Below are 53,618 nucleotides of genomic sequence, written 5' to 3'. Positions count from 1 at the left end.
TCGAGCGTTCGGAGATGCGGCGCAGGATGTCGGCACGCGGGTCGAGATTGTTGCTGCGAGCGTCGCCGAGCACGATCACCGTGGTCTGCGGCGTCAGCGTGCCCATGAAGTCCTTTTCGAAATCGACCAGCGAAGAGCCGTAATCGGACGAGCCGAAGCCGACCTTGGACATGATCTCGGCCATCGCCTCTTCCGGCGATTTCTTTTCCAGGATCTCGCTGACCTCGATCATGTGCGAGGAGAAGGCGAAGGAGCGGACGTCGTCGACCACCTCGTGCAGCGAGTGGATCAGCAGCAGGAAGAAATCGGAGACTTGCGCGACCGAGCCGGAGACGTCGCATAGTGCCACGATCTTCGGCCGGTCACGATGCTTGCGCTTCCATGCGGTGAGGAACGGCACGCCGCCCCATGCCGCATTGCGGCGCAGTGTGCGGCGGACGTCGAGATGACCGCGGCGCTGGCGCTTGCGCGGTTTCGAATAGCGCTCGCGCAGGCGGCGCGCGATCTGGCGGATGAGGGCGCGCATCTCCGCGACCTGGCGCCGCTCGATGCGGGCGAGCGGCGCGTTGCGCAGGATCTCGTTGCGGAGATTCTCGGCCTCCTCGCGGGCGTAGAGTGCAAGCCCCTGCGAGACGGTGTCGCGCACGGCTTCGCGCAAGGCGTCGACCGCGGCGCGCAGACGTTCGGCCAGTGCCGGGTTGCTCGCAGTCAGCGCGTCGAGATCATCGCGCAGGCGCTGGAGGCCCATGGCGTCGAGGATGCGGCTGGAAAAGATCCCGCGCTGGGTGGAATAGCGGATGTCCGACAGGGAGGCGGCGCCGGACGCGCCGGCGATGGCGGCTGCGATCGCATTGCGGTCCTGCGACAGCAGCATCTGCGCCAGCGGACCCAGACTCTCAGGAGGCTGACCTTCACCCGCCTCGCTGGCCGAGCTGGAGGAGGGCGACTGATCTACGTCCTGCGAGGCGCTCTCCTCGCTGTTGGCCTCGGTCTGATCCTGTCGCGGCTCCGGCTGGCTGAAGAACAGATCAAAGCAGTCGCCGAGCGCGAGCTTCTCGTCCTGCGATTTGGCGAGCGTCAGGAGCAGAGCGTCGCGCAGGACGGCGCGGTCGGAGATGCCGACTTTCGCGACCGCACGCATCGCATCGATGCTTTCGGCAGGCGAGACGTGAACGCCGACGCCGCGTGCTGCCCGAAAGAAACGATGGAGGTTCTCGCGCATCGGCGTCAACCGAAGACGTTGGACCGGGCCGCCTTGGCAATGAAGGTCGTCACCTGCGGCGATGCGGCCTCGATGTCGGCTTCGTATTTCAGGAGCACGTTGAGCGTGTCCTTGACGATCTCGGTGTCGAGTTCCGTGGCCTGAAGCAGAACCAGCACGCGCGCCCAGTCGATGGTCTCGCTGACCGAGGGCAGCTTCTTCAGATCGAGCGAGCGGATTTCGTGGATAAAGCCGACCATTTGCCGGCGCAGCGCCTGCGCGATGCCGGGCACCCGGCTTTCGACGATACGCTCCTCGAGCCGCTGCTCGGGGAAGCCGATATGCAGATGCAGGCAGCGCCGCTTGAGGGCATCGCCGAGGTCACGCTCGCTGTTGGAGGTGAGGATCACCGTCGGCGGTGTGATCGCCGAGACGGTGCCGAGCTCGGGGATCGTGACCTGGAAATCGGACAGGATCTCCAGCAGCAGCGATTCGAATTCCGCGTCCGACTTGTCGATCTCGTCGATCAGGAGCACGCAGCCGCCCGGCTGCTCCAGCGCCTGCAGCAGGGGGCGCGGCTCGACGAATTCCTTGGAGAAGAACACGTCGCCGAAATCGTGCAGCTGGTCGAGCGCGGCATGCAGCGTCTGGGCGCCGCCGAGGACTTCGCCGAGCTTGTCCTTGAGGATCTGCGTGTAGAGAAGCTGTTTGGCGTATTTCCACTCGTAGAGCGCCTTGGCCTCGTCGAGACCCTCGTAGCATTGCAGGCGGATCATCTTCATGCCGCGCCAGGCGGCGATCGCCTTGGCAAGCTCGGTCTTGCCGACGCCCGCAGGGCCCTCGACCAGGATCGGCTTCTCGATCTGCTGCGACAAATAGACGGCGGTCGCGATCTGCCGGCTCGCGATGTAGCCCTGCGCGGCGAGGCCGCTCTCCACTGCCTCGATCGAGGTCGAGGCCTTCTGATCAGCCACGAAAGGGCGCTCCCAAAGGTCTTGCTTGAGGCTTGTTCTGCCTGCGTTCCCGGCAAAGAACAAGCCTCGTTTGGGAGGCATCAGACCCGCACGGACGGCGCTTTTTCCGCTCGACGCAAATACGTGTCGGCGCGAATATTTGCGCGGCTCGCCGTTCGCGCGATCAGTGCCGCAGCAGCTCCGGCTTGCGGATCGTTTGTCTGACCTCGGCGCCGCAATCGGCGCATTCATAGACAAAGTCGATCTTGGCGAGGCTCCAATGCGGTTCGACCTCGCGCACATACATCGGCAGGAACCCCATGCACGTCGGGCAATTCACAGGCGCGATCTCGATGTCCTGATGATGCTGTACATAAGCTGGCATCTCGGCTCTCCTTCGCAGGCGACAACCAAACCCCACGCAGAAGCTACAGCCGGCCGCTCCAGGCGCATCATCAACTCTTTCGAACGGAGATGGAACGGCGGACGTTTTCTCGCGCGCTGTGACATTCTTGTTACGTGTCTGTACTGTAACGGGCGGACCGAATGCCTATTTCTGCGGCCAATCCGGTTTTTCGGCCCTCAACCAACGATAAGGGAGCAACGCCCATGACGCATGCCATTCGTTTTCACAAGACCGGCGGTCCGGAAGTCCTGGTCTGGGAGGAGGTCAGCGTCGGCAAGCCCGGACCGGGCGAAGCGCGCATCCGCCACACCGCCGTCGGCCTCAATTTCGTCGACATCTACAACCGCTCCGGCTTGTATCCGGCGCAACTGCCGAGCGGGCTTGGCAGCGAGGCGGCCGGAATCGTCGAGGAGGTCGGGTCCGGTGTCACCGATCTGAAGCCGGGCGATCGTGTCGCTTATGGCGCCTCGCCGCTCGGCGCCTATTCCGAGGCGCGGCTGATCCCCGCGGACCGCTTGCTGAAGCTGCCCGATGGCGTCGACGACAAGACCGCGGCGGCGATGATGCTGAAGGGTCTCACCACGCAATATCTGATCCGGCAGACCTACCGGGTGAAGGCCGGCGATACCATCCTGCTGCATGCCGCGGCCGGCGGCGTCGGTCTGATCCTGGGCCAGTGGGCCAAGCACCTCGGCGCGACCGTGATCGGCACCGTCAGCAACGACGAGAAGGCCAAGCTTGCCAAGGCGCATGGTTGCGACCACGTCATCATCTACACCCGCGAGGATTTCGTGAAGCGGGTCGACGAGATCACGGGCGGCAAGAAGGTCCCCGTGGTTTATGACTCCGTCGGCAAGGACACGTTCCTGAAATCGCTGGATTGCCTCGCCCCGCTCGGCGTCGCCGCGCTGTTCGGCCAATCCTCCGGCGCGGTCGAGCCGCTCAATCTCGGTCTGCTGGCCCAGAAAGGCTCGCTCTACGTCACCCGCCCGACGTTGTTCACCTACGCCGCCAAGCGCGAGAACCTCGTGGCGATGGCCGGCGAGCTGTTCGACGTCGTCAAGTCCGGTGCGGTCAAGATCGAGGTGCACCAGACCTATCCGTTGAAGGACGCCGCCAAGGCGCATGCCGATCTCGCCGCACGCAAGACCACGGGATCGACCGTTCTTCTGGTGTAAGGTCCGGGCCCGCGTCACGTCCGTTCATGCTTGCGCAGATCGTGGGCGTGATCGAGGCGAATTGCCTGGAGGTCGACGTCTTCGGGCGGGATCCGGGGCAGGGTGGCCTCGGTCAGGATCGCCTCGGTGACGTCTTCGACCGAACTCCCGGCGATCTCGTGGATGAACGAGACATTCCGGTATTCGCCCGAGGCGATGCGGGAGATGACCTCACGCCTTGTGATTTCGGGGTCGACGACCGCCTCGCGGCCTCGCCGTCCGTAGTCGATCATCACGACGAAATATTGCATCAAAACGACTCTGCCGCGCCCCATTGCGGGCGCGCGGCAGATTATTTCCGAAAAACAGAATCAGGTCAAGGGCGATTTCGAAAAATCGAAATCGCCGGCCGTGCGAGGCCTCACTTGCCCTTCTTGCGGGGGCGCGCCGACTTGGCGCGCAGCCGCTCGAGCTGGCCCTTGGGCATGGACAGGCAGATCTCACCCACCCAATCGAGCTTCACGCCGACGATCGGCTTGGCGTTGAAGCTGGTAAGATTGACGAGGGACGGGCTTTTCCCCCGCTCGATCGTTTTCAGATAGCGTTCGCCGGTCTTGAGCCGGACGACGGCCTCCTCGCCGTAGAAGCTCGACAGCGGATGGCGCTGGTCCTTGTAGACCACGATCACGTCGCCGCTCTCGTATTTGGGCAGCATCGAATCACCCACGATCTCGAAGGCGACAGTCTCTTCCATGATCGGGAAGGGCAGCGCGATGTAGCCGAGACCCTCCGGGGGGACCTGCTCGTAATCCGGCTCGATCACGGCGCCGGCACCGACGCGGCCCATGATCGGCGCGAGGTTGAGCTCGAGATATTCCATGATTGGAATGATCTCCGAGGCCTTCACCAGGCGTTCGCCGCCGAGGATCTCCGAGACCGCGCCGGGCCGCACGCCCATGGCCGCCGCGAGGCCGCCCTTGCTCTTGCCCGTCTTCTCCAGGCCCCGCTCGATCATTGCAACGTCCAACATGGTGATTCCCTCGATTGCCCATCGTCTCGCTCTTGTAATCCGAAATTCGGAATTATTGCAATTATGAATATCAGAATTATCGCTTGACTTTGGCTTCGGAATACCGGAATGTCCGTTTCGTCCCCGGTCGTGCGATCGGAGGAGGCGCATCACAGGACAGCAGCATGGAACCGGGCCATTGGCCGTCGGAGCATTCCGACGCGCTTCGCGACTATTTTCTCAAAGGCATGTCTTATGCGGAGATCGGAAGACAGATAAACGCAAGGTTTGGAACGGCTTACACGCGCAATGCGGTGAGCGGCCGCGCCAAGCGGCTCGGGCTCGTCATACCGGAATGGATCGTGAGCCCATCGGTCGCGCCATATTTGCCCGGTGAAGCTCCGGTTTCGCCGCGCCGCGCGGTGCTACCGAATCTGAGCGTGCCGCCGAAGTCCGCAATGAAGCCTGCGGTGCAGGTGAAGCTGCGCTGCGTCGGCGTTCAGCCGCGCCTGATCCAACTGGTGGACCTCGATCCGGCCGACTGCCGCTATCCCTATGGCGGCGACAAGGACGGGGAGGAGATCGGCTTCTGCGGCCATCCGCGCCAGCCGGGCTCCAGCTATTGCGCGCCGCATGCGGGCCTGACGCGTCGCTCCAGGGCGGCGTCCGCCCGTGTCCCCGGTCCCGTCGTGCTGAAGCTGGTCTTCGCGGCCTGAACTCTCACCCGTTCCATCGTCAATTTCGCAAGGAGTATCCAAGTGGCTCGTGCACGACGCAATAAGTCCTACAAATTGGCGCAGATCTACGACCGGCGGTCCCGCGATGTGCCGTTCAATGCCGAAGTGGCGGAGGTCGAGGTCGACAATCCGCTGGCGCTCGATGCCGGTGAGAAGATCGTGGCGATCCGGTCGATCCGCGGCGATCCGCTGGGACGGCTGCACGCACACCACCAGATCGACGAGGCGCAATATCTCGGCGGGCGCGCCTTCCAGAACGATTGGGAGAAAGCGGAGCGGGGCCCTCAGGCGATGGACCCGACCCGCGAATATGTCGATGGCGCGCGCACGCGCGAGCCGGTGACCGAGAGCCAGCGCCAGGCGGTGCTGCGGCTGAACCAGGTCGAGCGCGAACTCGGGACCGACGGCGCTGCGCTGGTGCACGACGTGCTGGTGCTGGGCCTGACCATGGATCAGATCGGGCAGCGTCGCGCCGTCCGTACGCAGCGCTGGAACGACTATTTCGCGCGACGCTTTCGCGAGTGCCTGGACCGGCTGGCACTGATTTACGGCTTTGCGACGGAAACTGGGAAACAGCAGGCAGGGCGGCGCAGATGACCATGGCATGCCCGCGGTTTTGGCCGCGGGCGTGCCGGTCTGCCGCTCACGGATGCGGTACGATCTGGTAGGCCGTCGTATAGGGCTCGACGCGGAGCGAGGCGTTGGCCAAAAGCCCGATCCTGGCGGTCGGTGCCTGCTGCAATTCGCCGTTCGGGCCGCGATGCACGTTATATTGCCAGACCGTGAGATCGCCCTTCTGCGCCAGCGCGTGCGCAACCGCGCTCGCATCATTGCCGCCGAGCGCCTGAAGCTCCTCCGCCGACAACCCGACCACGATTTCGTCCTTGACGGTGACGATCTTGAACAGGTTCATCTTGGTCTCCTGCGCCCATGCGCCTTGTATCGAGAGGGTGAAAAGCGCGACCGCGGCGCCCTTGATGAGATCGCAGCGAGAAAGCATGCCGTCGTCCTTTGGTGCTGAGGCGCGCCCGAATCGAAGAGTTTTCAGCCATGGCGCCCGTTGTCTGCGTGGCCGTGTCGCAACGGCTTGGTCGTTCGTTCATGGACAACGGTTCACGCGGAAACATATCCGGCTTGCGAGATCGATCGTTATTTCGCCGTTAATACAACCGCCGAGGCCGCACTCAACAATTACGTGTAGGCGCTGAGAAGCTCATTCGCAGCCGAATGTCCGTCATCTCGGAAACAAGCGGAAACGTTGTGCCGATTGATGGCGATCAAGGCTGTGTGTGTGATTGATGACGCTTCTTGACGCAGGTGGGTGACTGCGGTCGATATACCTGTTATCCGGAATTGCCGTGGTGCGATGCAGACGAAGCATCGCTATAGCTACTGTTGGGCTTGCCGGACGGGTTGTTCCTTGACATAATTGCAACCAGTCGGTTGAGCTAGTCGTTTGGACATGTCGTTCGGCGTGCCAACCTGCCGGGGCCACCCGGCCGAGAGTTCGTCGCCATAGGTCCGGTTATGGCGTCTTGTTATGGCGTTCGGTTCTTGAGCGGGTCACGAAGCCGATGCTTGTCATGGGTGCGAGATGAAAAACCTCAATTTCGCGGCTGAACTGCACCTCAAGCTCGGCGCGCCCGCGAGCGGTACGGTCGAAAGCCTGCGCCTGCTCCGCGCGTTCCTGAAGCTCGCGCCACGACAGCGTTTCGAGGTCATCAAGCTGGTCGAAGACCTCGCCACCGAAGAGGTTCTGCCCGAGCACCCCTTGTCCTGAGCCCGGCCACGCGCCGGCCTTACGCCGTCTCTTTCATTTTCCCGTTCGTTTTCCCGCTGGAGCCGGACTGCCGGCGACGTTTCCACGCGGCTGGCCGCTGGAAGGCGATCCGGCAAGTGTGGTATTCAATTGGGAAAACGGGAGGAGTGCGACCATGATCGAACCGAAGCTCGAAGTTCCGGCCGAACTGCGCGACCTGGCCGAGAAGACAATTGATCAGGCGGAGAAAGCATTCGGCATGTTTTTCGACGCCGCCACCAAATCGATGTCGTCCGTTCCAGGACCGGGGACGGAGGTGTCGAAGCAGGCGCTGGTTTTCACTGAGCAGAACATGAAGTCGGCCTTCGAGCATGCGCGCAAGCTGGTTCATGCCACCGACCTTCAGGAAGCGATGCGAATCCAGTCCGATTTCCTGCGCAGCCAGTTCACCAGCGCCGGAGATCACATGCGCCAGATGACCGGCAGTCTCATGCAACCGGGCAAGGGGAAGTCCTGATTCTCTGAGTGCGCACCATAGGTCGATGACAGGCCACCGAACGACCACATTCGTCGTCCGTCATCCCTTCTGCTGATCCCTGCCGGTCCTCCGGCAGGGATTTGCATTTGCGGCAGCGTCGTGCCCGGCGCGCGACCAAAGCGCGTTGCGATCAGGATGTATCGCCATCGCGCTGTTCAAGCTGATCTTTTCGGAAAACCGCTGCGCACTTTTCCGGATGACGCTTTAGCGCAGCGATGCGATGTAGGCCGCGATGTCGCCGGCTTCGGTTCGGCTCAGGGGAAAATTCGGCATCTTCGGATGCGGATCAAGCAGGAAGAAGGCGAGCCTCTCCGGACTGAAGTCCGGCCTGCGCGCGACGGAGATAAAGGAGGGGACGTCGGCGCTCGCCTGGGTCTGGCCGTTCGCGACGACATGGCAGCTTGCGCACCAGCGCTTGGCGAGGTCGGCACCATGACCGGCGTCGGCCGCGAAAGCGGACGACGTGCCGATGCTCGAAGTCACGGCAAGCAGCAGGCAAATTCGTCTTAAATGCTGGTGCATAGGGCAACCTTCATGCATTGATTAGCGGCCACCATGCTTATCCGCAACACGATCCCGGAAATTGCGAGAGATCAATGCGGGCGATGATCGACCGCAGCAGCTTGCGGACCGAACGATAGAAATGCCGTACGAAAGCCGGCATCCTCGCCGCGGGCAGGCCAAGATCTTTCGTAACGAGACTTCTCGTACCGAGACTTCTCGTATCGAAACCTTTCGCATCAAGACTTTCGATATAGTGCGACACGTGTCTCTCCGAGGCCATATCGCCCTTTTATCCCGGCGCCTCGGAGCCGCCTTGATCTGTCGCAAAGCGTTCCCGGCTAATAGTCGCCCGGGTTCATGATCATCGGGGTTTTCGTATCAGCCGGCGCGAGCGCGCTGCTGGCGCTGTCACGCAGGAAGCGGTCGAGCGTTTCCTGGATCTTCTCCTTGACCGCGTTGGGACCGCGATCGCTCATTTCCGTGTGCTGCGCGCCAGTGTGAACGATGTCGATACCGCGCGCCTTGGCTTCTTCCGGCGTCGGCAGCACGCCTGGATCGGTCACGAAATGCGGGTCCTTCGACCGGAACGACAGGATCTTCATGCCGTCGCTGAGCACGAAAGGCACCCGCAGATTGTCGAGCGTGATCACCTTCGACACCAGCTCCGGATGCTGATGGGCCACATACATGGAGACATCGCCGCCGTTGGAATGGCCGACGAGGGTGACGTGGTCGTAATCGACGTTCTCCTGCTGCTTTTTCAGCTTGTCGAGCACGAAAAGAATGTTGGCTTCGCAGCGGATATAGACCTCGCGCCGGCCGACATATTGCTCACCGACATGGGTCATCAACGGCGGATCGCTCGGCAGATCCTGCTGGATGCTGGCAACCAGATAGCCGCGCGCGGCGAGCACGTTGGCGAGGAAGGAATATTCGGTGGCCTTGACGGTGTTGCCGTTGCTGATGATGGCGAGCGGGAGTTTCCAGAGGCCGAGATTGGCCTTGGTCTCGTAATCCCGCCGCACCGCCAACTCGACCGAGATCGGCCGCTGCCGCGCGGCGTCGTACAGGGTCAAAGTCTCATGGCGGATCGCGAACCGGCTGACGACAAAATATTCCCCGACGCCGAGGACACAGAGAAACGCCAGGATTGCAAACACCCTCGTCATGATCTCGTCTCAAATCACATTTGGCTGAACATGGTCATTGGGAACTCCCGGATCGAGCGACCGTGAGCAGGTTACGGGATTAAATTTAGGCAAGTCTGTGAACAAGGCCGCAAAAAGGGCTGCACGCCGGCTTACCGCGCGAACGACCGGGCGGCTAGAGACAGCCGGACTTGCCGCGTTCGGGGCAGAGCCGGAACGCGCTCGATAGGGTCAACAGGAAGCGCGGGCTGCGGCGCTCGTTGTCCGGCGCCCGGTAGCTCAGGGGCACGGCCACGCCGAGATCGGCCTGGAGATCGTCCGGCAGGAAGAAGCGCACACCGGCGCCGGCCGAGGTGAGCGACAGGCCGTCGCTCAGGCGGTAACCGTCGTTCCAGACTGCGCCGGCGTCGCCAAAGGCATAGAGCTGATAGCCGGTCCAGTAGCGGAAGTTGAGCTTCTGGTCGAAGCGCAGTTCGAGCGAGCCGGCAAGACCGTTGTCGCCGCTGATCTCGGCTGCGCCATAGCCCCGGCCGAAGGCCGCGCCGCCGAGATAGAATTGCTGCGAGGTGAACAGCGGCCGCGATGCCGTCTGGCTCGCTGCGGAGAGTTTGAGCGACCAGGCGTCATTGAGCGTCTGGTAGCGCGTGAACCAGAGGTTCAGCACCGAAAAGTTCGAGGATGCGCCGTCGCGCGACAACAGGTCGTCGTCGAAATGCGAGGCGCCGAAGATGTCGAGGCCCTGACGGTAGGTCAGTGTCGCAAGATTAGTGCCGCCGAAGCGATCCTGCAGCCGGTAGTCGGCGGTCAGGCTCGCGGTCCTGATATGGTCATTGTACCAGGGGCCGTAGAGGTCGTGCTCGGACACGTTGCTGAACGTCGTCGCCGCGGTCAGCGTGAGCGTGGAGGATTGCGACTGGAGCGGGACGATGCTGGCCCGTACCTCGAACGCCTCGGTCGTGGTGATGTCGCTGTCGAGGCGGCGGGCATCGCCCGGCCGAACCGCGCTGTACAGGACGGAAGCGCCGAGGCGCACGCCGTCGACGCCGACGGGCGCGTCATAGGACAGCCGCGCAAAGCCGAGCTGGCGTGGGTCGTTGGCAATGGTCGACAGGTTGACCGCCAGCGTGTCGCCGGGCGTGAGGTAGGAGTTGAACGCGCCGGTCGCGTAGGTCTGCCACGGGCCGACCGAGGATGATCCGAGATTGTCCAGGCCGAACGAGGAGAAGACGTGCCAGGTCTTCAAATAGACTGTGAGACGGAAGTGGCCGGTCGCGCCACCGATCTCCTCCAGCGCAGTATCGGTGATCCGGACGCCCGGCCTGCCGTTGATGAGGAAGAGCTGACGTTCGAGGGTGGGGAGGCGCGACGGCCGCTCGGCCAGAACCGGTCCGAGCATCGGCCTTACGCCGAATTGCTCGGCGCCGTCGCCTTTCAGCTCCGCCTGCACGATGGCGCCTTCGATCACCTGGATCCGGACGCGGCCGCCGGCAATGTCCTGCGGCGGGACGATGGCCCGGCTCAGATGGAAGCCGTCGGCGCGGTAGAGATCGCTGATCGCGCCGGCGATCGCGGCGAGATCCGCCTGCGAAACCTGCTTGCCGAGATAAGGCTGATAGACCGCGGCGATGCGATCTTGGGAGACGGCCTGGGCGCCGCTGACATTGACGCCGCGCAGCACGAATTGCGGCTTCGTATCCCCGCCGGTGTTCGGCTGTCCGACGCTCGGAAGCTGGACCGGAGGCCGGCTCAGCGATTCCCGCTCGCTTTGGTTATCGAAATATTTCTCGGACTGGCGCGGATCGAAACCGGGCTGGTTCGCCTGTTGTGCGAACCCCTGGGAAATTCCCGCAAAGATCGGTACCAGCACTGCCAATGCGGTAATGAGATGCCGCTGCTCGACGCACGTCGCGAATCTGCCTCCGTAGTTTGACGGAGACTTTGCGATGGGGCGGTAAGGGTTCGTTATCCGCATGATTTTTCATAGTTTTTTATGGTCAATGATTGGTTAATGCTGCCACTGCACTGGCCGCTTCCCGCTAAGCCTCTCTTGAGTGATTTCGGATTACCCCTCAGGGCCCGCGCGTAACGCGGACTGAGGATCGTCATGCTTGGCAGAATTGGAATGCGGTGTGCCTTCGTGGCGGCGCTGACCCTTGGAACGGCTTCCGGTGCGTTCGCCGCGGAGGATGGCGTCTGGTCGGTCAGCAAGGCCACCGGTGAGGTGTGGATCGCGACCGAGGGCGCGCAACCGGTGTCGCTGAATCGGGAAGAGACGCTCAAGCCTGGCAATACCATCCGCACCGGACGCAACGGCCGGGTGCTGCTCGTCCGCGGCGAGGAAACCATTCTGATCTCTCCCAACTCCGTGGTCGGCTTGCCGTCGGAGAAGAAGGAAGGGCTCACGACCACCATCATTCAGCGGGCGGGATCGATCCTGCTCGAGGTCGAGAAGCGCAACGTCAAGCATTTCGAGGTCGAGACGCCCTATCTCGCCGCCGTGGTCAAGGGAACGCAGTTCAGCGTCACCGTGGGAGCTGATAGCACCAAGGTCGGCGTGCTTCGCGGCCAGGTCGAAGTCTCCGACTTCAAGACGGGACAGATTGCCCAGGTCATGCCGGGACAAGCGGCCACCGTGTTTGAGCACGGCAAGCCCGGTCTCAGCTTGAGCGGCGCGGGGACGTTCAATCCTATCGAGCATGGCAAGCCGCGCGCCTCGACGATCGAGCGTGTCCCCGTCCCGAAATCGGGCCTGTCGGCGCCGCGCAATGCCGCGAGCGGCCATGCGATCCATGCGCTCGGTCCGATCGACAAGAGGACCAAGGCGGCTGGCGCGCCAAAGGCATCGCATCAGGCGGCTGGAGGTCATGTCTCCAAGGCCGGCGTCGTGCGCATCTCGAGCTCGCTCGGCGAGGTCAAGCTCAATGTCCACAAGGTCACGAACGGGCTCGCCCACGGCGCAGTGGCACCCGGACAGGTGCGCAACGCCAACGCCAGCACGGGTGCCGAGACGGTCTGGAGCGACAGCAAGTCCAGCACGGCAGCGTCCAACAGCGCCGTCCAGACTGCAGCGACGACAAGCGGTGCCGCAACGGCTGGCAGCAACTCGTCGAACCCAGGCGCAGCGATCGCGGCAGCTGCCGCCAACAACGGAAACGCCGGCAGCAACGGCAATTCCGGCAATGGCAACAACGGCAATGGCGCCGGCAACGGCAACAGCGGCGCCACCGGCAATGGCTGGGGCAACAATGGTAACGGCAATGGGAATGGCGGCTTCAACGGCAGCAATGGGCGTGGCCACAACAGACATTAAAGCGATTTTCTAGGGGATGAGGGGCGTACCTGCAGAAGCGGGTGCGCAGGAGGGTGGAGTGAAACGCTATCGGCCGCATATTCTCGTCGTGATCGCGCTTGCGATCGTGCTGTCCACGGGATGGCATGGTGCGCTTCGCAACGCGCTCACTGATCTGCGGTTCAGCTGGCAATCGCGTGCGGCCAGCGGCAATGTCGTCGTGGTGGCCATCGACGCACCGTCTATCGATCAGATCGGCGTGTGGCCGTGGCCGCGCCGGCTCCACGCGGAGCTGTTGCGCAGGCTCGAGGTGGCGGGCGCGGGGGACATCGCCTTCGACGTCGATTTCAGCACACCTTCGGATCCGGCTTCCGACGAGGCCTTCGTCCACGCCCTTCGCGAGGCCGGCGGCTCGACGATCCTGCCATCCTTCAAGCAGCCGACGCCGAATGGTGGCGCGGCCCACGTCAATCGTCCCCTGAAGCCGTTCAGCAACCAGTCGTGGCCGGCCGTCGTCAACGTCGCTGTCGAATCCGACGGACTCGTTCGCCGCTATCCGTTCGGCGAGAAGCTCGGCGATGCCTTGATGCCGTCGATGGCCGTGGTGCTGGCCGGGCAGGACGCTAACCGGCGGCCGCCCTTCTTGATCGACTTCAGCATTCGTGCGGCCTCCATTCCGAGCATCTCCTATGCCGACGTGCTGCGCGGCGATACTGCGGCTCTCGACAAGATGAGAGGCAAGAAAATCATCGTCGGCGCCACCGCGCTCGAGCTCGGCGACCGGTTCAGCGTTCCCAACGGCAAGCTCGTCTCGGGGCCGGTCCTGCAGGCGCTTGCGGCAGAATCGATCCTCCAGAGCCGGATGCTGCACTGGACATCCGATATCGGCATGATCCTGGGCCTGGGTCTGATCTGCCTGCTGATGATGTATTCGTGGCGCCGCCTCGCGCCAGGAATTCGCGTCGCAGTCCTGATCGCCTCCGGGGCTGCTATCGAGCTGGTCGCGGCCCTCGTGCAGGCAAGATGGCCCTTCGTCATCGACACATCGCTATTTCACATCGCGATCGTCGCCTATCTGGCTGCGATTGCGTTGGACGAAATCGATTTCCGTAGTCTCTTGGGGCGCATCGCCGAGAGCCGCTTTCACCGCATCGCGATGTCGCTCGGTGACGGTCTCGTCTGCACCGACGAGGATCACCGGATCACCGTCTGGAATCCCGGCGCCAGCGCGATCTTCGGCTACGCGCCGGCGGAGATGATCGGCCGTCCGTTCGAAACGCTGTGCGCCGTGCCGGCGGACGGTCATACAAGGCCGTCCATGCATGACGCCGCGCGCCAGGCGCTGCTGGTTCCGAGCGGAGCGGTCGTTGTCGAGTTCGAGGGCCGGCGCAAGAATGGTGAAACCTTCGCTGTCGAGGCGAGCTTCTCGGGCTGGCAGGGAACGGAGGGTTTTCAGTACGGTGCGATCCTGCGCGACATCTCGGTCCGCAAGCGCGAAGCAGAACGCGTCAAATATCTCGCCGAACATGATGCACTGACCGGCCTTGCCAATCGCAACACGCTGCATGCCGGCCTGGCCGGCATGGTAGCGGATGCGGAGCGACGGCCTCGCGAAGTCGCGTTGCTCGTCATCGGGCTCGACGGCTTCCAGGGCATCAACGACACGCTGGGGCATTCGGCGGGAGATCTGGTGCTGCAGGCGGTCGCCATTCGCCTGGAGGGCCGGGCCGGAGATGGGGCGATCGTCGCCCGGCTCGGCGGAGATGAATTCGCCATTGCGCGCGAAGCCGCGGATGGCGGTGAGCCGGTCGCGAAGTTCGCCGAGCGGATCGCGCGTGCATTCGAAACGCCGCTCGCGACGGGTACGCGCCAGCATCGTGTCAGGATCAGCATCGGCGTCGCGGTCTATGGCGAAGGCGGACAGGGTGCCGACGAACTTCTCAGCAATGCTCATCTGGCGTTGAGCAAGGCAAAGATGACGCGGCGCGGCAGCCATGTGATCTTTGAGGCTGCGATCAGGCAGGAGCTGGAGAACCGGCTGACGCTGGAGAGCGCGTTGGCGCTTGCGGCGGATCGCGGCGAGTTTGAGCTGTTCTACCAGCCCCAGGTCCGTCTGATCGACGGCAGCCTTGTCGGGGCCGAAGCGCTTATCCGTTGGCGGCATCCCGTGCGCGGCTACGTCTCGCCCGGAGAGTTCATGCCGGTGGTCAACACTTCCGCACTGTCAGAGCGGATCGCGAACTGGGTGATGGAGACCGCCTGCCGTCAGGCGCGCGTCTGGGAGCTGTCCGGCAACGGCGTGCGCGTCGCGATCAACCTGTCGCCCTCGCAGCTTCACTCCGGCGATCTCGCGCATTCGGTCGCGGCGTTGCTCGAAGCGACGGGGCTTAACCCGTCACTGCTCGAAATCGAGGTGACCGAAGACATCCTGATCCATGACGAACGCCGCGTGCTCGACATGTTCAAGCGAATTCAGGAGCTCGGGGTGCGCGTCCTGTTCGACGATTTCGGCACCGGTTATGCGAGCCTCAGCTATCTGAAGAAGTTTCCGCTCGACGGTCTCAAGATCGACCGGTCGTTCGTGCTCGATCTGCTCGCCGATTCCGACGATGCCGCGATCGTCGGCTCGACCATCGGCCTCAGCAAACAGCTCGGCCTCACGGTCGTGGCTGAAGGCATCGAGAACCGCGCGACTGCCGACTTTCTGGTCAGCATGGGATGCGCAGAAGGGCAGGGCTATTTCTTCGGCCGCCCGATGCCGGCCGAGGCATTTGAAAAGCAATTCCTGGCGGCCGAGCTCGACGCGGTCAGCGCTGCCTGAGCAGGGCGGCTTCGTTCTATCGCCGCCGCGCGACCGCGACCCCGAAGAGGAAAGCGACGAACAGGCTCGCAAGCGGCGCCTCGCGCGTGATCGCTGCTACCGTCGCGAGCGCCCCGCCGGGCTTTCGTGCTTGCTCGATTGCAGAGGTGAGACGATCGACGGCTGCGTGCAGGCCTCCGGCGACTTCACCCACCGTGCGGGAGACGTCCGCCGCGGTATCGATGGCACGTTCGGCCATGCCGGGTTGCGAGGTGGATTGCGGTATCTCCGTGCTCAAGTGCGCGACCTCCAGACCTGACGATGGGCCGGCACCTTTGGCTATCCGCGCGAGCGCTCGTTCTGAACAGCGGGTCTTGATGACCTTTGGCTATCCGCGACAGGCGCCGTGGTTTACGGCGGGTGCCGGCCTTGGATGGGCAATTCAGCGCGCGGGATTTTGTTCCGGACGACAGGACGACCACGCGGATCTTCCCCGGGAAACGACGGGTGCGAATCTCTGTTAGGCTGGCGGTGGCTTGCTGATGTCAGGAGACAGCCGTGACCGATCGGACCATGACGGATCGAGGCCGGCACATCGCCTTGCTCGGCGCTCCCATCGACATGGGGGCTTCGCAGCGCGGCACCTTGATGGGCCCCGCAGCGCTGCGCACCGCGGGCCTTGCGACAGTGCTTGAAAGTCTGGATTTCGAGGTCGTCGACTACGGCGATCTTTCCGTGGCCGAAGTCGGGGACCTCACCGACAGGCCGCCGGAAAGCGCCAATCACTACCGCGAGATCCAGCGCTGGACGCGCGTTCTGAGCCGCAAAGGCTATGAGATTGCGAAGACCGGCGCGCTCCCGATCTTTCTCGGCGGCGATCACACGCTGTCCATGGGATCGGTCAATGCCATGGCGCGTCATTGGCAGGAGCGGGGACGCGAGCTGTTCGTGCTCTGGCTCGATGCCCATGCCGACTACAACACGCCGCAAACGACGATCACTGCGAACATGCACGGCATGTCGGCCGCGTTCCTGTGTGCTGAGCCCGGCCTTGACGGCCTGCTCGGCGACGATCCGCGCGCTTCGATTACCCCTGACAGGCTCGATTTGTTCGGTGCGCGCTCGATCGACAAGCTCGAGAACGAATTGATGCGCGCGCGCCGGATCAGGGTCGTCGACATGCGCCAGATCGACGAGTTCGGCGTCGCCGTCTTGATCCGGCGCGTCATCGAGCGGGTCAAGGCGAGCAACGGCGTGCTGCATGTCAGCTTCGATGTCGATTTCCTCGATCCGTGCGTGGCGCCGGGCGTCGGCACCACGGTGCCGGGTGGAGCGACCTATCGTGAAGCACACCTGATCATGGAGCTGTTGCACGATTCCGGCGTGGTCGGATCGGTCGACATCGTCGAGCTCAATCCCTTCCTGGACGAGCGTGGCCGGACCGCGCGTACGGCGGTCGAGCTGATCGGCAGCCTGTTCGGCCAGCAGATCACCGACCGACCGACGCCGAGCAACGCGATCGCTCCGGGCGAGTGATGCCGTCGACCTGGAACCAATCGAGCTTCTTGCCGCGGACCTCGCGCCTTCAAAATTGGGCCGGAACATTCCCTCGATTGCCAAGTTTTCCCGGTGCTCTTCCCCAAGGGCGACCCCGTATGGCCTCAGCTCGAACGCCCCCGATATCCCCGCGAGCTGAGGCCTTTTTCTGCTCCGGCAGATTGGATATCGATGGTGCACGCAGTTCTCTCTCCTTCGGGGCGCATCGGTATGTTTTGTCAGAGAGATCGGCTGGTGACCCGGCCGGAACTTTGCCGACATAACACGTTCCCGATGCGCGGGCGCGAACGTAGGCGGACACCATGAAATGGATGCTTGTGGTCCTCGTGGGTGGCGTCGCCCCCGTCAATACCGATCTCGTATTCGACAAGTTCAGTGACTGCCTGTCCGCCGAAGCGCAAATGCGACAGCACTACGCCGATGCGTTCGATGCCTGGGACCGTGTGGCCGCAGCGAGAATCGACCGCCGTAGCGACTACAGGAAAGCCCGCGATCTCGAGGCGAAAAGACTGCTGAGCAACATAGGCACCTGTGTGCCACACGGCGGAGGAGATTCTATTGCGCCGGCGGAGCAGCCCAAGCCGCCCGCCGCACCTTCGCAGCAACCCGCTGCGCCGCCGCCGCCGGCGGTGCGACCTTAGCGAACGCCGACCGATTGCCTTCAGCCAAATTCCGGCCTGCGAGGTCGCAGCGGATCGGGAAAAAGTGGCAATCTCTTGGAACCTTGTCACCAATTCGCGGGTTCTCGCAGCGCCGCGTCCTGCGGTGAGGAGATACCCATGAAGAAGATGATGCTGACGTGCGCGGCTGCTGCGCTGATCTCGACCGGCGCGCTGGCGCAGTCGACCGTTGTCACCACCACCGGCACCGGCCATGCCGCCGCCGTGCAGATCGAGCCGGAATACCGCACGAAGATCCGTACCTACGTGACCGAACACAAGGTGCGCCCGGTGCAGACCCGAGAGAAAATCGTGGTCGGCCAGCCGGTGCCGCGCGAGGTCGAGCTCGAGGCCGTGCCCGCCGATTGGGGCCCCTCGCTCACCAGGTATCGTTACGTCTACTCGGGCGAACGCGTGATGCTGGTCGATCCGTCGACGCGCACGGTCGTCCAAGAGATCGACTAAGTCCCGGGAGGCGGGTCGCTGAGCAGGCGGCCCGCCTCCCGCAACCACGGCCCCGCCCAATACCTTCCCCTTATTCTTGTTTGCGAGCGGCTGTCATGCCGATCATTCGATACTTCGTCTTCGTCGGCGGGGTCCTGCTGACCTTGCTGCTCGCTGCCGACCGGTATTTGCCGGCTCCGGGCGAGCCTGCAGCGACGGCAGATCATGACAGAACCATCATCCGGATCGCATCGGCAAGGATGCTACCGGAGAAGATCGTATTCGATACGCGGCCGCGCGCCGAGATGCTTGAGATCGCGCAGGCCGATCCGATTTCTGAAGAACCGCGGCAGCAAATCCGTGAAGCCATGGCCGCCATGCCTGCAGCACCCTCCGGCCAGATCAAGAAAGAACCGGCCCTCCGCGTCTCCGCACGTACGCATCCGAAGCGCTCGGCCAAATCATCGAAACGGACACCCGAGCGACGGCTTGCCTTCGAGCGGCACGACCCGTCTTCCGGCGGATGGTGGTGAGCGGAAAACTTCGCAAAGGAAAAGGCCGCGCCCGTTCGGAGCCCGGCCTTCTTTGCAGATGGGAAGAGCGCGAAAGCGATGCCGAAGAACTCGCCAGCTTCGGGATAGCCTACCTGCACCGGCTTCCCAAGGACGAATGTTGACGACATGAGGATGCTCGTTGCCCGCGTGGCCCGCGGAAGCACAAGGCCGAGTTGGACGCTGCTGGCGATTTCCTTTCTCGTCTCGGCGGTGATCGTGATCGCCTTGCGCATCATGTTCGGGAGCTAGATCGGATCGCCGGGCTTGCGGCTCCGCTCCCGGAGTACCCAACCGGGAACAAGTGGAATATCCAGGCGTTGGCGGCCATGCATCCATCTGGATGCTGACTCACTGGAGGAGACGATGATGAAAATTACTTTCGCCGCGGCTCTGATCAGCAGCGCTCTGATCGGCGGCGCTGCGTTCGCGCAATCCACGCCGCCGGCTGATCGAGCGGCTCCGGCTGCTACCGCACAGCCGGCCGATAAGATGATGCTCAAGGACAATTGGCGCGCCTCGAAGCTCATGGGTCTGAACGTCTATAACGAAGCCAACGAGAAGCTCGGCGACATCAACGAACTGCTCGTCGACAAGAGCGGCAAGATCAACGCAGTGGTGATCGGCATCGGCGGCTTCCTGGGAATGGGCGAGCACGATATCGCCGTTTCGATGGACAAACTGAAGTTCGTGGAAGAGCCGGTCCGGACCAGCTCGACCAGCACTTCGACCACCCCGCGCGAGACGACGACCGGCGCGGCTTCGACCAACGCCACGACCCGCAACACCAATGATTGGGTCCCCGATCACGCCGTCATGAGCGGAAACAAGGAGCAGCTGAAGGCACTCCCGCAGTTCAAATATTCGGACTACAACTGACAGGACGAAACGTTATCGAGATCGAGGGCCTCCATTTGGAGGCCCTTTTCATGCCGACCCACCATCGGGGCCGCCTGCTGCGGCGCTTCACACTCAGCCACGTGATATTATTCACTCGGTTCGGCAATGCGGTGCCGGGCCGGGTCGATTTCCCGACCGCAGGATCGTGGCCTCTGCAGGGTGGAACCGCCCGTCCCCAAGGGGGCGGGGGAACCGGGAGGGGCGCCATTGAATTAACCCTGCATGAGGACAACAGCGGATCTTTCGATGACAAACACTCGTTTCGCGAGCTCCATTTCTGCCGCCCTCCGCCATCCCGGTGTGATCGCGCTGATCGTGGCTGGCGTGACGATTGCGGCAATGCTGATTGTCGATCACGGCCCCTGGAGCCGCGCCAAGACCCAGCCGGCCCATATTGCGATGTATGCGACCACGGGAGAAGCGGCACGGGCGGCTGGTGCTGCGGTACTCCCGACCAAACCGAAATCGCCGATCGAGCCGTCGCGGCCGGGGCCCAAGACGTCGCCGACCGTCAACCCCGTGACGCCGTAACTTCGCTGCTCACGATGGAGCCGCCTCGCAGATCTCGGTGGCGTTGTCGCCGCTCTAGCCTCGACCGATCACCGACGAGCCGAGCAGAGCGAGCACGGCCAGCGCCATCAGCGCGGTGCCGAGCCAGCCCAGCGCGATCAGCCATGACCGGGCCCTGAAGCGGCCCATGATCGCGCGGCTCGACACGATCAGCATCATCATCGCCATGATGGGCACGGCGACGATGCCGTTGAGCACCGCGCTCCACACCAGCATGTGGATGGAGTCGATGCCGGTGAAGCCGAGGCCGAAGCCGATGAGCGTTGCCGCGGCGATGATGGTGTAGAAGCCGACCGCTTCATCGGGCTTGGCCTCCAGCGTGGCGCGCCAGCCGAAGATCTCTGCGACGCCATAAGCGGCCGAGCCCGCCAGCACGGGGATGGCGAGCAGGCCGGTGCCGATGATGCCGAGCGCGAACAGCGCGAAGGTGAAGTCGCCGGCGAGCGGCCGCAGCGCTTCGGCCGCCTCCGTCGCCGAACCGATGCTGGTAACGCCGTTGGCGTGCAGGACCGATGCGGTGGTGAGGATGATGAAGAAGGCGATGCCGTTGGACAGCAGCATGCCGGAGATGGTGTCGGCCCTGATGCGCGCGAGCTCCGGGCCGGCGCCGCGCTTGACGTCGCGAAGCGGCTTGTCGCGCTTGCCCTGGTTCATCTCCTCGACCTCCTGCGAGGCCTGCCAGAAGAACAGATAGGGGCTGATGGTGGTGCCGAGCACGGCGACGACCATCAGAAAATAGTCGGCGCTGACATTGGCCTTCGGCCACACCGCGGCGAGCAGCGCCGTGCTCCACGGGATCTCGACGGTGAAGGCGGTCGCGACATAGGCGAACAGCGCCAGGGTGAGGAATTTCAGCACCGGCGAATAGCGGCGATAGGGCAGGAAGACCTGGAGCAGGGTCGAGCCCGCCGCGAAGATCAGCGCGTGCTCGTGGTTGAGGCCGCCGATGACCAGCGAAAGCGCCTCGGCCATCGCGGCGATGTCGGCGGCGATGTTGAACGTGTTGGCGGCAACGAGCATGGCGACGAGCGCCAGCACCGCCCAGCGCGGCGCGATCTGCATGACGTTGGCGGCGAGCCCCTTGCCGGTGACGCGGCCGATCTGCGCGCTGACGAGCTGGATGGCGATCATGAACGGCGTGGTCAGAAACACCGTCCACAGCAGCCCGTAGCCGAATTGCGCGCCGGCTTGCGAATAAGTCGCGATGCCTGAAGGATCGTCGTCGGCAGCTCCGGTGATGAGGCCCGGCCCCAGCCTTTGCAGCAGCGTCGGCGCGGATTTCGTCGGCGTGAGAGCGCTGTCGCTACTCATGAAGGGGGACCTCGTCGGGGCGGGTGCTTTTATGCAAATGCTAATCGGGAAACGAAAGTTCCTCGCCGCGCGGGCGTCCTATCGATTTCTGATAATGCTAAGTCGACTTGACTGTCGGGCAAAACAGGTGTAGATTGCCATCATCGCAAAAATTCCCGCATCCCAGATTCTCGCAAGTTAGTCCGCGAGGCTGCTTGTGTCGGCGGCGGGACTTTGAACGTTGGGGATGAAGGACGTCGGCCGCGCTACTTGACGCTGACGAACATGCCCCATGCGGCGGCCAGCGCCGCTCCGGAAAAGACGATCAGCGGGTTATCGCAGAACGCGCCGCCATAGCTGCACATGGTGACGCCCAACGAGCCGATCTCATGATGGCTCGCGGAGTAGAACAGTCCCGACAGCACCAGCAATGCAGCGGCGACGTAGTACATGGCAATCTCTCCGACGCTTTCCCGATTGCATTCGCGCAAGCACATGTCCCAGCATGGCGCGAAGAGATTGCATCCTGCCGAATTCGGTAGGTTGCATTTGAGTCAAATGTCGGAAAACGGACGGATCGCCTTGTTCCGGAGCAGGAACAGGCATTCATTAGTGCGGTGCACCTTGCTGAATGTAAGTGCGCGCCCCCGCCGGAATTGCCAGAATTTCCCGCTGGTCCAGCGCTGGGCCAAATTATGAAATACCGAAAACGTGGAGGCTGACAATGCATCCGTTTGGCTGCGCACACGATGTCGCACTTCTTCATGAACGAGTTGAAGTGCTAGTTTTACAACTCGCCGCGCTGGAAGAATTGCGCATGCGCGTGCTTGTAGCCGAGCAGGTGATGAAGAGAACTGGAGCAGACCCACGCGGTGAAGCGCCTCAACAACCGCCAACCGAAGCGCGGTGGAGTGGCAGGAAACGTCTCGCGATTGCTACTGCCGAACCGATGCGTAGCCTCGTATGAAGATCGGCTCTCGGCAAGAAAAAGGCCCCGCATGGCGGGGCCTTTATCGTGTGTGTGGAGACCTATCGCCGCGTGCCCACGCCGTAGAGCTCGCGCTCGCGGCCGATGTCCTCGGGAGACAGGGGCGGGCTTGCGGCATCGAAGTCGGTCCAGCCGGCTTTCTGCCAGGCCGCGCTGCGATCCTGAAGGTTCACGGACTTATCGTGGAGAAGCGCATCGAGGCGTGAGCGGTCCTGGTCGGGCACCCTTGCGGACACCAGCGTGCCGCCGCGGCGAATGCCCTCGGCATAGCGCGAGGCATCTTCCCTGGAGACGCCGGCCTGCGTCAGGGCGCCGACGATGCCGCCCGTGGCCGCGCCGGCAGCCGCGCCGACAGCGGTCGAGGCGAGCCAGCCTGCCGCGACGACCGGCCCGAGGCCGGGGATTGCCAGCAGGCCGAGCCCGGCGAGCAGGCCGGCTGCGCCGCCGAGGCCGGCGCCGATGCCGGCTCCGGTCCCGGCGCCTTCAGCGCGATCGTCGACGCCGTCGCGATCGCGGTCGACCTTGCCGGACCGCGAACCGTACCAATTGTCCGAATTGTTGGCGACGATGCTGATATCGGAATGCGGCACGCCGGCGCCTTCGAGCCGGGTCACGGCACGTTCGGCATCGGAGTAATTGTCGTAAAGACGTGAGATGGTGACTGTCATTGTTCGGTCTCCTCGTGATTGCTTGTTACTTGGTGGGGTTCACGTTGCCCTGGAAGTCGACGCTGACGTCGCTCTTGCTGCCGGCCTTGTCGGCCTTGCCGCGCCAGACGCCTTCGTTGTCCTTGTGCAGGCCGGAGACGTTGGAATAACCGGCATCCTCGATCCGCGATTTGGCCTGCCCCTCGGTGAAGCTGTTGCGGCCGGCGACCGGCTTGTTCGAGTTGTTCTGGTCCGAGCTGTTGACGGCGTTGTTGCCCGGCCCACTCTGGGCAGGCTGCGATTGCGCGCTGGCGGGCACCGCTCCGAGCAGCAGCATGGTCGTGGCAAGTAGAGTAAGACGTCGCATTTTTTTGTCCTCCAGCAGGTGAAAGTGCCGGCGACAACAAGTGAGATTCGAATTGGTTGCTTCCGTTTGCAGATGCCGAGTGCCGCAGCCTGTCTCGCGCGAAATGTGCGTGTGCATCGAACCAGATTAGGAACGTCTGCCAGTTTGTCCCGTTTATGCGCGCCGTGCGGATGCCGTTGGCAGATTTATTTCAGCCGCCGCATCAACTGATACGGCACGAAGGCGTGAGGGGCGGATGATGGCCGGAGCGCGCGCGTTGAGTTGGCGCGCTGGCGGCCCCGGCATTTTCGCTCCCCGCGTCCAGCCCCGGAGGTGCCTGGGGTCGCTCCCATGCGGCTTAACTGGTTTTTCGCCTTCGGAACTTCAACTGCTCCGGCCCATTGTCGCCGGGAAATCGAGACGGCTCCCATCATGCAATCTGACTACCCGCTGCTGAAGAAATGGACGGCGCAAGACCACGAGCGATTGAAGGCATTGGCCGAAGCAGGCCGGCGGCCGGACGAGATTGCAAGCGAGCTCAATCGAAGCGAAGCGGCGGTGAGAGTGCGTGCCTGGCAGCACGGCATCGCCTTGCGGCTTGTCATTCAGAGGCGCAAGCCTGTGAAATCGGCTAGTTCGAAGGCCCGGATGTGATTGAACGGCGGCCACGTCACTTCGACGATTGTGCGTCGGCTTGCGTCCTGGCGGGCTCCCAAGGTGCGGGAAGGATGACGCGGATCGGACGAGCCTCAGCGGAGCCTTGACCAGCAGGCCGGGCTTGATCCCCGGCGGGTTCGGCCAGAGCCACGGACAAGAGTGCAATCAGCATCGCCAGCGAAGTCGTGACAAGTCTCATATCCAGCATCGACGCCTCCAGTTTTCGCACCAACGCTGGCGGCGGCTGTCGGTTCAGGCACGATCGGGAACAAGTGGTAATTTTGTATGTTTGAAGAAGACAGATCCGGATGACCGGACTGCTGGAGGAGGACACGATGAACATCAAGACCATCATTGCCGCTGCCGTGTTGACGTCATTTGCGGCTCCCGCATTCGCGCAGTCGTTCTACGTGGTGCAGGACGTCAAGACCAAGAAGTGCACGATCACGGAGGCGAAGCCGACGACCACGGAAACGACCGTCGTCAGCGGTGACACCGTGTACAAGACCAGGACTGAAGCCGAGGCCGGCATGAAGACCGTCAAGGTCTGCACGTCGAACTGAGAAGGACAGATGCCTGTACTTTTGCTTTGGCCGTCCCGGCCGTGATCGTGCTCGGTAGCGGCGTTTATCTGATTGGCCACATGCACTGAGAATGGATGCCGAGGGGGCCTGGCGCGTCCACGGCCCCCTTGCGAGTGAGGTTGCGAAAGCGTCAAGCAAAAGCCCGCGTGGAGCGATCCGCGCGGGCTTATTGTATGTGACGCCTCGTCCGCTTGCCGCGCAGACGACCTCGCGGTGACCATGTTCAATTCTGTACACAAGCAGGCGGCACCCCGAGCCCCCCGTCCGACGAAACACGGCTGAAACATTGCTGAAACCAGATCGTCCTGAACTCCGCGCCCGCTCGTCCCGACCAACGGAGCGAAGAGGAGAGACAGTCATGATCCAGATCGGTTCGAAGGAAGAAGTCGCGTTCCTGCTGGCGCTGTTCGGCACCCACACCCAGCCGGTGCAGCGGCCGAAGCCGAAATCGCAGCAAAGGTGAGAGGCTGAACCCATGCCAGGTTTGGCCGAATGCCAGAGCCTGCTCAGGCTCCTGATCGCCAGGGGCGATCCCAAGGCCATCCCGCTCGCCAAAGGTGCCATCGATCAGTATCTAAACACGGCGCCGCTCAGCGCCCGCGGGCGCGGCTTGCGCGTGCTCCAGCGCGACGCACTGGACCAGCACGATGTCGCGGTCGGCGTGCAGCGCTCGTTCGCCGAGACGGTGGATGCCTATATCGAGCACAAGCTTGCGGAGGAATAGGGGCTGCGCAGCCAGGCAAAGTCCCCGTCCTGCCGGATCGACCTCGGCGGCGTTCCCGGAACCCGTTGATCCCAAGCGAATTTTTCGTCGCATTTGGAAACCTTTGCCCGTCCCGGGCCTATTAGGGCAAAGGATGCAACGATGCCGCGTTATTACTTCGACCTTCGCGACCACCAGGGAATTGCGCTCGACGAGGAAGGGCTGGAATTGGCCAGCCCGCGCGCCGTTCGGGCCGAGGCCGCCAAGTCGCTTGCCGACATGGCGCGCGATGCCGTCATCTCCGCGCCGCCCACGGGCGGTAGGCAGACGATGGCGATCGACGTTCGCGACGCCAGCGGTCCCGTCATGCAGCTGACATTCTGGTTCGAGATCGAGACTCCGACCTCGCGATCGCCATCACGCGATCATTGACGCGTCAACGCGTCCGGCGGCGACGGCTCGGGATCCAGCACGGCGATCTTCCGGCCGAGCTGCCACACCTCGACCTTGCCGTGACGGGTGTACTGTCGTGCGAAGCTGAGAGCGGAGGAATCCGACGGAGCCTCGAACGCTTCGGCGGAGCGGAAGACCCCGTTCTCGCCGACGAGATAAGCGCGATATTGCTGCATCATGTCGGTGCCCTCAGGCCGGGGGAGCGCAGCCAGGCCTCGATCTGCATGGCCGTTTCGTCCTGCCGCGCCCGGCGCAGCAGCATCTCCCGGCGGCGCCCCGGCGCGAGCGCGCGCGCTTCCTCGCGACAGCGCGTGGCTTCGTCGGCGAGTCTTTCGCTGAGAGTCCTGGTCTGTTTGAAACGACGCCGCGTCAGCATGGCGCATCTCCCTGTTCGCGGAGGCGGGAGCGCAAACTGGCGTTCTCATCACCGATAAATGCCACGAGCCTTGCGGTGATGAATTAACGCTACGCCGCCGGCGGCGCCGAGTCTGTATCATTTGGTATGTCCGCAAATTAAATTTTCGGGTGCAAGTTCAGTCATTTGAGCCACTTACTCATCTTGAGTGCGACACGAGAGCTAAGTTCACTTTTGAACCAAAGCGACCTCTGGTCGTTTGCAAGACATCACCGGCCAAGGATTTGTCCGTAGGCGTCGGTGGCCGAGAGACCCAGCGTGCTCCCGCCTGCAAAGCGAAGGAGCATACCGATGCGGGTTTATCGGCCGTTGCCTGCCGATCATGAGCAGGCAGAATACATGCGACAGCTTTTGCGCGAGGCCCGCGAGCTGCTGAACCAGTCGCCGCCCGATACGTTTCTGGGACGCAAGACAACAAAGGCGCCTCCGAAAAAGCAGGAGCCGGACGCGGATACCGGCTGACGCGTGGGTGCTTGTCGAATCCGGCCACTGATGCCCGCTCTGAATTTACTTCCGCTTCCGGCGGCACAATGGACATCGCTGGACTTGCTGTCGGTCTGGTCCCGTCGCGAATGACCCAACTGAGACATTGGCGCTGAGCTTCTGTCCCGCGTTTTGCGTTCAGGACCACGGCGGCTCTTCGCTCGCCCCGGCTGCCTCGTGGCGGATCGTGACATCCGCCGAACGCAACCCGGTCAGCAATACAGTTCTGACAGAGGCAGCATCAAATCCAATATCCTTGGCATTTGGCGGATGTGCCTCGCTGTTCTTCAATCGGAGTGCAAGGTGCAATTGCTCGCAAAGGTGCTGAACGACGAGATTGACCTGATCGTCAGTCATGATCGGCTTCTCCTGCGGCCATTCTGCTACAAAACCAGGTAGCGCACTTGATCGGACGGTATGCGGTTGGACCGCCCATGGGATCACCCTGGGCGATGACCATGTGCGGATGAATGAGACGCATTCCGTTCGCTACAACGCGAAGGGTTCGAAATTCGACGACATCAGCAAGAGGGCGGCGCTCCCACGCAACTGGCGGCGCTTGCGGCTACTTTATGCCCGAGGGCCCATTGGGCTCCATGTGGACCAAAACCTCGCCGGTCGTGATTTCGGGAACTCCAAGATCGAGGTCTGGCAGACTTGCCTGAACAAACGCGAGTATCTTGGCATTCGCTGCATTGGCGCTTTCGCAGTCGTCAAATATCATCACAGCGATACCAACACCGTCGCCCGCATCCAGCACATAGTAAGATTTGAATCCGTGCGATTGCCTCAGGATCTCGCCGACGCCGCTCCTGGCGCGGCGAGCAGCGTCCGCGACCGAACGAACCTTGGCGTACTTGCGAATGACCATGTACATGGCGCCACCACGCGCTACACGCCCCCACGCATCAAAGCACATCGGCCCTGGTTGGACTAGGGCCTCCTCCGGATGGGTCACACCGACCGTTGGGCCCGCGCAACGCGCCTTTCCAATCAGCCATCCTCGCCCCGCAAGTGGGGGCCGAGGTGCCGAGGCTCAGGAGCCCTCGAACTTGAACGACACGTTGAGCTTGGCGCGATAGGCCTCAACTTTTCCGTTCTCATCCAGTTGCATGTCGAGCTTGATGACCTCTGCAACGCGAAGATCCCGGAGAGATTTCGCTGCTTGCTCGACCGCATTGGCGGCCGCCTTCTCCCACGAGTCGCTGCTGGTACCGACCAGTTCTATGACCTTGTAGACGCTATCAGCCATGTCGTCCTCCTGTTCGGTATGACCCAGGAAATCTAGCATCAGGATCTCGACGCTGATACCGTTTCGGGCGGAGCCGAGAAGGGACAAACTGCTGGCGGAGGGGCGGCTCTTGGCTCCGAATGAACTGCCGGACCGACGCCGTCGTGTGTCCGCTCATGGCGGATCGACGGAAATGCGTCCGATTGGCTGTCTCTTTTCAGTCTGCCCCGGACCGGAAGGCAGCACGATCCGAGCGCGAAAGATGGCCCCAAGGACGCTCTGGCTCGCACGCGAACCATCTCGGTCACCTGCCTCGCCGAAAAAGGGGTAAAGTGCCCCAGGGCTCACATCCGAGGAGCAACAACATGACCCTACTCCCCGAGCTCGTTCCCGCCAGGATCGACTGGCATGTCTTCGCGGTGATGGGCAACGCGATGCCGCCTCGAGATCCTGATGACGACGGAGAAGATGACGACGAAGAGGATGAGGACGAAGAGCAAGACGAGGAGGAGAACCAAACCGACGAATCGCCGGTCGTGCGCGAGCCGGACGAAGACTAAGCGGGATGCTTGGAGATAGCTTGAGCTTCGGTGAGTGGGAGCCCTGCCTGCGTGCGGCGCGCTGGTGCGTCCGGCGGCTTTCAAGGTCGGTCTAATTCCGAGAGCCGCGGATAGACGCTGAATGGACCGAGTTTCCGGCGCAGCACTATCGGCCTTCACGGGTAGAGGAGGTGAGCATGACCCTCATATGGCTTGGTGTGCTGCTTGTTTTCGGCGGCATACTCCAGATGGCGTTTCAGCCCATCTGGCGAGGCCGATTCAGCGGTGGAAGGTGGCTTCGCTCCGGGCGTGACACGCTGGAGCCTGAAAGGCCGGGTGGCGGCTTCGGCATCAAATCGAACTGGCCTGGACTTGTGATGGTCGCACTTGGCGGCACTTTCTTGCTGGCCGGAGCTGCCATCTGAGTTGAATGTCTCGCGAGCGTCGTCCGTTATCTGGCCGCGCCAATGTGCTGGAGCCGTGTCTCGTCCTCAACCCCATCGCGTCATTTTCGCTGCGATGAGATATTTGATCGCGACCAGAGCACAGCGGACTCTCGCGGGCCATTGACTGGGCCGCTTTATAGGGTTCGGCCCAAGCCACGACCCTCGGAAACAGGCCAACGCCTCGCGTTGCAGCGCGGCGTCCGCGCGCCGGCTCAGGCGTGAAGCGCAAGGTGGAGGAATTGGTTGAAGGCGCTCGCCTGGTAACCGGCGAACGCCTCGCCATTGACGAAGCCGCGCTTGCGGTACAGCGCCAGCGCCGGCTCGAACGCCGGGCCGCTTCCGGTCTCCAGGCTCAGCCGGGTCAACCCGCGCGCCTTGGCCTCGCGCACGATGTGGTCCAGCAGCAGCGCCGCGACGCCGCGGCGCAGATGATCGGGGTGGGTCCGCATCGACTTCACCTCGGCGCCACCATTGCCCAGCTCCTTCAGCGCGCCGATGCCGACGACGTCGTCGCCCTCGCGCACCGACCACACGGTGACCCCGGGCACCTGCAGCCCCGACAGGTCGAGCGCGAACACGTGGCCCGGCGGCGAGCTCGCATGCATGCCGGCGAGATGAAGCGCGAGCAAGCGGCGGGTCGGTTCAGAGGTGAGATCGTCGGGGTGGATTGAGAACATGGGGACCGTTTGGGAGCTGTGCCGCCACTCGGATTGCGCCCGCACAATATGAAACACAGACGCGCTGGTCGACAATGTTCCCGTTGTTCTAGACGCTTCGGAGGATCCGCCAAAGCGCCGACACAAATTTCAAGAGTGGCCGGGATGACGCATCGTCCTGTCGATCCGGCGCGGCCGATGGTGCGGCGCTGTCCAATTCGGTCAGCCGCTCCACCATGCCTTCCAGTCGCAACGGTAGCGGGGCGAGATCGTCCGTGAGGGTGCCGCGAAGTCGCTCACCAATTTCGTTGCAGATCGCCCGGCGATGCTCCACGGGCGCGGTCGAAGGGGTATCTGCCATGGCTGCCACCGTTGGCCTTGACGTGCACCGCCTCCTTGCCGTGCACGGATATCCTGCCGCCACCGTAGTAACGAGCGACACGCCACCTTGATCCCGGCTTCGCACAAATACCGCTGCTCCGAACGTCCAAAGTTCTCAGGTCGCCAACCGGGTTCCCATGCTATCATGTTCGCCCGCGTGGGCTTAGGAGGCAAGAAATGTCTACCTACCTGCGATTACAAACCGTCGATTTAAAGCCGGAAATGGTCAGCCGCATCACCGCAGCTTACGAGCAGGCGCTCCATACGCTTTGTGTCCAGGATCGCGACGACCCGCTCACGGAAATGGTCGCAAGCAAGATCATCAAGATCGCGCAAACGGAGGTCCTTGCCCCGGCACAAATTGCGGCTTTGGCGATCAAGGAACTCGAAATGCGTTAGGCATCTTTGCTTAACGCGCTTGGAACTGAAACATTCCCGACTTCGGCAGGTTAGCTATTAGGCTTCGGGGCTTCGCAATATGCGAGGCACGCTATGACGCCTCTACCACCGGGCGAAGCAATTCTCACTGTCGGCATCATGAGCCTCACTGTCCTAATCGAGGTTGCGCTTTTCGCCTCGATCGGGATGTTCTGATAGACGCGCGCGGCGGGTTGGCCGGGAGGACAACTCAATCCCGGCCAAAATTTAATCCCGGCCAAAATTTTTGCATCGTTCCCGCAACCACGGACCTACCCGCAACGGAACCAATTTTCATCGAACACAATTGTCTTGTCGTCCGCGATGGGAGGATCATCGCCATGAGGATCAAATATCTCTCCGCGATTGTAATAGCTGTTCTTGCCGCTGGTACCGGGATGGCCGTCAATTCTCTCGGTTCGCTGCCTACCGAAACGCAGTCCACGCCGAACATGCAAGTGGCAGACCGACTAGCTGCCTCGGTTGATCCATTCTTGCTTCGGTACGGTGGCTAATAGGCGGCGTTGCAGCCAACGGTGCTTGCATCCATTGGTAATTCATTTCGCGCTGTGGTTGGATTTTTATTCGCGCAGCAGCGATCTTGAGTTGTTTGACGAAGTTTTCGATCTTTACCTGATCCATCAGCAGGGCTGGGAAGGCGCCGCTGAGCACATCAGCCAGCCCGCTCGCATCGCTTGGAAATCCATGTGCGCCACCAGCGAAGGCAAGGAGAAGGGCGGAAGGTGGTGCAAACGCGCTATTTGGGGCAATGCACTTCCAGCGTTCAAGCGTACTTGGAAATCGGTGGACAACGTGACTTCAGAGGCGTTCGTCGGTATGTAGCGCGGCCGGGTCGCCGAATTTTACACGAAACATGTGGCGACTGCCGCTGCGGCGGCAAGCCAATAAATTCGATTTCGGCAGGCCCTGCCAACGCTTGCGGGCTAGACCAAGTCCGCTCATGGCCCTGAGCCGAACAACGAACGCGCCGTCGCCACGTCTCCGCTGTTTGAGGGAGATCTGACCTTGCGCGATGAGACGTGGTGAGCAGCTTTTGACCCGAGCCGACGTTTGGCAATCCGCGTGCGGGAACGTCGAACAGCTCGCTGCAAACAGACGGGATGGCCCGCAGTTCAATGCAGCCTCACCCCTTCCATCCGGCCTTACCCAGACCGTCGACGAGATGCGCGTGGTCTTCTGGACGAAACCACGGAGCTCTGTTGCGGACATACATATCTAATGCCCCCGGTGCGCGCGAGACGGCCTTTTCCAGTTCTTCCTTCGCTTCCGCTATGCGCCCAAGCTGGCCCAGCGCCGCCGCGGACCAACGGTAGATCATCGGAAAATTCGGATACGACCGGATCAGGCGTTTTGCGGCCTCGATCGAAGCTTCGTATTCGCCGCAGAAATATAAACCGCACGCAATGTGCAACAAGCGGACTGCCAGATAGGGATCGCGGGGATCGAGCCTGATACACACGTTGAGAGACGTGACCCCCTCCTTGTGCCGTCCGGCAAAGATCAGCGTCGCGCCTCGATGGCCGTGCGCGATCGCCAGATTTGGACTCATAGAGAGAGCTCGCTCGATCTCCGCCAACGCATCGTCAGCCTCGCCGCGTGCTTGCAAGGCCCAGCCAAGGCACGAACGGGCTTCGGCATCGGCACCATCGAGCGCGACCGCCCGGCGGGCCAGGGCCTCCGCCGAATGTTGCGCGTCTCGCAGGCCTATCTTCTGGTAGAGCGCGGCCGCTTGCAGCTGGTACAGAGCGAGCGCGCTGTAGCTGCCGCTGAAGGTCGGGTCGAGATCGATCGCCTGTCTGAAGAATTTCTCGGCGCTCTCATCGTCCTCTGCGGTCGCTTTGCTCAGATCCCACAGGCCGCGCTGATAGGCGGCCCAGGCATCAAGGCTGCCCGGCGGCCTGCGCATGGCGCGTCGGAGCTCGGCGTCTGCAATGGCGGGGGCGAGCGCAGTCGTCAACGCCTCGGTGAGCTCATCCTGCACGGCGAAAATATCTGCGAGATCGCGGTCGTAGCGCTCGGCCCATACATGATTGCTGGTCGCCGCCTCTATGAGCTGCGCGGTCACGCGGATCCGGCTGCCGGCCTTGCGCACGCTACCTTCAAGCACGTAGCCGACGCCGAGCTCGCGCCCGACCTGTCTCACATCAACCGCTCGCCCTTTGTAAGTGAACGACGAGTTCCGTGCGATGACGAACAATGAGGGATAACGCGATAACGCCGTGATCACATCTTCGGCGATACCGTCGGAGACGAATTCCTGCTCGGGGTCGCCACTCATATTGGTCAGCGGCAGCACGGCGACAGATGGCTTGTCAGGCAACGCGAGCGCCGGAATCTCGCGTTTGGGCGTCGCAGTCCGCAGGACCGGGTCGATGATGATGCGGTAAACGTGGACGGGCCGGGCGATGTTCTTCAGAGTTTGCTCACCCGCTTCCTCAACGTCGAACGGCACCTTGTCGCGCGCGTGATTGAAGACAGTCTGAGAGATACAGATGCCGCCGGGTTCGGCGATGCTCTCGAGCCGGGCCGCAATGTTGACGCCGTCTCCAAAGATGTCATGGGCTTCGACGATGATATCACCGATATTGAGCCCCACACGGAAGAGAATGCGCCTGTCTTCCGCGTCGTCGCAGGTAAGGTCGTTGATGCGGGACTGAAACTGCATGGCAGCCCGCACCGCTTCGACCGCACTTGGAAACTCAGCCAAAACCCGTCGCCGGTGTTCTTCACGATGCGGCCGCCGTGCTGCGCAATTGCGGGCTCGACACCTCCGGCGAGAAGGGCCGTCAGCTTGGCGTGTGTCGCCTCTTCGTCATTGTGCATGAGCCGAGAATAGCCGGCCACGTCGGCGGCCAAGATCGCTGATAATCTTCGCTCGACCCGGACCCGCTCTTGCACCATGGCCGCACCAGGCCCCACCCAACCCACTATACTCTAAACGGATCAGAGCGCAGCGCCAAACGCGCTTCGACTTTTGAGGTATGCGCTAAGTTGAAACGTCAACTGTGCTGACCGGGGTGCGTCTGAGCTGACCTGCGGTGCGCACCAAATAGAGATCGAGTCCGGACCGCCAATGTCGCCTTCTGGCCCGTAGCGGACGTTCACGGTGACGCCGCCTGAGGGCCGCTTTTGACCGAAGCGGACGTCGCGGCCTTACGTGGCGTGTCATCATCGATTCCCTCAATCGCCGCGGGTCCTACCGGCGTTGCGGGGGTCGAGCGCATCAATTTCGACCGAATTTCGCTGGCCTGTCCCGGAATGAGGTGCGACACTCGCGCCGCACGGTTTTTTCACCCAGTAGGCCAGCATGGCTGACATCCCGGCCACTCGCTATGTTAAAAGTGACGACGTCCATATTGCCTATCAGGTGATTGGTGACGGTCCGCACGACCTGCTATTCGTCCCAGGTTTTGTCTCCAATCTTGAAGCGCTCTGGCAATCGCCGGCGCGCGCCGCCTTTTTCCGCAGGCTTGCAACGTTTGCGCGGATCATCATGTTCGATAAGCGCGGCACCGGATTGTCCGATCGCGGCTCCCAGATCTTCACGCTTGAACAGCGGATGCATGACGTGCAGGCGGTGCTAGACCAGGTTGGCTCCCAACGGGCCACCTTGTTCGGAATATCTGAGGGCGGTCCGATGTCGTTGCTCTATGCAGCGACCTATCCCGAGCGCACGTCGGCTCTGGTGCTCTATGGCACTTATGCGCGACGCTCGTGGGCGCCTGACTATACATTCGCATGGACGGATGCGCAGTGGAGCACGTTTCTGGATGACATAGAGCACCATTGGGGCACGACTGATGCAATGAGTTTGCTGATGTGGGCCCCCAGCGTTGCCGGGAACAAGCACGAAGTGGAGCAAATCGCTGCCTACTTCAGGGCCTCAGCAAGCCCAGGCGCGGCAGCTGCAATCATGCGTATGAACCGGGACATCGATGTCAGAGATATCCTGCCTGTCACGCGCGTACCGACGTTGATTTTGCATCGCGCCGACGAGCGCGTCATTGACGTGAAGCATGCCCGCTACATGAGCCAGCGGATTCCTCGCGCCAAACTGATTGAGCTCGGCGGCGAGGACCATATGGTCTGGGTTGGCAATCAGGATGCAATTCTTGACGAGGTCGAAGAGTTCGTCACCGGGCATCGGCAAGCAGCGGAGCCAGACAGGGTGCTGGCGACTGTGCTGTTCGTCGACATTGCGGGATCGACGGAACGCGCCGCCGCACTCGGCGACGGCGCCTGGCGCGTGCTGCTCGATGCGTTCTATGCCAAAGCTCGGAGCGTGCTCGGCCAGTATCGAGGGCGCGAAATCAACACTGCCGGCGACGGGTTTCTTGCCACGTTCGACGGCCCAGCGCGCGCCGTGCGTTGCGCCAGCGCAATCGGTGACGCGGTGCGCCCGCTCGATCTGAAAGTCCGTTGCGGTTTGCATACTGGCGAATGCGAATTCGTCGCTCACGATATTGTCGGCATTGCTGTACATATTGGCGCGCGTGTAGCGGCACTAGCCGCCCCGGGTGAAGTTCTGGTCTCACAGACGGTTCGCGATCTCGTAGCAGGATCGGGCTTGACGTTTGAAGAGCGTGGCCGTCACGTTCTCAAAGGCGTGCCCGACGAATGGCGCCTGTTTCGCGCGGTACGTCCTAGCACACTTTCACAAGCCATGCGATCAGCGCGCTGAATGACGGTTTCTGACCCCTAGCTGACCTGAACAGCGCCTCGTTGGAAAGCCGCTATTAAGGGCCAAGCGGACTATCGCCTAATCGCGCCGCGCTCCACTGGGTCGCATTTCTCGTACCGTCCATCGACGCAGCCGAGGTCCGACGACCACCGGCGGCGTCGACTTCAGCGCCAGCACCTCTTCGGTGGAGGCGGCAGAAAATAGCCAGTTGCGCACGGCCTCAACGTGCCGTCCAGGTTCATGCCGACGTCAAATTCGAGGGTTCGCCCACCAAGGGCTCGAAACATCTCCGAGGCGAAGACGTCGGATGCGCATGCCGATACCCTCTGCCGCTCGACTTGGGCCTGCAACTATCGCGTACTGCAAGGAGTGCGCTCAACAACACGGCTCACCAGCGGCGCTGGGCGGTCGCCTGCTCAACACCCCAATCAAGGATTTGAAGGAGCTATTGTTGCGCCAATCCTAATTAGTGCAGCGACGCCGACGGCCGAAGCCCGGGGGCTAGTCAGCGTGAATGGTCAGGAAATCTAAGCATCTTATAAATTGGGCGGCTTGTCTTCCCGGTTGAGCAGCCCCAATCGTCGTTCAAGCTCTTCCTTCTTAGCCACGAGTCTAGCCGCGAGAATGTCATTGACGACCGTGTGGAGTCGCCACAGCTCATCGAGAGACATGGTCTCAAACGGCTTCCGTTCCATGAATTTCCCCGACTCACGAATTGCCAACAGATTGAGGCTATGAAGGGCAATTGGCAACTCGGGGTTTGCTACGCGGAAGGTTACCTACACTTACGGCGCCGACCTAGTTTACTGGAAACTAAACGCCCCGACCTTGACCGCGAACGGCGCAACTGGGCGTGCGCTAATCGGTTTCGCAGGTCAACCAATTCAGAAATTTGACGTTCGAGAAATACGCTACGTTGGTGCAGAGCAACAGCGGCATCGAAGATCCGACCGGAAATACTCATCACGACCTCAACACAACAGGACTGAATAAAATTCTCAAACAATCTTAGCATTACGACCCTCGACGGGCACAATTGCAAGGCGAATTCTTGGGCAACGCCTTGGTTCGAGAACGCATGGGTGGCCTGATGCGTGAACGCTGGCCGCGCGGCAATCCAACATCGTAGTGCGCGGCGAAATTCCCGCTTCCTGGTACTATCTTCCCGTCGGGCGGGGCAAAAATTCAGCAGCCCAGAGGATCGTTCCTTTCGCCCAAGCCAGGTGTTCCCAGCGCGGCCGATGTGCTTAGGAACTGAGTTCGGCGTGACTTTTATCGCCAAGCGTAAAGGCGGGCGCGAACCGCTCGTTGCGCCGATACCCAGCAAGCAACTATGGCGGTTGCGGCGGGTTTTCAGCTTCTGGACGATTGATCCAAAGAGCAAGGAGATGGGCATGGCTCTTTCTCCGTCACCGCCCGGCACTTGGCTTATATCGGTGATGAGAAGCCGGTTGCGCTCCCGCCCTCTCTAACAGTGGAGCTATGCTCGGTCTAAATCGACCAGATAAGCTAACTAACTACTCAAAGCTTCCGCAACGCCAGGCGTTCCTGCTTCTTGACCGCTGGTACCTAATCGGCAATTCTATTCCTGCACCGTGTTTCATTTCGGCTTGGGCCCGGAGCAGGCCTTCCAGCTGGCAGACCAGACCGGCGGCTTTTGGCCCAGTGCTGAAATTGGTCCCACACGAGGGCCTAGTTTCGGTCTCTAGCAATCCTAAAGAAGCCAAGGCCCAAGATCAAAAACACCGGCACGACTATGAAAAAGCTGATGAGCGAGATGAGATTCGGCGCTGCGAAAAGAAAATAGGCACCTAGCGCCACGACAGTCAGCGCCGCAAACGAGGCCACAATTAACAATCCCCGCCTCAAGCCACCCATTTTTTTGACTTTCCCTGCTGAGACTAGCGTATCAAACCCAACACCGGATGTCGCCTTCTGGCCCATAGCTGGCCTTTACGGCGGCGTCGCGGAGGACTGCTTCTGACCCCAAGCAGACCCGCCGCCCACCTAGCTGCGGCCTTGTCGCCGTCCAGCTCCTGTTAACAAAATGACAATAGCATCCGGCCCGAGCGCGCCGAAAGAACCGGACAATTCGATGCTTTGCGCGATGCAAAAGATGGATGATCTATGCCTCAGCACGCGGCGGACACATACGATGCGCAAATGTGGACCTATCGCGACCATCTCCGCGGATTGAACCGCAGGCTGGCGGAGGACTACGCTCGAGAGAATGCTCAGCACGTAGTGGCGGCTATCGAGGAGTTGGCCCAAGCGGCTCCGGTCACTCTTGCGATGATCCAGTTTCACAAAGCAATTCGTCGCTCGCCGGCGAAAAATTTCTGGCCCGTCATCCGTCAAACAAAAGGCGTGTTGCTTCTTCGATCACCTGACGTGGGCGGGGGCTGCCCGTGGCCCAGGCAACGAACAAACTCCGGCAACATGCGCTACAGGCTGCCAGGACATCTGCTTTTTTCGCCATGGCCTCCGAATGTTTGCCGCAGCGTTCGAAACCGCACGATCGAATTTCAGCGAATGGTCGATCGACTCCGAGCAATGTCAGACACAGCTTCTTGGACGAAGCTCTTGCCGGTTCCATACAAGTTAGGACGCGGGTCGCCATTCGGCTCATAAACGGGATCAAAGCGCTGCAGGGGATAGCAATGCTAGACAGCATCGCGGCTCTGGATCGATGGTCCGATGAACCACGGCCCGGTTGGAATGTCGTGTTGCGGATTTCGCAAGGAGCGCTCATCTATCGCGACGGCCCCGATCGTTGCGAGATCGAAATTCCCGCCGAGTTCACCAAGCCTCTCCGTGCACCTTCGTCGCCCGACCGCGCGTTGGAACGTCATCTAGTCCGTGCAGGACCGAGATCCTATTACCCCTGAGCCTGAGCTAGGGTCCGCTTCTGGCCCTCAGCGGACCCTAGCAACATGGTGCGGCACGGCAGCTTTTGACCCATATCGAACTTACCGTCATTCTCAATTTGTATATCCGATGGACTAGGCTCACCCGGTATGGGAACCGGTCTTACCTTTTCCAGTTTTGGAGTGGTCGGTAAATTTTCGAGGGGCCGCGCCATGGGAGATCGCCGCAAAAGAGTGAAGCAGACCCGCTCCCTTGAAGAACGAATGGCCGAACAGGCCATTAAGCTCAAAGAGCGGGCCAGCCGCTTGCCCGCTGGCAAGGAACGTGAGGGCTTGCTTAAGCGAGCCAGGATTGCTGAGACCGGCGCGCATCTAAGCGATTGGTTGACCTCGCCGGGCTTGCACCCACCCAAGTAAGGGTTTCGGGAAAACCATCCAGTTTGATGCTTACGACATCGACAGAGCACGCGGAGATTCGATGCTCCCGAAATCTTCTAGTCGGCCATAGCATTACTGCTTCTGACTCGTAGCGGACTTCAAAATGCTATGTTTGCCAAGGGGGGAGGATCATCCCTCCGGTCCGGGAATGAAGCAGCGCCACAAAGGAGTCATTCTTCCATCGGCGTAGGTTGGCCACCACCAAACCATCGCCCTGCCGCTGAGGTTCTGCCGGTTGAGCACGACAGAGTTTGGCACGTCAAACCATTGCCCGCGTTCGCTTGGCCGCTGCGGATTTTTCAGAAGGACTCTATAGCCATTCTTTGCTGTATCCCACTCGGCCTCCGCATATTGGCCGTCCCCTCCATCACAGCACGGCTCACCTGCCTTGTTCTTGAGACTTTTGAACCAAGCGTTCAGTTCTGGTCGCATCAGGTCGTGTGAATGGGCTGTGTTGATGCTGAAAGATGTGACCGCACACAATCCCACCGTGCGTGCTACCATCAACCGATAAAGATGCACTTGGCGTCCATTGGAACTGGTCATGGAAACCTCCGTTTCCCTGCCCACGTGAGTGGGTCATCGGAATCGCACGAAGGTTCAAGGCGCCGCACCGGGACAAGTAGCCCTTGGTGTCCGGTGAGGCTGCCGCCTCACCGGACCGATGAAGCTTCGACCGCTTTAGTTGAATGTTTGCAGCCTCAATTTCAGCGAGCCGTCGGCCTGGCGTTCGAATACGTGCATCGCCAAACCGCCCAACGGAGATGGCTTGCCCTCCTTGTCCTTACCCGTGGCACTCCACTTTGCTGTGCCGAATACAACCTTGTCGTCTCCGCCGACGTCGATCATCTCCAACTTGTGACCCGTCACACCGTTCGCGAAGAGACCGGCAAAGAAACTCTCGATCTCAGCCGGACCTGACGCCACCTGATGTGTGGGCGGCATCAATTTTGCCGTCGCGACATAGGAAGCTCCGATGGCTTTCGCGTCGTGCTTGTTGAATGCGGCATCCCAAGCGGCGTAAGCCTGCTGCACGTCCCCCTTGGCGTCCGCGGCCAACGAAATTCCCGGCGCGCCGAGCAGACAAATGACTAGCGCTGATATTTGAGCCAACTTCATAGGATACTCCTCTGTTGGATAATTCCTTTTCCGATTGATCAGATCATCAGTCCAATCGTCTACCGCGGCTGCGCGCCCGCCAGCATGACGACACCGTCGCCGGTCGCGCTGCGGCCGGCCATTGGTTCATAGGGAAGAGGTGCAGGCGATGGTAACTTCAACGGCGCCGTTCACCTCGAAGTCCATATCGCGCGCCATGACACCGCTAATGCAGCCGGTCACACATGCGCCGAACTTCACCACCACGACCAGTTTTACGAAGACACGTTCATCATGGCTGGTGCCGGAAGACTCCATCCAATAGTTCGCGCAACAGCAATTCCGGGCGATTACCGTCAGCCACGTTGACAAATGGGAGAGAGCGACGGCGCACATACTGCCTGGGCCGGAAATCCCCGCGCTTATCACCGCTTCTGGACCGAAGGCGAGGTTCGGGCGGCGTCCCCAGTTGTCGACTCGTTGGGGTAGACCGGAAGCAACCGGCCGACCTTCCAAGCCGCGCTAACGATCCGTAGCAGACTTTTGGCATATTGAGCGGATGCAACCACATTGCTATGCTTCATTCACATCGTGCCTTAGTTCTGATGGGCAGGCTTGATCAGGCTTACGGACTGCAGCCTGCAATTTGGAAATTGGAATTCTTGAAGCCATAGGCCCCGCCTCCGGACGCATTTCAAAAGCGGCCGGGGAATGTTCATGGACGTCATTTCCCTCCGTTCTTCCCCTTGACTCGGAGGCGGGCTTTTTCTGTCAGCTTGATCGAAAAAGTGATTCCGCCATGTCTATTCCAAAAAGCATAACCCAATGCACTTCAGTCAATCGTCACAACAGAAGCACAGCGTGCCACTACTTAGTTGTTTTAATCCTTTCAGTTTGCATCCTTCAGCTCGCAAGCAGTACGGCGCAGGCCCAGTGCGCAGCTCGCGATGTTTTGGAGAGACAGCTGAAATTCAAGACACGCGCGTCCGAAGCGCCTCAACGGCTTATTAAATCCGAGCGCGACCTTGCGATATGGAAGACAATTGCAATAGGCACGTTCGCCGACTCACTTAAGCTGCGCGATGCAATGGACAGCATGCGATGCAGTGTGGGCAGCCAAGCGGGCGAAATCCTTGCCCGACCGTCCTTTATTACTGCTTCTCAGAAGACAGACATGGAGCTTGCACTCGTCTCCCCGACGCAACTCGGGTTCACGAGCGATAGTGTGACGTTAGCTGACCTCTACTCACGTGCTCAAAAACTCGGCTTTGAACTCGCACCGGCAGAGGTCGGACCACAATTGCGCATCCAATATTTCGACCAGCCCATAGGCGAGTTCCTCATCATCGGAATGGAGCCGATCATGACCTGGAGCGGGGACCCGATTATTCTGAATGTAGCAAATGGCGGCGCCGGATTGATCCTCATCGGCCAAGACGGTAGAGCCGAAGCCGAGATACCTGCTACGTCTCGGATCGTTTTTGCGCGTTCGCATAAACTTGCGGCCAATACCAATCTCGTCGATCAAGCTGCTGCAGTTCCGCGCGAGTAAGGAGGGTGACCGCAACTGGCCCATCGGCGATCTTCGATGATGTCCGCTGTTTGTGCTCGTCTGGAGAGATGAGCGGACATCAGGGGCCGCCGAACTAGCGCCCAATTCAGGAGTACGGCGCTACGCCGCCGCCGCACCCGGTCCGAACCACCGCCTCACCGCCTCCTCAAGCCCGTGCTGGCTCTCAGCTCCCACCCCCGCGACGTGCCCGTCGGGCCGCACCAGCACTGCGCCCGGGGCGGCGACCTGGCCGATGACCGGAAGCTCCCATACGCAATCGGTGCGGGCATCGACGACATCGATCCGGTTCTTCCAGGGGCCGATGTCGATGCCGCCTCGCTTGCCGAAATTGAGCAGCACGCCGCGCGCCCCGTGCAGCAGCGTGAACAGCTTTAGCTTTTGCCCTTCGACCGTCAGATCGAGATCCGGCATGCGCCGCCCCAGCAGCGCGTGGCCTTCGCCGAGATCATAGTGGATGTCGAGCCCGCTCATCATCGCGCCAAAACGTTTGCGCGGCTCGTCCATGCCTAGCAGTTCGGCGACGGTGTCGCGCGCGGCCTTGAGGCCGTCGTCGCCGCGGCGGAGCAGGGCGATCTGCGCCATGGTGTTGCGCAGCACGCGCGCGCCGACGGGATGGCGCTCGGCATGGTAGCTGTCGAGCAGGCTGTCCGGCGAGACGCCCTTCACCACCTGCGCCAGCTTCCAGCCGAGATTGACGGCGTCCTGTACACCCAGGTTGAGGCCTTGCCCGCCGACGGAGTGATGGATATGCGCGGCATCGCCGGCGAGCAGCACGCGTCCTTTGCGATAGGTCACGGCCTGGCGTGCCGCATCGGTGAAGCGGGAGATCCAGGCGGGATTTTGCAGTCCGAAGTCGGCGCCGTAGACCGCGACGAGCGCGTCGCTGAGATCGCGCAAGGAGGGCTCGCCGGTGCGCGCGAGTGTTGCTTCCGTCACGACGACCAGCACGCGGCCGCTCTCGGTCTTGCTGAGGCCGTGAAAGCCGAGCGCATCATGACGCAGGCCGAATTCCGGCGCCTCCCGCATCTCGACCTCGGCCATGAGGTTGCTGAGCGTCGGTGAGGTGCCGGCGAAATCGATGCCGGCGGCCTTGCGCACCAGGCTGCGACCGCCGTCGCAGCCGACGAGATAGTCTGTCCGCAACGTCTCACCGCCGGCGAGCGTCACATCGATGCCGGTTTCGTCCTGTGCGAAGCCCGTGAGCTCGACATTGCGATAGATCGGCACGCCGAGCTCTTCGACCCAGTCCGCCAGGATGCGCTCGATGTGGTTCTGCCGCAGCGCCAGCCCGTAAGCGTGCCTTGTGGGGAGGTCGCTGATGTCGAGCCGCGTCCAGGCAAAGCCCGCGAGCTGGACGCGCTGCCCTTCGCGCAGGAAACGGTCGGCGACGCCGCGCTGATCGAGCAGCTCAATCGTGCGTGCGTGCAGTCCGCCGGCGCGCGTCTCGACCAGTGCCTGTTCGGCACGGCGCTCGACGACGGCAACGTCGACATCGGCGAGCGAGAGCTCCGCGGCCAGCATCAGCCCGGTCGGGCCGCCGCCGGCGATGACCACGGCATGGTCGGGCGGCATCTGGTTCCGCGCGTCGGCTCCCTGTGGCCGGCGGCGTGAACGGGACGTCGGAAGCAGTACAGGCATGTCGTGACCCCTCGGCTGGTTGCTCTGGATGTTTCCCGGGTCGGGGGTTCTACGGCAGAGGCGGGGACTTGAAGCAAGCCCGTTGCGCACCACATATCGAGTTGGGAGGAGGGACTTCCTCCTCCGCGTTCGCCGCGTTGACACGTCGGGCAAAACACCGGCATAAAGGCATCGTCGAAAGAGTTTGGTTCAGCCCGCGCGGAGCAATCTGCGGCGGGTTTTCTTTTGCGGCATCGGATGGTCAGCTGATGCCGGTGGTCCGCTGCATGATGTCGGCGAGCTCCTCGAACGAAAACGGCTTCCTGATCATCGGAAGGCCGCCGCGCCGGGGCTCGCGACCCGACAATTGCAGCATCTTCAGCTCCGGGCGGACGCGCTTGGCCAGCTCGGCCAGTTCATGACCATCCATGCCCGGCATGTTGATGTCAGTGATGAGGATGGAGATGTCCTGGTTCTGCTCGAGCCGTTCGAGTGCATCCAGGCCGCTTTGGGCGCTGATCACCTCGCAGCCGAGATCTTCCAGCATGCCAACGATCACGTCGAGGACGGCGGGATCGTCGTCAACAACCAGGACAGTGCGGCTCACAGGAACGTTCCTTCTGACGAAGCATTCAACGCGCCTCTCGTCGGATAAGTTCCCGCCCGGGCGCCGGTCCGCCTAATCGTCCTTCGACAAATCACCGGGTTTGGCGGGAATGTCGATGGTGCCGCCATCGCCGTGCACGAGATCGCGATCGCTCTCCTTTGTCTCGCCTGCGTCTTCGATGATCGCCTCCTGCGTCTCGCGCTCCTTGTCGATGCGCGGCTTGGCTCCGGGCAATTGTCGCGATGTCTCTGGTGACGTCTTCTCAGATGTCATCTCACCGATCCTCCTGATCGGCTAACTTTCGCCGGGCCGGTAAGTTCGTTTGACGCGTCGGGCAAAACACTGGCATATTGGCATCATCGAAAGAAGTGTGGTTCAGCCCGCGCGGAGAATGTCTGCAGCGGGCTGTTTCATTTCAACGGGGCTTTGACACGTCGGGCAAAACACCGGCATAGTGACATCATCGAGACGAGTTTGGTTCACCCGCGCGGAGCACATCCGCTGCGGGTTTTTTCATCTCGGTTTCCGAGATCGGACGGCGGCGGCGCATTACGGCCACGCACTCGTCAAACCTGGAGCGCCGATCGGCGCGCCGCCGTCCGAACCATCGCCGGCCGTGCACGCGCGAACGTGCCGGCCCGCGGCGCTGGGGCCAGTTGCCCGCGCCGCTGCGGTCTCCGGAAGACACGGAGATAGGGTTCGCGCCCGAAACGATCGCGCCTCGCCTGGCGCGATCTGCCGCGCCTTTTTTCTTTCTTATGGAGGGATGATGACTGCCTATCTGATATCGCTCGCGGGTACGAGCCCGACAAGCTGATGGGCTATTGCGTGGCGCTCTACTTCGCAAAGCTGCTGGTCTGGGACAAGGTCCTTGGATTTGGCTCGACTGACGCTTTGGCGGGATTTGCGGCAATCACGGCCAATCTGGTCGTCTCTTTCTATTTCGCCAAACGCGGCTTCGAGAATGTTGCGAGGATCATCAAGCGGTGAAGATTCAAGACGAGGAGATCCGGGCGATTGTCGCGGAGACACTGGCCGAGCAGCACCGAGTTCAGCAGGAGAGCGTCGATGCCATCGTATTGAAGGCGGTGGCATCGGTCCTGGCCTCGTTCGGGATCGAAGACGATGACCGGAAAGAGCTCAGAGCTGACTTCCAGCACCTGCGGCGCTGGCGGAAGAGCGTGGAACAAGCGCAGAGCTACACCTTCAAGGCGGTGATCACAGTCATTGCGACCGGTCTGATGGGTGCGGTCTGGCTTGGTGTCAAGGTCGTGCTGGGCAAGTGAGCCTCGACCGCTACGGAGTCGCAGGTCGCGCACTCCCGATTACCCCGTCAATAGGTATCCCATGTACAGAATTCGTATCGTCGATGCCGACGATGATGAGACTGCCGAGGTTCTCGGCGATCTGCACCGGCTGACATTCTTCGGTGGGGCGGCCCTGCCGCAGTTCGAATCGGGTACGTGGTGGCTCGCCTACCATGATGATGACGCGGTGGCCTTCGCCGGCGTTGTGCCGTCGACACATGCGCGAAACAGCGGATATTTTTGCCGGGTCGGGGTCTTGCAGCAGCATTGGGGGCGGGGACTTCAACTCAGGCTGATGCGAGCGATCGAGGCGCGAGGGCGGCGTCTGGGATGGGACAGCATCGTCTCCGATACGACGGACAATCCCGTATCTGCCAACAATTTCATCCATGCGGGTTATCGGCTGTACGAGCCCGAATCGCCCTGGGCCTGGTCGCATACGCTTTATTGGCGAAAGTGGCTGCGCTGAGCAATTGGAGTGGTTTTCCCGTGATGCGGAACGTGACCGTCTCAGACTAGAATTGCTGCGCACGATGCGAGCAGCCTCCATACGCTCAAATATCTAACGGCCCGGCAGCTTGACGCTGCCGGGCCGTTTTTGCGTTTCAGGTGAAGCGAGCGAGGCCCTTGCGAAGTTGGCGGCGCCGGGCTTTAAGCTTGCTCCTGCAGGAAATTCGGCGACCACAAGCCGATGTAAGGGAGCGCTATCGATGCCGACCAAGCCTCAATTGCCGGAACGTTCGTCGCGAGCGACGGAAGGGCCGAGTGCGCTCGACGGTCTGCTGGTCATCGATTTCACGCGTGTCGTCGCCGGCCCAGCCTGCGCGCAGACGCTCGCCGATTTTGGCGCGCACGTCATCAAGATCGAAAATCCCGACGGCGGCGACGACACGCGCGCCTACGAGCACGCCGAAATTGGCGGGGAAAGCGCCGCCTATCTCAGCTTGAACCGCAACAAGCGCGGCATTGCGCTCGACCTTGCCGTGCCGGAGGCCCGTGAGATCGCGCTGGATCTGATCCGCAAGGCGGATGTGGTCGTGGAGAATTTCTCGAGCGGGGTCATGAAGAAGTTCGCGCTCGACTATGAGGCGGTCGCTCCGCTCAATCCACGGCTGGTCTATTGCTCGATCTCCGCCTACGGACGCTCCGGACCGTTCGCCTCCCGCCCTGGCTTCGATCCCATCACGCAGGCGGAGAGCGGCTTCATGTCGCTCAACGGATTTGCCGACGGCCCAGCGGTTCGTACCGGGCCGCCCATCGTGGACATGGCAACGGGGATGTCTGCCTGTAACGCCATCCTGATGGCGCTGTTGGCGCGGGACCGGCTCGGTCGCGGGCAGCATGTCGAAGTCGCCTTGTTCGACGTTGCGATGGGGATGACGGGCTTTTACGGCATGGCGTATCTCATCAATGGCGAAAACCCCGGCCGGTTCGGCAATTCGCCGAGCGGGTCTCCCACCGTCGGCGTCTATGAGGCCTCCGATGGGCCGCTCTACATGGCGTGCGCCAACGATCGGCTGTATCGCCGGCTCGTGGTCGAGGTGCTGAACCGGCCTGATCTCATCACCGATCCGCAGTTTGCCACGCGCAAGGCCCGTTCTGAGAACAAGGAGCTTTTGCGGGCAGCCATTGCAGAGGTCTTTGCCAGCGATACGCTCGAGAACTGGATGGCGAAAATGAAGCTGGCCAATATTCCGGTCGGCTATCTCCGGACGGTCGAGGAGGGGTTCAATGCGCCAGAGGCTCGCGAGCGCCATCGCTTGAGTCGCATTCCGCACCGTACAGCGGAATGGGTGCCCAACATCGAGCCGCCGATTACCATGAGCCTGACCGGCGCGATCGATCCCGTTGCGGCCCCTCTGTTAGGTGAGCATACCGAGGACGTCTTGCGCAGCATGCTCGGTTATGACGAGCGTCGGATCGCGGAGTTTACCCGGAGGGGCGTCTTTGGCTCGGGCAAACCTTCGACTCCGGTTTAAGCCGGAGCCGTTAGTCCGCTGGCAACAGGCATCGCGCGGCATCGGAATCGATGCTTCATGATGCCTGCCGGCCGCATTGACTTGATTTGGTAAGGGGCCAGCCGCATAAATACGCCAAAGTGAGGGACACGAATGGCGCCTGGTCGAAAGCCGAGCATGGGTCAGCCCACCGGGCCGGAAGCCGGCGAAAGCGCCTATGCGGCGATGATCGCGAAGGCCCGGGCCCTCGTGCCGAGACTACGAGAGCGGGCGGCGCGGACGGAGGAGCTGCGGCATCTCCCGTCGGAAACCGAGATGGACCTCCATGAAGCCGGCCTGTTCCGGATGCTTCAACCGGCACGGATCGGCGGTGCTGAGCTCGACTATGTCGCTCTTGTCGACTGCGCTGAGCTGCTCGGACAGGCGGATGCGTCGGTAGCGTGGAATCTCGCCAATCTGGCGAGCCACCACTGGATGCTCGGCATGTTCGAGCAAAAGGCGCAGGATCTGGTCTGGGGCCGTGATCCGGATGCGCTGATCGCATCCTCGTTCATTTTTCCCGCCGGACGCGCCACGCGAGTCGAGGGCGGTTATCAGCTGCGCGGCAGCTGGCCATTCTCCTCCGGCGTTGCCTCCTGCGAATGGAACATGCTTGCAAGCGTGGTCTATTCCGACGACGAGGCGGACGGCATCGAGTATCGCATCTTTCTGCTGCCGAAAGGCGATTACAGCGTGCTGGACACCTGGAACGTCGCGGGACTGCGCGGGACGGGGTCCTGCGACGTGGAGGTCAGGGATGTCTTCGTGGCTGACCATATGACAGTCGCCGTCGGCGACCTCTCAGGCGGCCCGACGCCGGGAAGCACGGTCAATCCAAATCCGCTTTATACGCTGCCCGTGTTCTCGCTGTTTCCATACGTCCTCTCCGGTGTCGCGCTGGGGAATGCGCAAGCGTGCCTCGACGATTATACGGAGGTCGCACGTCATCGTATTTCAACCTACAACCGGGCCAAATTGAGCGATTTTCAAAGCACCCAGATCAAGATCGCGGAAGCCTCGGCGAAGATCGACGCCGCGCGCCTGATCATGCGGTCGGCGTGCCTCGATGCCATGGAGGATGCGCGGCTTGGTCACATCCCTGGCATGGCGACCAAGACCCGTTATCGGCGCGACGGATCTTTTTCGGTGAACCTGTGCACGGACGCGGTCTCGATGCTGTTTGCCGCGAGCGGCGCGCGCGGTCTGTTCACGACCGGCGTGTTGCAGCGGCAATTCCGCGATGCGCACGCGATCAACTCGCATCTCGCATTCAATTTCGATGCGGCCGGGACCAACTATGGACGGGTGGCGCTGGGCCTGCCGTCCGAAAATCTCACGCTGTGAGGCCGGCCGATGAATGATCTGCCGCAGCAGCCCGGCGCTCCCGATCCCGCCAACGAGTTCGCGAGCGACAGCTCGTCGATCGATCCTCGCGACTTTCGCAACGCGCTCGGAACCTATGCAACGGGCGTGGCGATCATCACGGCCGCAGCGCCTGATGGCAAGCCCTACGGACTGACTTGTAATTCGTTTGCCTCCGTCTCGCTGAACCCTCCACTGGTCCTGTGGAGCCTGGTCGTCTATTCCTCTAGTCTGACCATCTTCCAGAACGCCAGCCATTTCACCGTCAACGTGCTTGGCGCTTCGCAGCAGGTGCTTGCGGCAAAATTCGCCAAATCGTCGGACGACAAGTTCACAGGTGTGGATTGGACGCCGGGCCTCGGCGGAGCGCCGGTGCTTGCGGAGAGCGTCGCCAACTTTCAATGTCGCTCCGTGAATCGCTATTATGGCGGCGACCACGTGATCTTTCTCGGCGCGGTCGAGGCCTATACCTACGGTGCGAAGGAGCCGCTGCTCTTCGCGCGGGGGACGTTCGGCCGATTCCTCGCAGATGACGAGCGCAAGACGTCGCCTTGACGTGCTTCAGATCGCGCTCGACAGCTTAGCGCTCTGCCGCTGAAAGCTTGTAAATCTCCAGCGCGTCCGCTTCCGCGCCGCGTGCGGCCTTCGCGAGCCGGAAAAGTTGGCCCGCAAGCGTGGCCATCGGCACCGGCGTCGACGTTGCCTGCGCGACGTCGGCGACCGTATCGAGATCCTTGAGCATCGTGGCAATATGACCGAGCGGGGGCGAGTGAATGCCCTGGACCATTCTGGGCACGAAAAGCTGAAGCGGGATCGAGTCCGCGAAGCCGCCGGCGAGCGCTTCGGGCAGGCGATTGGCGTCAATACCCGCGTTGACGGCCAGGCGCGTGGCTTCTGCCAGCACGGCCATCGCGCATCCCACGATCACCTGATTGCAGAGTTTCGTGGTCTGGCCGGCGCCGGTCGGGCCCATGTGGGTGAACCTGCGCGCCATGGCCAGCACGTAGGGGCGAGCCCTCTCGATCTCGTCTGCTTCTCCGCCGGCCATGATCGCAAGGGTACCTTCCTCGGCGCCCTTCGTTCCGCCGGAAACCGGTGCATCGATCCAGCCGGCGCCATTGGCGGCTTTCAATCGCTTTGCCAGATCGCGCGCGGCGTCGGGATGTATCGACGAGAAGTCGACGACAAGCTTGCCTGCGCCGGGCGCTGCCGCCAGCCCCTCAGGCCCGAAGATCACCTCCTCGACGGCCGCGGCATCCGTCACGCACATGAAGGCGATATCGGAGTTCGTCAGGAGATCACGAGGCGTGACTGCGCGCCTGGCTCCAGCCTCGGCGAGCGGAGCCACCTTGCCCTCTGAACGGTTCCAGACAGTGACCTGATGGCCGGCCTTGAGCAGGCGTCGGGTCATCGGCGTTCCCATCAGGCCAAGGCCGAGATAGCCGAGCCTCTCGACGCCTTGCGGGTTTGGCTTGCTCGCATCAGCCATAGGTTGTCTCCTTCTGTCGCAGCGCGACGTGGCTTTACCATACATTGCGTATCGGACGGCAAAACCGCCGCGCTCGCATGGCTTGCCTGATTGTTTGAACCATGAAAGATTTGAGCCCGGTCGGGGTTGGGTGGCGCCGGTCGGCGCCGGAGCAGCGGAGTGGGCACGATGCGAACCGTTTCGAGATGGATCCTGGCTTTGGGGGCGACAGCGGCCGTGAGCGCGGGGGCAAGCCCGTCATGGGCGCAGCAGACGATCCGCGTCGGCTGGACGATCCCGGCCGAGGAATCGAAGTACTGGATGATGCGCCGCCCGGCTGAGTTTCCCAATATCGGCAAGACGTACAATATCGAATGGACCCAATTCCAGGGCACCGCGCCTATGACGCAGGCCCTGGCAGCCGGTGCGCTGGACTGCGCGACGCAGGCGCCGCTCTCCCTCGCCAATGGCGTGGCCGGCGGCAATCTCAAAGCCTACATCGTGGCGCAGCACGTGTTCGAGAAGCCCGGCGGCTTCTCGGTCTACTGGGCCGTGATGGATGACTCGCCGATCAAGACGATTGCCGACCTCAAGGGCAAGACGGTTGGCATTTCCGTGATTGGCGGTGGTACGCAAGGCCCGTTCAACCTGCTCCTGAAGCAGAATGGCGTCGATCCGGCCAAGGATATCAAGCTGGTCGAGGTCGGCTTTGCCGTCTCCGAGGATGCGCTGCGCCAAGGCCGCGTCGATGCGGTGAATATGAACCAGCCGTTCGCCGCGCGGGCGGAGGCAAAGGGCGGTACAAGGAAGCTCTTCTCGCTGTCCCAGGCCATGCCGAACATCGTGCATATCCTGGAAGCCTGCCGTGCCGATTTCGTCGACAAGAACCCGGAACTGGTCAAGACCTATGTCCGTGACATCACCTCGGGCATGAAAAAGGCGCTGGCCAACCGCGAGGAGACTCTCAAGGTCGTCAATGAAGTGCTGAAGGCGCCGCTCCCGGTGCTTGAGACCTACCTGCTCAAGGATAACGATTTCGGCCGTGATCCAGGCGCGGCGCCGAACTTCCCGGCAATCCAGAAGATGCTGGACATCTACGCCGAGACCGGAATGCTGCCGAAGCTGGATGTCGCGCAGTTCAAGCATCCGACGATCGTCGCGCCGCTGCAGTAAGGCCACCAGGCGGGTGATCCGAGCCAGGTGCTCGCGGGCGTCCCGGGTCATCCGGGACGAGGCACGAAGAAGATGCACGTATGAAGAAGTTGCGATCACGAGTCACGACTGACGGTCTCGACCGGGCCCCGCACCGCGCATTCATGCGCGCGATGGGGCTCGACGACGCTGCGATTGCCAAGCCGATGGTGGGCGTTGTCAGCATGAAGGGCGAGCAGACGCCCTGCAACATGACCCACGATTTTCAGGTGGCCGCGGCCAAGACGGGCATCGAGGAGGCCGGCGGCACGCCGCGTGAATTCTCGACCGTGTCGGTTTCTGACGGCATCAGCATGAACCACGAGGGAATGAAGTTCTCGTTGTTTTCGCGTGAACTGATCGCCGACTCGATCGAGGCCGTGGTCCACGGTCTGGCCTACGATGCGCTGATCGGATACGGCGGATGCGACAAGACGCTTCCCGGTGTGATGATGGGCATGGTTCGCTGCAACGTGCCCTCCATCTTCATCTATGGCGGCAGCGCGCTGCCGGGCCGCGTGGACGGGCGCACGTTGACGGTGCTCGACTCCTATGAGGCCGTTGGCAGCTTCATGACGGGTGAGATCGACGGCGCCACGCTGGAGCGGATCGAACGTGCCTGCTTGCCGACGATCGGCGCGTGCGCCGGCCAGTTCACCGCCAACACCATGGGAATGGTCTCGGAGGCGATGGGCCTGACTATCCCCAACGTCTCGATGGTGCCCGGCGTCTATGCCGAGCGTGCGCAGATATCTCGGCGCGCCGGATGCCTGATCATGGAGATGCTGGAACGCGGCGGGCCGTTGCCTCGCGACATCGTGACGCGGAAGTCCCTCGAGAACGGCGCGGCGATCGTTGCGGCGACGGGTGGTTCGACCAACGCCGCGCTGCATCTGCCCGCCATCGCCAATGAGGCCGGCATTGCGTTCACGATCGACGATGTGGGCGAGGTCTTCTCCAGGACGCCCCTGATCGGAAATCTGCGCCCCGGGGGCAAATACACCGCAAAGGATGTCTACGACATCGGTGGCGCGGCGGTCGTGATCCGTGAGCTGATCCAGAGCGGGCACATCGATGGCGAATGCCTGTCCATCACCGGCCGGACACTTGCCGAAGAATATGGCACCGCCAACGCGCCCGATGGAGAAGTCGTATACGCGGCGGGCGCGCCGATCATGCCTGACGGCGGCGTGGCGGTGCTGAAGGGAAATCTTTGTCCCGACGGTGCGGTGATCAAGGTCGCAGGTTTGAAGAGTCAATTCTTCGAAGGCGTGGCGCGCGTTTTCGAGGACGAGGAAGCCTGCGTCGCGTCGGTTCGTGACCGCAGCTACAAGGCGGGCGAGGTCCTCGTGATCCGCAATGAGGGGCCGGTCGGCGGCCCCGGCATGCGCGAGATGCTCGGCGTCACTGCGCTGATCTACGGGCAGGGCATGGGCGAAAAGGTGGCGCTGATCACCGATGGCCGGTTCTCCGGCGCGACCCGCGGCATGTGCATCGGCTACGTGGCCCCCGAAGCATTTGTTGGTGGTCCGCTGGCGCTCGTTCGCGACGGTGACAGGATCCGGATCGATGCCGCAAACCGGCGGATGGATGTGCTGCTCGATGAGCAGGAACTCACCGCGCGGCGACGAGATTGGAAGCAACGTCCGCCGCGTCACCGTGCGGGCGCGCTCGCAAAGTATGCGCGACTGGTTGGGCAAGCGCCGGGCGGAGCCGTGACGCATGAAGGCCCGGCAGAATGGCCTTGGTTCGAATGACGCACCGTACGGGTGCGAAATCGACCGCCTGTCTGGCAGGTTTCTTGCTAAGCTCGTGCCGCTGGCGGAGAACGTTCAGCAGGTTCGTCGAGGAATGTTCGCGCGAGTGAGACGGGATGACGATAGTGCCTGCGAGATCGAGCGAATGGGTGAGACCGGTGAGATCACAAGAGCCGGCTTCTGCAATCATCGAGATCGACCGCGTCTCGCAGGTCTTTCAGACTTCGGCGCGCAAGGATCATGTGGCGCTTTCCGAGATCTCGCTGACGATCGAGGAGGGCGCCTTCGTCTCCATCCTTGGGCCGTCCGGCTGCGGCAAGTCGACACTGCTTTATATCGTCGGCGGTTTTGTCAGTCCGACCAGCGGCTCGGCGAAGATCAAGGGACATGCGATCACGGGTCCCGGTCCGGATCGCGGACCGGTGTTCCAGGAATTTGCGCTGTTTCCCTGGAAGACCGTGCTGGGCAACGTGATGTATGGCCCGCGTCAGCAAGGAGTGCGCGCCGCCGAAGCGGAAGCGCAAAGCCGGGCCTTGATCGAAATGGTTGGCCTCAAGGGCTATGAGAGCTTCTACCCCAAGGAATTGTCGGGCGGCATGAAGCAGCGCGTGGCGTTGGCGCGCACGCTCGCTTACCATCCGGAAGTGCTGTTGATGGACGAGCCGTTCGGTGCGCTCGACGCGCACACTAGGACGCGGCTGCAGAACGACCTTCTCAACATCTGGGAGCGCGACCGCAAGACGGTGCTGTTCGTCACCCATTCGGTCGACGAAGCCGTCTTTCTCTCGGACAAAGTCGTGATGATGTCGAAATCGCCCGGCCGCATCCGCGAGGTGATCGACATCGATCTGCCGCGACCGCGCCGCCGCAACGAACTGTTGCTCGACCCCCGCTATCAGAAGTACGTCGTCGATATCGAGCGCATGTTCGATGAAAGCGACGAAGTCGGGTCGGCATCATGATGTCGTCGGCCACCTTGCTCAGACGGGCCGCTCCGGTGCTGGCCTGCATCGGGTTGCTGGCCGTGTGGCAGGTTGCATCGCTTGCGCTCAAGAACGACAGCCTCCCGACGGCAACCGAGGCGATCCGGGCAATTCCGGATATTCTCGGCGATAAGGAATCCCTCATCAACATCCTGGCCTCGCTTCGCCGAATGGCGATCGGGTTCGGTGTGGCGGTGCTGGTTTCGATTCCGCTGGGCCTGCTGATGGGACGC

64 protein-coding genes and 1 pseudogene (2 of these 65 cut by a window edge) are annotated in these 53,618 nt (G+C 62.2%); 35 read left to right on the top strand and 30 right to left on the bottom strand.

Annotated elements, in window-relative coordinates:
* The 3 genes from GGD61_RS04645 to GGD61_RS04635 all read right to left on the bottom strand — a co-directional run.
* Positions 1 to 1,222 carry the 5' portion of a VWA domain-containing protein gene (locus GGD61_RS04645; protein WP_183230318.1) on the bottom strand. Its footprint begins 158 nt before the window's first position, so the window shows 1,222 of its 1,380 coding nt (coding positions 1-1,222); it begins with the start codon at positions 1,220 to 1,222; its stop codon lies off the left edge, out of view.
* Between the two features lie 5 nt (positions 1,223 to 1,227).
* Positions 1,228 to 2,175: a MoxR family ATPase gene (locus GGD61_RS04640; RefSeq protein ID WP_026202136.1), complete on the bottom strand. Its 948-nt coding sequence runs from the start codon at positions 2,173 to 2,175 to the stop codon at positions 1,228 to 1,230.
* A gap of 163 nt (positions 2,176 to 2,338) precedes the next feature.
* Complete coding sequence (locus tag GGD61_RS04635; protein ID WP_018319162.1) at positions 2,339 to 2,539, bottom strand: hypothetical protein; 201 nt, start codon at positions 2,537 to 2,539, stop codon at positions 2,339 to 2,341.
* A gap of 224 nt (positions 2,540 to 2,763) precedes the next feature.
* Between GGD61_RS04635 and GGD61_RS04630 the strand changes: the two genes are divergently transcribed.
* The gene (locus GGD61_RS04630; RefSeq protein ID WP_092261777.1) at positions 2,764 to 3,738 is read left to right on the top strand and encodes a quinone oxidoreductase; all 975 of its coding nucleotides are present in this window, start codon (positions 2,764 to 2,766) and stop codon (positions 3,736 to 3,738) included.
* 14 nt (positions 3,739 to 3,752) lie between these two features.
* On the opposite strand, the gene GGD61_RS04625 is transcribed toward GGD61_RS04630, so the two are convergent.
* On the bottom strand, positions 3,753 to 4,028 hold the full coding sequence (locus tag GGD61_RS04625) for a hypothetical protein (protein WP_018319164.1): 276 nt from the start codon (positions 4,026 to 4,028) through the stop codon (positions 3,753 to 3,755).
* A 110-nt stretch (positions 4,029 to 4,138) separates the two neighbouring features.
* Positions 4,139 to 4,747, bottom strand: a complete 609-nt coding sequence (locus GGD61_RS04620) for a S24 family peptidase (RefSeq protein WP_183230317.1) — start codon at positions 4,745 to 4,747, stop codon at positions 4,139 to 4,141.
* Between the two features lie 164 nt (positions 4,748 to 4,911).
* Here GGD61_RS04620 and GGD61_RS04615 point away from each other — a divergent pair, with 164 nt between their 5' ends.
* Together GGD61_RS04615 and GGD61_RS04610 are read left to right on the top strand one after the other, a co-directional pair.
* A complete protein-coding gene (locus GGD61_RS04615) occupies positions 4,912 to 5,442 on the top strand; it encodes a GcrA family cell cycle regulator (RefSeq protein WP_183230316.1) in 531 nt (176 codons plus the stop codon).
* Positions 5,443 to 5,484: 42 nt separating this feature from the next.
* Positions 5,485 to 6,060 carry a hypothetical protein gene (locus GGD61_RS04610; protein WP_018319167.1) on the top strand — a complete coding sequence of 192 codons (576 nt, stop codon included), beginning with the start codon at positions 5,485 to 5,487 and terminating at the stop codon, positions 6,058 to 6,060.
* 46 nt (positions 6,061 to 6,106) lie between these two features.
* On the opposite strand, the gene GGD61_RS04605 is transcribed toward GGD61_RS04610, so the two are convergent.
* Entirely contained in the window at positions 6,107 to 6,463 is a 357-nt protein-coding gene (locus GGD61_RS04605; RefSeq protein WP_183230315.1) for a hypothetical protein, read from the bottom strand.
* A 594-nt stretch (positions 6,464 to 7,057) separates the two neighbouring features.
* Between GGD61_RS04605 and GGD61_RS04600 the strand changes: the two genes are divergently transcribed.
* Entirely contained in the window at positions 7,058 to 7,243 is a 186-nt protein-coding gene (locus GGD61_RS04600) for a hypothetical protein (RefSeq protein WP_028174427.1), read from the top strand.
* Between the two features lie 154 nt (positions 7,244 to 7,397).
* A complete protein-coding gene (locus tag GGD61_RS04595) occupies positions 7,398 to 7,739 on the top strand; it encodes a phasin (protein ID WP_092261775.1) in 342 nt (113 codons plus the stop codon).
* A 225-nt stretch (positions 7,740 to 7,964) separates the two neighbouring features.
* Here GGD61_RS04595 and GGD61_RS04590 read toward each other — a convergent pair whose 3' ends face one another.
* The 3 genes from GGD61_RS04590 to GGD61_RS04580 form a co-directional block, all read right to left on the bottom strand.
* A complete protein-coding gene (locus GGD61_RS04590) occupies positions 7,965 to 8,282 on the bottom strand; it encodes a cytochrome c (protein ID WP_183230314.1) in 318 nt (105 codons plus the stop codon).
* A gap of 320 nt (positions 8,283 to 8,602) precedes the next feature.
* Complete coding sequence (locus GGD61_RS04585) at positions 8,603 to 9,433, bottom strand: alpha/beta hydrolase (protein WP_018319173.1); 831 nt, start codon at positions 9,431 to 9,433, stop codon at positions 8,603 to 8,605.
* 154 nt (positions 9,434 to 9,587) lie between these two features.
* On the bottom strand, positions 9,588 to 11,384 hold the full coding sequence (locus GGD61_RS04580) for a ShlB/FhaC/HecB family hemolysin secretion/activation protein (protein ID WP_183230313.1): 1,797 nt from the start codon (positions 11,382 to 11,384) through the stop codon (positions 9,588 to 9,590).
* 132 nt (positions 11,385 to 11,516) lie between these two features.
* Between GGD61_RS04580 and GGD61_RS04575 the strand changes: the two genes are divergently transcribed.
* Both GGD61_RS04575 and GGD61_RS04570 read left to right on the top strand, forming a co-directional pair.
* Entirely contained in the window at positions 11,517 to 12,722 is a 1,206-nt protein-coding gene (locus GGD61_RS04575; protein WP_183230312.1) for a FecR domain-containing protein, read from the top strand.
* 58 nt (positions 12,723 to 12,780) lie between these two features.
* Positions 12,781 to 15,522: an EAL domain-containing protein gene (locus GGD61_RS04570; protein WP_183230311.1), complete on the top strand. Its 2,742-nt coding sequence runs from the start codon at positions 12,781 to 12,783 to the stop codon at positions 15,520 to 15,522.
* A gap of 16 nt (positions 15,523 to 15,538) precedes the next feature.
* On the opposite strand, the gene GGD61_RS04565 is transcribed toward GGD61_RS04570, so the two are convergent.
* On the bottom strand, positions 15,539 to 15,799 hold the full coding sequence (locus tag GGD61_RS04565) for a hypothetical protein (protein WP_018319177.1): 261 nt from the start codon (positions 15,797 to 15,799) through the stop codon (positions 15,539 to 15,541).
* Between the two features lie 260 nt (positions 15,800 to 16,059).
* Between GGD61_RS04565 and rocF the strand changes: the two genes are divergently transcribed.
* From rocF to GGD61_RS04535, 7 genes are all read left to right on the top strand, one after another.
* Entirely contained in the window at positions 16,060 to 17,037 is a 978-nt protein-coding gene (gene rocF, locus GGD61_RS04560; RefSeq protein WP_183230310.1) for an arginase, read from the top strand.
* Positions 17,038 to 17,360: 323 nt separating this feature from the next.
* Complete coding sequence (locus GGD61_RS04555; RefSeq protein ID WP_183230309.1) at positions 17,361 to 17,699, top strand: hypothetical protein; 339 nt, start codon at positions 17,361 to 17,363, stop codon at positions 17,697 to 17,699.
* A 138-nt stretch (positions 17,700 to 17,837) separates the two neighbouring features.
* Positions 17,838 to 18,182 (top strand): DUF1236 domain-containing protein, encoded by a 345-nt coding sequence (locus GGD61_RS04550; protein WP_183230308.1) that lies wholly within the window; start codon positions 17,838 to 17,840, stop codon positions 18,180 to 18,182.
* A 95-nt stretch (positions 18,183 to 18,277) separates the two neighbouring features.
* A complete protein-coding gene (locus GGD61_RS04545; protein ID WP_183230307.1) occupies positions 18,278 to 18,694 on the top strand; it encodes a hypothetical protein in 417 nt (138 codons plus the stop codon).
* A 147-nt stretch (positions 18,695 to 18,841) separates the two neighbouring features.
* Positions 18,842 to 18,964 (top strand): hypothetical protein, encoded by a 123-nt coding sequence (locus tag GGD61_RS41200; RefSeq protein ID WP_283814461.1) that lies wholly within the window; start codon positions 18,842 to 18,844, stop codon positions 18,962 to 18,964.
* Positions 18,965 to 19,078: 114 nt separating this feature from the next.
* Positions 19,079 to 19,591, top strand: a complete 513-nt coding sequence (locus tag GGD61_RS04540) for a PRC-barrel domain-containing protein (RefSeq protein WP_183230306.1) — start codon at positions 19,079 to 19,081, stop codon at positions 19,589 to 19,591.
* 267 nt (positions 19,592 to 19,858) lie between these two features.
* Positions 19,859 to 20,143, top strand: coding sequence for a hypothetical protein (locus tag GGD61_RS04535; protein ID WP_018319184.1), 285 nt, complete (start codon positions 19,859 to 19,861; stop codon positions 20,141 to 20,143).
* A 54-nt stretch (positions 20,144 to 20,197) separates the two neighbouring features.
* On the opposite strand, the gene GGD61_RS04530 is transcribed toward GGD61_RS04535, so the two are convergent.
* The 4 genes from GGD61_RS04530 to GGD61_RS04515 form a co-directional block, all read right to left on the bottom strand.
* Complete coding sequence (locus tag GGD61_RS04530; RefSeq protein WP_183230305.1) at positions 20,198 to 21,493, bottom strand: NRAMP family divalent metal transporter; 1,296 nt, start codon at positions 21,491 to 21,493, stop codon at positions 20,198 to 20,200.
* Between the two features lie 245 nt (positions 21,494 to 21,738).
* A complete protein-coding gene (locus GGD61_RS04525) occupies positions 21,739 to 21,924 on the bottom strand; it encodes a hypothetical protein (RefSeq protein WP_183230304.1) in 186 nt (61 codons plus the stop codon).
* A gap of 577 nt (positions 21,925 to 22,501) precedes the next feature.
* Entirely contained in the window at positions 22,502 to 23,128 is a 627-nt protein-coding gene (locus GGD61_RS04520) for a hypothetical protein (protein ID WP_018319187.1), read from the bottom strand.
* Between the two features lie 25 nt (positions 23,129 to 23,153).
* Positions 23,154 to 23,474: a hypothetical protein gene (locus GGD61_RS04515; protein ID WP_018319188.1), complete on the bottom strand. Its 321-nt coding sequence runs from the start codon at positions 23,472 to 23,474 to the stop codon at positions 23,154 to 23,156.
* 330 nt (positions 23,475 to 23,804) lie between these two features.
* On the opposite strand from GGD61_RS04515, the gene GGD61_RS04510 reads away from it, so the two are divergent.
* From GGD61_RS04510 to GGD61_RS04495, 4 genes are all read left to right on the top strand, one after another.
* Positions 23,805 to 24,107, top strand: a complete 303-nt coding sequence (locus GGD61_RS04510; protein WP_246785859.1) for a hypothetical protein — start codon at positions 23,805 to 23,807, stop codon at positions 24,105 to 24,107.
* 338 nt (positions 24,108 to 24,445) lie between these two features.
* A complete protein-coding gene (locus tag GGD61_RS04505; protein ID WP_091965624.1) occupies positions 24,446 to 24,673 on the top strand; it encodes a hypothetical protein in 228 nt (75 codons plus the stop codon).
* Positions 24,674 to 25,169: 496 nt separating this feature from the next.
* Positions 25,170 to 25,418 carry a hypothetical protein gene (locus GGD61_RS04500; protein WP_018319193.1) on the top strand — a complete coding sequence of 83 codons (249 nt, stop codon included), beginning with the start codon at positions 25,170 to 25,172 and terminating at the stop codon, positions 25,416 to 25,418.
* 141 nt (positions 25,419 to 25,559) lie between these two features.
* Positions 25,560 to 25,829 (top strand): DUF6894 family protein, encoded by a 270-nt coding sequence (locus tag GGD61_RS04495; RefSeq protein ID WP_092261767.1) that lies wholly within the window; start codon positions 25,560 to 25,562, stop codon positions 25,827 to 25,829.
* On the opposite strand, the gene GGD61_RS04490 is transcribed toward GGD61_RS04495, so the two are convergent.
* Positions 25,823 to 26,029 (bottom strand): hypothetical protein, encoded by a 207-nt coding sequence (locus tag GGD61_RS04490; RefSeq protein WP_018319195.1) that lies wholly within the window; start codon positions 26,027 to 26,029, stop codon positions 25,823 to 25,825. The two genes, GGD61_RS04495 and GGD61_RS04490, sit on opposite strands and share 7 nt — an antisense overlap.
* Positions 26,026 to 26,226: a hypothetical protein gene (locus GGD61_RS04485; RefSeq protein ID WP_018319196.1), complete on the bottom strand. Its 201-nt coding sequence runs from the start codon at positions 26,224 to 26,226 to the stop codon at positions 26,026 to 26,028. Before GGD61_RS04485 ends, GGD61_RS04490 begins: the two co-directional genes overlap by 4 nt.
* Positions 26,227 to 26,556: 330 nt before the next feature.
* Here GGD61_RS04485 and GGD61_RS04480 point away from each other — a divergent pair, with 330 nt between their 5' ends.
* Entirely contained in the window at positions 26,557 to 26,727 is a 171-nt protein-coding gene (locus tag GGD61_RS04480) for a hypothetical protein (RefSeq protein WP_183230303.1), read from the top strand.
* Positions 26,728 to 26,886: 159 nt separating this feature from the next.
* Here GGD61_RS04480 and GGD61_RS04475 read toward each other — a convergent pair whose 3' ends face one another.
* From GGD61_RS04475 to GGD61_RS04465, 3 genes are all read right to left on the bottom strand, one after another.
* Complete coding sequence (locus tag GGD61_RS04475) at positions 26,887 to 27,105, bottom strand: hypothetical protein (RefSeq protein ID WP_143109132.1); 219 nt, start codon at positions 27,103 to 27,105, stop codon at positions 26,887 to 26,889.
* Between the two features lie 208 nt (positions 27,106 to 27,313).
* Positions 27,314 to 27,625, bottom strand: a complete 312-nt coding sequence (locus tag GGD61_RS04470; RefSeq protein ID WP_183230301.1) for a hypothetical protein — start codon at positions 27,623 to 27,625, stop codon at positions 27,314 to 27,316.
* 159 nt (positions 27,626 to 27,784) lie between these two features.
* Positions 27,785 to 28,000, bottom strand: a complete 216-nt coding sequence (locus GGD61_RS04465; protein WP_026202140.1) for a dodecin family protein — start codon at positions 27,998 to 28,000, stop codon at positions 27,785 to 27,787.
* A gap of 344 nt (positions 28,001 to 28,344) precedes the next feature.
* On the opposite strand from GGD61_RS04465, the gene GGD61_RS04460 reads away from it, so the two are divergent.
* Together GGD61_RS04460 and GGD61_RS04455 are read left to right on the top strand one after the other, a co-directional pair.
* On the top strand, positions 28,345 to 28,539 hold the full coding sequence (locus tag GGD61_RS04460; protein ID WP_092261765.1) for a hypothetical protein: 195 nt from the start codon (positions 28,345 to 28,347) through the stop codon (positions 28,537 to 28,539).
* Positions 28,540 to 28,715: 176 nt separating this feature from the next.
* Positions 28,716 to 28,943: a hypothetical protein gene (locus GGD61_RS04455; RefSeq protein ID WP_026202141.1), complete on the top strand. Its 228-nt coding sequence runs from the start codon at positions 28,716 to 28,718 to the stop codon at positions 28,941 to 28,943.
* Positions 28,944 to 29,176: 233 nt separating this feature from the next.
* Here the strand turns inward: GGD61_RS04455 and GGD61_RS04450 are convergent, their stop codons facing one another.
* Complete coding sequence (locus tag GGD61_RS04450; RefSeq protein ID WP_183230299.1) at positions 29,177 to 29,641, bottom strand: GNAT family N-acetyltransferase; 465 nt, start codon at positions 29,639 to 29,641, stop codon at positions 29,177 to 29,179.
* Between the two features lie 88 nt (positions 29,642 to 29,729).
* Positions 29,730 to 29,981: a hypothetical protein gene (locus tag GGD61_RS04445; protein ID WP_143109131.1), complete on the bottom strand. Its 252-nt coding sequence runs from the start codon at positions 29,979 to 29,981 to the stop codon at positions 29,730 to 29,732.
* A 197-nt stretch (positions 29,982 to 30,178) separates the two neighbouring features.
* Between GGD61_RS04445 and GGD61_RS04440 the strand changes: the two genes are divergently transcribed.
* Both GGD61_RS04440 and GGD61_RS04435 read left to right on the top strand, forming a co-directional pair.
* Positions 30,179 to 30,400: a hypothetical protein gene (locus GGD61_RS04440; RefSeq protein WP_026201980.1), complete on the top strand. Its 222-nt coding sequence runs from the start codon at positions 30,179 to 30,181 to the stop codon at positions 30,398 to 30,400.
* A 558-nt stretch (positions 30,401 to 30,958) separates the two neighbouring features.
* Positions 30,959 to 31,261, top strand: a complete 303-nt coding sequence (locus GGD61_RS04435) for a hypothetical protein (RefSeq protein ID WP_246785858.1) — start codon at positions 30,959 to 30,961, stop codon at positions 31,259 to 31,261.
* Between the two features lie 301 nt (positions 31,262 to 31,562).
* On the opposite strand, the gene GGD61_RS04430 is transcribed toward GGD61_RS04435, so the two are convergent.
* On the bottom strand, positions 31,563 to 33,104 hold the full coding sequence (locus tag GGD61_RS04430) for an adenylate/guanylate cyclase domain-containing protein (protein ID WP_210310936.1): 1,542 nt from the start codon (positions 33,102 to 33,104) through the stop codon (positions 31,563 to 31,565).
* Between the two features lie 642 nt (positions 33,105 to 33,746).
* On the opposite strand from GGD61_RS04430, the gene GGD61_RS04425 reads away from it, so the two are divergent.
* Positions 33,747 to 35,120: an adenylate/guanylate cyclase domain-containing protein gene (locus tag GGD61_RS04425; RefSeq protein ID WP_092263405.1), complete on the top strand. Its 1,374-nt coding sequence runs from the start codon at positions 33,747 to 33,749 to the stop codon at positions 35,118 to 35,120.
* A 1,692-nt stretch (positions 35,121 to 36,812) separates the two neighbouring features.
* Here GGD61_RS04425 and GGD61_RS04420 read toward each other — a convergent pair.
* From GGD61_RS04420 to GGD61_RS04405, 4 genes are all read right to left on the bottom strand, one after another.
* On the bottom strand, positions 36,813 to 37,064 hold the full coding sequence (locus GGD61_RS04420; RefSeq protein ID WP_183230295.1) for a hypothetical protein: 252 nt from the start codon (positions 37,062 to 37,064) through the stop codon (positions 36,813 to 36,815).
* Positions 37,065 to 38,554: 1,490 nt separating this feature from the next.
* Entirely contained in the window at positions 38,555 to 38,971 is a 417-nt protein-coding gene (locus GGD61_RS04415; RefSeq protein WP_244550751.1) for a hypothetical protein, read from the bottom strand.
* A gap of 135 nt (positions 38,972 to 39,106) precedes the next feature.
* Entirely contained in the window at positions 39,107 to 39,544 is a 438-nt protein-coding gene (locus tag GGD61_RS04410) for a nuclear transport factor 2 family protein (protein ID WP_092260841.1), read from the bottom strand.
* 126 nt (positions 39,545 to 39,670) lie between these two features.
* Entirely contained in the window at positions 39,671 to 39,841 is a 171-nt protein-coding gene (locus GGD61_RS04405; RefSeq protein WP_177237327.1) for a hypothetical protein, read from the bottom strand.
* 481 nt (positions 39,842 to 40,322) lie between these two features.
* On the opposite strand from GGD61_RS04405, the gene GGD61_RS04400 reads away from it, so the two are divergent.
* A complete protein-coding gene (locus GGD61_RS04400) occupies positions 40,323 to 41,075 on the top strand; it encodes a hypothetical protein (RefSeq protein WP_183230293.1) in 753 nt (250 codons plus the stop codon).
* A 120-nt stretch (positions 41,076 to 41,195) separates the two neighbouring features.
* On the opposite strand, the gene GGD61_RS04395 is transcribed toward GGD61_RS04400, so the two are convergent.
* The 3 genes from GGD61_RS04395 to GGD61_RS04385 all read right to left on the bottom strand — a co-directional run bounded on the left by GGD61_RS04395 (position 41,196) and on the right by GGD61_RS04385 (position 43,593).
* A complete protein-coding gene (locus GGD61_RS04395) occupies positions 41,196 to 42,734 on the bottom strand; it encodes an FAD-dependent monooxygenase (protein WP_183230291.1) in 1,539 nt (512 codons plus the stop codon).
* A 241-nt stretch (positions 42,735 to 42,975) separates the two neighbouring features.
* The gene (locus tag GGD61_RS04390) at positions 42,976 to 43,320 is read right to left on the bottom strand and encodes a response regulator (RefSeq protein WP_092260847.1); all 345 of its coding nucleotides are present in this window, start codon (positions 43,318 to 43,320) and stop codon (positions 42,976 to 42,978) included.
* A gap of 72 nt (positions 43,321 to 43,392) precedes the next feature.
* Positions 43,393 to 43,593 (bottom strand): hypothetical protein, encoded by a 201-nt coding sequence (locus tag GGD61_RS04385; protein ID WP_092260849.1) that lies wholly within the window; start codon positions 43,591 to 43,593, stop codon positions 43,393 to 43,395.
* A 519-nt stretch (positions 43,594 to 44,112) separates the two neighbouring features.
* On the opposite strand from GGD61_RS04385, the pseudogene GGD61_RS04380 reads away from it, so the two are divergent.
* From GGD61_RS04380 to GGD61_RS04355, 6 genes and pseudogenes are all read left to right on the top strand, one after another.
* Positions 44,113 to 44,310: pseudogene (locus GGD61_RS04380) on the top strand (hypothetical protein); the annotation flags it as partial.
* Positions 44,307 to 44,606 carry a hypothetical protein gene (locus tag GGD61_RS04375; RefSeq protein WP_092260851.1) on the top strand — a complete coding sequence of 100 codons (300 nt, stop codon included), beginning with the start codon at positions 44,307 to 44,309 and terminating at the stop codon, positions 44,604 to 44,606. The pseudogene GGD61_RS04380 and the gene GGD61_RS04375, both read left to right, overlap by 4 nt.
* Before the next feature lie 61 nt (positions 44,607 to 44,667).
* A complete protein-coding gene (locus tag GGD61_RS04370; protein WP_092260853.1) occupies positions 44,668 to 45,096 on the top strand; it encodes a GNAT family N-acetyltransferase in 429 nt (142 codons plus the stop codon).
* Between the two features lie 241 nt (positions 45,097 to 45,337).
* Positions 45,338 to 46,606, top strand: a complete 1,269-nt coding sequence (locus GGD61_RS04365) for a CaiB/BaiF CoA-transferase family protein (protein WP_183230343.1) — start codon at positions 45,338 to 45,340, stop codon at positions 46,604 to 46,606.
* 156 nt (positions 46,607 to 46,762) lie between these two features.
* Positions 46,763 to 47,968, top strand: a complete 1,206-nt coding sequence (locus tag GGD61_RS04360; RefSeq protein WP_018319226.1) for an acyl-CoA dehydrogenase family protein — start codon at positions 46,763 to 46,765, stop codon at positions 47,966 to 47,968.
* A gap of 9 nt (positions 47,969 to 47,977) precedes the next feature.
* A complete protein-coding gene (locus GGD61_RS04355; RefSeq protein ID WP_092260855.1) occupies positions 47,978 to 48,541 on the top strand; it encodes a flavin reductase family protein in 564 nt (187 codons plus the stop codon).
* A 25-nt stretch (positions 48,542 to 48,566) separates the two neighbouring features.
* Here the strand turns inward: GGD61_RS04355 and GGD61_RS04350 are convergent, their stop codons facing one another.
* On the bottom strand, positions 48,567 to 49,475 hold the full coding sequence (locus GGD61_RS04350) for an NAD(P)-dependent oxidoreductase (protein ID WP_177237328.1): 909 nt from the start codon (positions 49,473 to 49,475) through the stop codon (positions 48,567 to 48,569).
* Between the two features lie 168 nt (positions 49,476 to 49,643).
* Here GGD61_RS04350 and GGD61_RS04345 point away from each other — a divergent pair, with 168 nt between their 5' ends.
* From GGD61_RS04345 to GGD61_RS04330, 4 genes are all read left to right on the top strand, one after another.
* Complete coding sequence (locus GGD61_RS04345) at positions 49,644 to 50,627, top strand: ABC transporter substrate-binding protein (RefSeq protein ID WP_183230289.1); 984 nt, start codon at positions 49,644 to 49,646, stop codon at positions 50,625 to 50,627.
* An 80-nt stretch (positions 50,628 to 50,707) separates the two neighbouring features.
* Positions 50,708 to 52,402 (top strand): dihydroxy-acid dehydratase, encoded by a 1,695-nt coding sequence (ilvD, locus tag GGD61_RS04340; protein ID WP_092260859.1) that lies wholly within the window; start codon positions 50,708 to 50,710, stop codon positions 52,400 to 52,402.
* Between the two features lie 116 nt (positions 52,403 to 52,518).
* Positions 52,519 to 53,364: an ABC transporter ATP-binding protein gene (locus tag GGD61_RS04335; RefSeq protein ID WP_183230287.1), complete on the top strand. Its 846-nt coding sequence runs from the start codon at positions 52,519 to 52,521 to the stop codon at positions 53,362 to 53,364.
* A protein-coding gene (locus GGD61_RS04330) for an ABC transporter permease (protein ID WP_092260864.1) crosses the window boundary here: on the top strand, positions 53,361 to 53,618 show its start. 528 nt of this gene lie beyond the right edge of the window; 258 of the gene's 786 nt are visible here — the first part of the coding sequence; its start codon is at positions 53,361 to 53,363; its stop codon lies off the right edge, out of view. The genes GGD61_RS04335 and GGD61_RS04330 overlap by 4 nt, the downstream gene beginning before the upstream one ends.

Origin of the sequence: Bradyrhizobium sp. SBR1B (assembly GCF_014198205.1) — a bacterium.
In the GTDB taxonomy this organism is placed as follows: Bacteria; Pseudomonadota; Alphaproteobacteria; order Rhizobiales; family Xanthobacteraceae; genus Bradyrhizobium.
This window is presented reverse-complemented; position numbering and strand designations above follow the sequence as displayed.

Coding starts and splice junctions, on each gene's coding strand:
- GGD61_RS04635 (WP_018319162.1), bottom strand. CDS start 2,539: ATGCCAGCTTATGTACAGCATCATCAGGACATCGAGATCGCGCCTGTG.
- GGD61_RS04630 (WP_092261777.1), top strand. CDS start 2,764: ATGACGCATGCCATTCGTTTTCACAAGACCGGCGGTCCGGAAGTCCTG.
- GGD61_RS04625 (WP_018319164.1), bottom strand. CDS start 4,028: ATGCAATATTTCGTCGTGATGATCGACTACGGACGGCGAGGCCGCGAG.
- GGD61_RS04620 (WP_183230317.1), bottom strand. CDS start 4,747: ATGTTGGACGTTGCAATGATCGAGCGGGGCCTGGAGAAGACGGGCAAG.
- GGD61_RS04615 (WP_183230316.1), top strand. CDS start 4,912: ATGGAACCGGGCCATTGGCCGTCGGAGCATTCCGACGCGCTTCGCGAC.
- GGD61_RS04605 (WP_183230315.1), bottom strand. CDS start 6,463: ATGCTTTCTCGCTGCGATCTCATCAAGGGCGCCGCGGTCGCGCTTTTC.
- GGD61_RS04600 (WP_028174427.1), top strand. CDS start 7,058: ATGAAAAACCTCAATTTCGCGGCTGAACTGCACCTCAAGCTCGGCGCG.
- GGD61_RS04595 (WP_092261775.1), top strand. CDS start 7,398: ATGATCGAACCGAAGCTCGAAGTTCCGGCCGAACTGCGCGACCTGGCC.
- GGD61_RS04590 (WP_183230314.1), bottom strand. CDS start 8,282: ATGCACCAGCATTTAAGACGAATTTGCCTGCTGCTTGCCGTGACTTCG.
- GGD61_RS04585 (WP_018319173.1), bottom strand. CDS start 9,433: ATGACGAGGGTGTTTGCAATCCTGGCGTTTCTCTGTGTCCTCGGCGTC.
- GGD61_RS04580 (WP_183230313.1), bottom strand. CDS start 11,384: ATGCGGATAACGAACCCTTACCGCCCCATCGCAAAGTCTCCGTCAAAC.
- GGD61_RS04575 (WP_183230312.1), top strand. CDS start 11,517: ATGCTTGGCAGAATTGGAATGCGGTGTGCCTTCGTGGCGGCGCTGACC.
- GGD61_RS04555 (WP_183230309.1), top strand. CDS start 17,361: ATGAAATGGATGCTTGTGGTCCTCGTGGGTGGCGTCGCCCCCGTCAAT.
- GGD61_RS04550 (WP_183230308.1), top strand. CDS start 17,838: ATGAAGAAGATGATGCTGACGTGCGCGGCTGCTGCGCTGATCTCGACC.
- GGD61_RS04545 (WP_183230307.1), top strand. CDS start 18,278: ATGCCGATCATTCGATACTTCGTCTTCGTCGGCGGGGTCCTGCTGACC.
- GGD61_RS41200 (WP_283814461.1), top strand. CDS start 18,842: ATGAGGATGCTCGTTGCCCGCGTGGCCCGCGGAAGCACAAGGCCGAGT.
- GGD61_RS04540 (WP_183230306.1), top strand. CDS start 19,079: ATGATGAAAATTACTTTCGCCGCGGCTCTGATCAGCAGCGCTCTGATC.
- GGD61_RS04535 (WP_018319184.1), top strand. CDS start 19,859: ATGACAAACACTCGTTTCGCGAGCTCCATTTCTGCCGCCCTCCGCCAT.
- GGD61_RS04530 (WP_183230305.1), bottom strand. CDS start 21,493: ATGAGTAGCGACAGCGCTCTCACGCCGACGAAATCCGCGCCGACGCTG.
- GGD61_RS04525 (WP_183230304.1), bottom strand. CDS start 21,924: ATGTACTACGTCGCCGCTGCATTGCTGGTGCTGTCGGGACTGTTCTAC.
- GGD61_RS04520 (WP_018319187.1), bottom strand. CDS start 23,128: ATGACAGTCACCATCTCACGTCTTTACGACAATTACTCCGATGCCGAA.
- GGD61_RS04515 (WP_018319188.1), bottom strand. CDS start 23,474: ATGCGACGTCTTACTCTACTTGCCACGACCATGCTGCTGCTCGGAGCG.
- GGD61_RS04510 (WP_246785859.1), top strand. CDS start 23,805: ATGCGGCTTAACTGGTTTTTCGCCTTCGGAACTTCAACTGCTCCGGCC.
- GGD61_RS04505 (WP_091965624.1), top strand. CDS start 24,446: ATGAACATCAAGACCATCATTGCCGCTGCCGTGTTGACGTCATTTGCG.
- GGD61_RS04500 (WP_018319193.1), top strand. CDS start 25,170: ATGCCAGGTTTGGCCGAATGCCAGAGCCTGCTCAGGCTCCTGATCGCC.
- GGD61_RS04495 (WP_092261767.1), top strand. CDS start 25,560: ATGCCGCGTTATTACTTCGACCTTCGCGACCACCAGGGAATTGCGCTC.
- GGD61_RS04490 (WP_018319195.1), bottom strand. CDS start 26,029: ATGATGCAGCAATATCGCGCTTATCTCGTCGGCGAGAACGGGGTCTTC.
- GGD61_RS04485 (WP_018319196.1), bottom strand. CDS start 26,226: ATGCTGACGCGGCGTCGTTTCAAACAGACCAGGACTCTCAGCGAAAGA.
- GGD61_RS04480 (WP_183230303.1), top strand. CDS start 26,557: ATGCGGGTTTATCGGCCGTTGCCTGCCGATCATGAGCAGGCAGAATAC.
- GGD61_RS04475 (WP_143109132.1), bottom strand. CDS start 27,105: ATGACTGACGATCAGGTCAATCTCGTCGTTCAGCACCTTTGCGAGCAA.
- GGD61_RS04470 (WP_183230301.1), bottom strand. CDS start 27,625: ATGTACATGGTCATTCGCAAGTACGCCAAGGTTCGTTCGGTCGCGGAC.
- GGD61_RS04465 (WP_026202140.1), bottom strand. CDS start 28,000: ATGGCTGATAGCGTCTACAAGGTCATAGAACTGGTCGGTACCAGCAGC.
- GGD61_RS04460 (WP_092261765.1), top strand. CDS start 28,345: ATGACCCTACTCCCCGAGCTCGTTCCCGCCAGGATCGACTGGCATGTC.
- GGD61_RS04455 (WP_026202141.1), top strand. CDS start 28,716: ATGACCCTCATATGGCTTGGTGTGCTGCTTGTTTTCGGCGGCATACTC.
- GGD61_RS04450 (WP_183230299.1), bottom strand. CDS start 29,641: ATGTTCTCAATCCACCCCGACGATCTCACCTCTGAACCGACCCGCCGC.
- GGD61_RS04445 (WP_143109131.1), bottom strand. CDS start 29,981: ATGGCAGATACCCCTTCGACCGCGCCCGTGGAGCATCGCCGGGCGATC.
- GGD61_RS04440 (WP_026201980.1), top strand. CDS start 30,179: ATGTCTACCTACCTGCGATTACAAACCGTCGATTTAAAGCCGGAAATG.
- GGD61_RS04430 (WP_210310936.1), bottom strand. CDS start 33,104: ATGCAGTTTCAGTCCCGCATCAACGACCTTACCTGCGACGACGCGGAA.
- GGD61_RS04425 (WP_092263405.1), top strand. CDS start 33,747: ATGGCTGACATCCCGGCCACTCGCTATGTTAAAAGTGACGACGTCCAT.
- GGD61_RS04420 (WP_183230295.1), bottom strand. CDS start 37,064: ATGGGCCAGAAGGCGACATCCGGTGTTGGGTTTGATACGCTAGTCTCA.
- GGD61_RS04415 (WP_244550751.1), bottom strand. CDS start 38,971: ATGACCAGTTCCAATGGACGCCAAGTGCATCTTTATCGGTTGATGGTA.
- GGD61_RS04410 (WP_092260841.1), bottom strand. CDS start 39,544: ATGAAGTTGGCTCAAATATCAGCGCTAGTCATTTGTCTGCTCGGCGCG.
- GGD61_RS04405 (WP_177237327.1), bottom strand. CDS start 39,841: ATGGAGTCTTCCGGCACCAGCCATGATGAACGTGTCTTCGTAAAACTG.
- GGD61_RS04400 (WP_183230293.1), top strand. CDS start 40,323: ATGTCTATTCCAAAAAGCATAACCCAATGCACTTCAGTCAATCGTCAC.
- GGD61_RS04395 (WP_183230291.1), bottom strand. CDS start 42,734: ATGCCTGTACTGCTTCCGACGTCCCGTTCACGCCGCCGGCCACAGGGA.
- GGD61_RS04385 (WP_092260849.1), bottom strand. CDS start 43,593: ATGACATCTGAGAAGACGTCACCAGAGACATCGCGACAATTGCCCGGA.
- GGD61_RS04370 (WP_092260853.1), top strand. CDS start 44,668: ATGTACAGAATTCGTATCGTCGATGCCGACGATGATGAGACTGCCGAG.
- GGD61_RS04365 (WP_183230343.1), top strand. CDS start 45,338: ATGCCGACCAAGCCTCAATTGCCGGAACGTTCGTCGCGAGCGACGGAA.
- GGD61_RS04360 (WP_018319226.1), top strand. CDS start 46,763: ATGGGTCAGCCCACCGGGCCGGAAGCCGGCGAAAGCGCCTATGCGGCG.
- GGD61_RS04355 (WP_092260855.1), top strand. CDS start 47,978: ATGAATGATCTGCCGCAGCAGCCCGGCGCTCCCGATCCCGCCAACGAG.
- GGD61_RS04350 (WP_177237328.1), bottom strand. CDS start 49,475: ATGGCTGATGCGAGCAAGCCAAACCCGCAAGGCGTCGAGAGGCTCGGC.
- GGD61_RS04345 (WP_183230289.1), top strand. CDS start 49,644: ATGCGAACCGTTTCGAGATGGATCCTGGCTTTGGGGGCGACAGCGGCC.
- ilvD (WP_092260859.1), top strand. CDS start 50,708: ATGAAGAAGTTGCGATCACGAGTCACGACTGACGGTCTCGACCGGGCC.
- GGD61_RS04335 (WP_183230287.1), top strand. CDS start 52,519: ATGACGATAGTGCCTGCGAGATCGAGCGAATGGGTGAGACCGGTGAGA.